This is a genomic window from Pseudomonas sp. PA-4-8C (genome assembly GCF_021606625.1).
Lineage (GTDB): Bacteria > Pseudomonadota > Gammaproteobacteria > Pseudomonadales > Pseudomonadaceae > Aquipseudomonas > Aquipseudomonas lactis.
The window spans coordinates 1-57671 of sequence record NZ_WKCD01000006.1; the positions used below are offsets into that span (position 1 = coordinate 1).

The 57671-nt window shown below is 59.1% G+C and carries 48 protein-coding genes and 3 pseudogenes (1 of these 51 running past the window's edge); 18 read left to right on the forward strand and 33 right to left on the reverse strand.

All coding sequences use genetic code 11. The annotated features are described in order from the left end of the window. The 3 genes and pseudogenes from GIW04_RS02275 to GIW04_RS02285 all read right to left on the reverse strand — a co-directional run. Nucleotides 1-688, reverse strand: a pseudogene (locus tag GIW04_RS02275) (hypothetical protein); the annotation flags it as partial. Then, nucleotides 685-1671: a nucleoid-associated protein gene (locus GIW04_RS02280; protein ID WP_032894897.1), complete on the reverse strand. Its 987-nt coding sequence runs from the start codon at nucleotides 1669-1671 to the stop codon at nucleotides 685-687. The pseudogene GIW04_RS02275 and the gene GIW04_RS02280, both read right to left, overlap by 4 nt. A 380-nt stretch (nucleotides 1672-2051) precedes the next feature. Next, nucleotides 2052-2912 (reverse strand): annotated as a pseudogene (locus GIW04_RS02285) (cation:proton antiporter); the annotation flags it as partial. 104 nt (nucleotides 2913-3016) lie between these two features. Between GIW04_RS02285 and GIW04_RS02290 the strand changes: the two are divergent. Continuing rightward, nucleotides 3017-3850: an EamA family transporter gene (locus GIW04_RS02290; RefSeq protein WP_236478927.1), complete on the forward strand. Its 834-nt coding sequence runs from the start codon at nucleotides 3017-3019 to the stop codon at nucleotides 3848-3850. A 29-nt stretch (nucleotides 3851-3879) separates the two neighbouring features. Beyond that, nucleotides 3880-4266: an MAPEG family protein gene (locus GIW04_RS02295; protein WP_003194977.1), complete on the forward strand. Its 387-nt coding sequence runs from the start codon at nucleotides 3880-3882 to the stop codon at nucleotides 4264-4266. Nucleotides 4267-4402: 136 nt separating this feature from the next. On the opposite strand, the gene mltA is transcribed toward GIW04_RS02295, so the two are convergent. Then, entirely contained in the window at nucleotides 4403-5596 is a 1194-nt protein-coding gene (gene mltA, locus GIW04_RS02300; RefSeq protein ID WP_003194974.1) for a murein transglycosylase A, read from the reverse strand. Nucleotides 5597-5725: 129 nt separating this feature from the next. On the opposite strand from mltA, the gene GIW04_RS02305 reads away from it, so the two are divergent. Further along, a complete protein-coding gene (locus GIW04_RS02305) occupies nucleotides 5726-6175 on the forward strand; it encodes a c-type cytochrome (protein ID WP_003194972.1) in 450 nt (149 codons plus the stop codon). A gap of 6 nt (nucleotides 6176-6181) precedes the next feature. Here the strand turns inward: GIW04_RS02305 and GIW04_RS02310 are convergent, their stop codons facing one another. The 5 genes from GIW04_RS02310 to GIW04_RS02330 form a co-directional block, all read right to left on the reverse strand. Next, on the reverse strand, nucleotides 6182-6577 hold the full coding sequence (locus GIW04_RS02310; protein WP_003194970.1) for a DUF1090 domain-containing protein: 396 nt from the start codon (nucleotides 6575-6577) through the stop codon (nucleotides 6182-6184). A 39-nt stretch (nucleotides 6578-6616) separates the two neighbouring features. After that, nucleotides 6617-8281, reverse strand: coding sequence for an NAD-dependent DNA ligase LigB (gene ligB, locus GIW04_RS02315; RefSeq protein WP_034133966.1), 1665 nt, complete (start codon nucleotides 8279-8281; stop codon nucleotides 6617-6619). Nucleotides 8282-8376: 95 nt separating this feature from the next. After that, nucleotides 8377-8727: a DUF1090 family protein gene (locus GIW04_RS02320; RefSeq protein ID WP_034133965.1), complete on the reverse strand. Its 351-nt coding sequence runs from the start codon at nucleotides 8725-8727 to the stop codon at nucleotides 8377-8379. Between the two features lie 212 nt (nucleotides 8728-8939). Next, nucleotides 8940-10130: a methionine adenosyltransferase gene (gene metK, locus GIW04_RS02325; protein ID WP_069557074.1), complete on the reverse strand. Its 1191-nt coding sequence runs from the start codon at nucleotides 10128-10130 to the stop codon at nucleotides 8940-8942. A gap of 19 nt (nucleotides 10131-10149) precedes the next feature. Beyond that, nucleotides 10150-11145, reverse strand: a complete 996-nt coding sequence (locus GIW04_RS02330; RefSeq protein WP_003194962.1) for an ArsR/SmtB family transcription factor — start codon at nucleotides 11143-11145, stop codon at nucleotides 10150-10152. Between the two features lie 260 nt (nucleotides 11146-11405). Here GIW04_RS02330 and tkt point away from each other — a divergent pair, with 260 nt between their 5' ends. The 6 genes from tkt to fba all read left to right on the forward strand — a co-directional run bounded on the left by tkt (nucleotide 11406) and on the right by fba (nucleotide 17772). Continuing rightward, nucleotides 11406-13403, forward strand: coding sequence for a transketolase (tkt, locus tag GIW04_RS02335; RefSeq protein WP_034133964.1), 1998 nt, complete (start codon nucleotides 11406-11408; stop codon nucleotides 13401-13403). A gap of 138 nt (nucleotides 13404-13541) precedes the next feature. Next, nucleotides 13542-14597 carry an erythrose-4-phosphate dehydrogenase gene (epd, locus tag GIW04_RS02340; protein WP_003194958.1) on the forward strand — a complete coding sequence of 352 codons (1056 nt, stop codon included), beginning with the start codon at nucleotides 13542-13544 and terminating at the stop codon, nucleotides 14595-14597. Between the two features lie 17 nt (nucleotides 14598-14614). After that, nucleotides 14615-15778 (forward strand): phosphoglycerate kinase, encoded by a 1164-nt coding sequence (locus GIW04_RS02345; protein ID WP_003194956.1) that lies wholly within the window; start codon nucleotides 14615-14617, stop codon nucleotides 15776-15778. 31 nt (nucleotides 15779-15809) lie between these two features. After that, nucleotides 15810-16037 carry a hypothetical protein gene (locus GIW04_RS02350; RefSeq protein ID WP_003194953.1) on the forward strand — a complete coding sequence of 76 codons (228 nt, stop codon included), beginning with the start codon at nucleotides 15810-15812 and terminating at the stop codon, nucleotides 16035-16037. A 61-nt stretch (nucleotides 16038-16098) separates the two neighbouring features. Further along, nucleotides 16099-16431, forward strand: coding sequence for an MliC family protein (locus tag GIW04_RS02355; protein WP_034133963.1), 333 nt, complete (start codon nucleotides 16099-16101; stop codon nucleotides 16429-16431). Between the two features lie 276 nt (nucleotides 16432-16707). Then, complete coding sequence (fba, locus tag GIW04_RS02360) at nucleotides 16708-17772, forward strand: class II fructose-bisphosphate aldolase (RefSeq protein ID WP_003177554.1); 1065 nt, start codon at nucleotides 16708-16710, stop codon at nucleotides 17770-17772. A gap of 109 nt (nucleotides 17773-17881) precedes the next feature. On the opposite strand, the gene GIW04_RS02365 is transcribed toward fba, so the two are convergent. From GIW04_RS02365 to GIW04_RS02375, 3 genes are read right to left on the reverse strand one after another with little or no spacing between them, the layout of a single operon-like run. Then, nucleotides 17882-19099: an MFS transporter gene (locus tag GIW04_RS02365; protein WP_232964672.1), complete on the reverse strand. Its 1218-nt coding sequence runs from the start codon at nucleotides 19097-19099 to the stop codon at nucleotides 17882-17884. After that, on the reverse strand, nucleotides 19086-20684 hold the full coding sequence (locus tag GIW04_RS02370) for a carbamoyltransferase C-terminal domain-containing protein (RefSeq protein WP_080765509.1): 1599 nt from the start codon (nucleotides 20682-20684) through the stop codon (nucleotides 19086-19088). The genes GIW04_RS02365 and GIW04_RS02370 overlap by 14 nt, the downstream gene beginning before the upstream one ends. Before the next feature lie 13 nt (nucleotides 20685-20697). Further along, the gene (locus GIW04_RS02375; RefSeq protein WP_078468109.1) at nucleotides 20698-21774 is read right to left on the reverse strand and encodes a SagB family peptide dehydrogenase; all 1077 of its coding nucleotides are present in this window, start codon (nucleotides 21772-21774) and stop codon (nucleotides 20698-20700) included. Nucleotides 21775-22410: 636 nt separating this feature from the next. Between GIW04_RS02375 and GIW04_RS02380 the strand changes: the two are divergent. After that, nucleotides 22411-22557: pseudogene (locus GIW04_RS02380) on the forward strand (fructose-1,6-bisphosphate aldolase); the annotation flags it as partial. 59 nt (nucleotides 22558-22616) lie between these two features. On the opposite strand, the gene GIW04_RS02385 reads toward GIW04_RS02380, so the two are convergent. Together GIW04_RS02385 and GIW04_RS02390 are read right to left on the reverse strand one after the other, a co-directional pair. Next, nucleotides 22617-22910 carry a hypothetical protein gene (locus GIW04_RS02385; RefSeq protein ID WP_034133962.1) on the reverse strand — a complete coding sequence of 98 codons (294 nt, stop codon included), beginning with the start codon at nucleotides 22908-22910 and terminating at the stop codon, nucleotides 22617-22619. A gap of 473 nt (nucleotides 22911-23383) precedes the next feature. Beyond that, the gene (locus GIW04_RS02390) at nucleotides 23384-24049 is read right to left on the reverse strand and encodes a polysaccharide lyase family 7 protein (protein ID WP_003194947.1); all 666 of its coding nucleotides are present in this window, start codon (nucleotides 24047-24049) and stop codon (nucleotides 23384-23386) included. Between the two features lie 312 nt (nucleotides 24050-24361). On the opposite strand from GIW04_RS02390, the gene GIW04_RS02395 reads away from it, so the two are divergent. Genes GIW04_RS02395 through GIW04_RS02405 form a run of 3 tightly spaced genes read left to right on the forward strand, consistent with a single transcriptional unit; the run spans nucleotide 24362 to nucleotide 27324 of the window. Next, nucleotides 24362-26467, forward strand: coding sequence for a putative bifunctional diguanylate cyclase/phosphodiesterase (locus GIW04_RS02395; RefSeq protein ID WP_120247519.1), 2106 nt, complete (start codon nucleotides 24362-24364; stop codon nucleotides 26465-26467). Between the two features lie 42 nt (nucleotides 26468-26509). Continuing rightward, on the forward strand, nucleotides 26510-27010 hold the full coding sequence (locus GIW04_RS02400) for a M48 metallopeptidase family protein (RefSeq protein ID WP_003194942.1): 501 nt from the start codon (nucleotides 26510-26512) through the stop codon (nucleotides 27008-27010). 17 nt (nucleotides 27011-27027) lie between these two features. After that, nucleotides 27028-27324: a winged helix-turn-helix domain-containing protein gene (locus GIW04_RS02405; RefSeq protein WP_003194940.1), complete on the forward strand. Its 297-nt coding sequence runs from the start codon at nucleotides 27028-27030 to the stop codon at nucleotides 27322-27324. Nucleotides 27325-27421: 97 nt separating this feature from the next. Here the strand turns inward: GIW04_RS02405 and GIW04_RS02410 are convergent, their stop codons facing one another. After that, nucleotides 27422-27874 (reverse strand): GNAT family N-acetyltransferase, encoded by a 453-nt coding sequence (locus GIW04_RS02410; RefSeq protein WP_120247520.1) that lies wholly within the window; start codon nucleotides 27872-27874, stop codon nucleotides 27422-27424. Nucleotides 27875-28071: 197 nt separating this feature from the next. Between GIW04_RS02410 and GIW04_RS02415 the strand changes: the two genes are divergently transcribed. Then, nucleotides 28072-28809: a substrate-binding periplasmic protein gene (locus tag GIW04_RS02415; RefSeq protein WP_120247521.1), complete on the forward strand. Its 738-nt coding sequence runs from the start codon at nucleotides 28072-28074 to the stop codon at nucleotides 28807-28809. Between the two features lie 106 nt (nucleotides 28810-28915). Here GIW04_RS02415 and yccS read toward each other — a convergent pair whose 3' ends face one another. The 10 genes from yccS to betI all read right to left on the reverse strand — a co-directional run bounded on the left by yccS (nucleotide 28916) and on the right by betI (nucleotide 43679). Then, a complete protein-coding gene (gene yccS, locus GIW04_RS02420) occupies nucleotides 28916-31099 on the reverse strand; it encodes a YccS family putative transporter (protein ID WP_044271848.1) in 2184 nt (727 codons plus the stop codon). Between the two features lie 201 nt (nucleotides 31100-31300). After that, nucleotides 31301-32479 carry an NAD(P)/FAD-dependent oxidoreductase gene (locus tag GIW04_RS02425; RefSeq protein WP_120247566.1) on the reverse strand — a complete coding sequence of 393 codons (1179 nt, stop codon included), beginning with the start codon at nucleotides 32477-32479 and terminating at the stop codon, nucleotides 31301-31303. A 150-nt stretch (nucleotides 32480-32629) separates the two neighbouring features. After that, complete coding sequence (dbpA, locus tag GIW04_RS02430) at nucleotides 32630-33967, reverse strand: ATP-dependent RNA helicase DbpA (RefSeq protein WP_232964675.1); 1338 nt, start codon at nucleotides 33965-33967, stop codon at nucleotides 32630-32632. A 130-nt stretch (nucleotides 33968-34097) separates the two neighbouring features. Further along, on the reverse strand, nucleotides 34098-35525 hold the full coding sequence (mdtD, locus tag GIW04_RS02435) for a multidrug transporter subunit MdtD (protein WP_057710270.1): 1428 nt from the start codon (nucleotides 35523-35525) through the stop codon (nucleotides 34098-34100). A 36-nt stretch (nucleotides 35526-35561) separates the two neighbouring features. After that, entirely contained in the window at nucleotides 35562-36452 is an 891-nt protein-coding gene (locus GIW04_RS02440) for an alpha/beta fold hydrolase (protein ID WP_120247522.1), read from the reverse strand. Between the two features lie 197 nt (nucleotides 36453-36649). Next, a complete protein-coding gene (locus tag GIW04_RS02445) occupies nucleotides 36650-37966 on the reverse strand; it encodes a TldD/PmbA family protein (RefSeq protein ID WP_120247523.1) in 1317 nt (438 codons plus the stop codon). Next, a complete protein-coding gene (locus tag GIW04_RS02450) occupies nucleotides 37966-39408 on the reverse strand; it encodes a TldD/PmbA family protein (RefSeq protein ID WP_120247524.1) in 1443 nt (480 codons plus the stop codon). The genes GIW04_RS02445 and GIW04_RS02450 overlap by 1 nt, the downstream gene beginning before the upstream one ends. A gap of 219 nt (nucleotides 39409-39627) precedes the next feature. Beyond that, nucleotides 39628-41331 carry a choline dehydrogenase gene (betA, locus tag GIW04_RS02455; protein WP_034133951.1) on the reverse strand — a complete coding sequence of 568 codons (1704 nt, stop codon included), beginning with the start codon at nucleotides 41329-41331 and terminating at the stop codon, nucleotides 39628-39630. Nucleotides 41332-41502: 171 nt separating this feature from the next. Then, nucleotides 41503-42975, reverse strand: a complete 1473-nt coding sequence (gene betB / locus GIW04_RS02460; RefSeq protein WP_120247525.1) for a betaine-aldehyde dehydrogenase — start codon at nucleotides 42973-42975, stop codon at nucleotides 41503-41505. A 110-nt stretch (nucleotides 42976-43085) separates the two neighbouring features. Then, entirely contained in the window at nucleotides 43086-43679 is a 594-nt protein-coding gene (betI, locus tag GIW04_RS02465) for a transcriptional regulator BetI (RefSeq protein WP_044271839.1), read from the reverse strand. 389 nt (nucleotides 43680-44068) lie between these two features. Here betI and GIW04_RS02470 point away from each other — a divergent pair, with 389 nt between their 5' ends. Beyond that, nucleotides 44069-46003: a BCCT family transporter gene (locus tag GIW04_RS02470; protein WP_236270504.1), complete on the forward strand. Its 1935-nt coding sequence runs from the start codon at nucleotides 44069-44071 to the stop codon at nucleotides 46001-46003. Nucleotides 46004-46155: 152 nt separating this feature from the next. Here GIW04_RS02470 and choV read toward each other — a convergent pair whose 3' ends face one another. The 3 genes from choV to GIW04_RS02485 form a co-directional block, all read right to left on the reverse strand. After that, on the reverse strand, nucleotides 46156-47334 hold the full coding sequence (gene choV / locus GIW04_RS02475) for a choline ABC transporter ATP-binding protein (RefSeq protein WP_003194915.1): 1179 nt from the start codon (nucleotides 47332-47334) through the stop codon (nucleotides 46156-46158). Then, nucleotides 47331-48176: a choline ABC transporter permease subunit gene (gene choW, locus GIW04_RS02480; protein WP_003194913.1), complete on the reverse strand. Its 846-nt coding sequence runs from the start codon at nucleotides 48174-48176 to the stop codon at nucleotides 47331-47333. Before choW ends, choV begins: the two co-directional genes overlap by 4 nt. Before the next feature lie 69 nt (nucleotides 48177-48245). Further along, complete coding sequence (locus GIW04_RS02485) at nucleotides 48246-49193, reverse strand: choline ABC transporter substrate-binding protein (protein ID WP_003194911.1); 948 nt, start codon at nucleotides 49191-49193, stop codon at nucleotides 48246-48248. A gap of 416 nt (nucleotides 49194-49609) precedes the next feature. Here GIW04_RS02485 and GIW04_RS02490 point away from each other — a divergent pair, with 416 nt between their 5' ends. Further along, nucleotides 49610-50986: an L-serine ammonia-lyase gene (locus tag GIW04_RS02490; RefSeq protein ID WP_003194909.1), complete on the forward strand. Its 1377-nt coding sequence runs from the start codon at nucleotides 49610-49612 to the stop codon at nucleotides 50984-50986. 527 nt (nucleotides 50987-51513) lie between these two features. Continuing rightward, complete coding sequence (locus GIW04_RS02495; RefSeq protein WP_003194907.1) at nucleotides 51514-52617, forward strand: GlxA family transcriptional regulator; 1104 nt, start codon at nucleotides 51514-51516, stop codon at nucleotides 52615-52617. Nucleotides 52618-52706: 89 nt separating this feature from the next. Here the strand turns inward: GIW04_RS02495 and GIW04_RS02500 are convergent, their stop codons facing one another. From GIW04_RS02500 to choX, 5 genes are all read right to left on the reverse strand, one after another. Then, entirely contained in the window at nucleotides 52707-52970 is a 264-nt protein-coding gene (locus GIW04_RS02500) for a hypothetical protein (protein WP_003194904.1), read from the reverse strand. A gap of 224 nt (nucleotides 52971-53194) precedes the next feature. Further along, entirely contained in the window at nucleotides 53195-53689 is a 495-nt protein-coding gene (locus tag GIW04_RS02505) for a thioesterase family protein (RefSeq protein WP_120247528.1), read from the reverse strand. Nucleotides 53690-53794: 105 nt separating this feature from the next. Next, a complete protein-coding gene (locus GIW04_RS02510) occupies nucleotides 53795-54760 on the reverse strand; it encodes an L-carnitine dehydrogenase (RefSeq protein ID WP_120247529.1) in 966 nt (321 codons plus the stop codon). Between the two features lie 142 nt (nucleotides 54761-54902). Beyond that, nucleotides 54903-55790 carry a 3-keto-5-aminohexanoate cleavage protein gene (locus GIW04_RS02515; RefSeq protein ID WP_044271833.1) on the reverse strand — a complete coding sequence of 296 codons (888 nt, stop codon included), beginning with the start codon at nucleotides 55788-55790 and terminating at the stop codon, nucleotides 54903-54905. An 86-nt stretch (nucleotides 55791-55876) separates the two neighbouring features. Continuing rightward, entirely contained in the window at nucleotides 55877-56821 is a 945-nt protein-coding gene (gene choX, locus GIW04_RS02520) for a choline ABC transporter substrate-binding protein (RefSeq protein ID WP_120247530.1), read from the reverse strand. 194 nt (nucleotides 56822-57015) lie between these two features. On the opposite strand from choX, the gene GIW04_RS02525 reads away from it, so the two are divergent. Continuing rightward, nucleotides 57016-57671: the 5' portion of a GlxA family transcriptional regulator gene (locus tag GIW04_RS02525; RefSeq protein WP_094773893.1), read on the forward strand. The gene runs 289 nt beyond the window's last position; the window shows 656 of its 945 coding nt (coding positions 1-656); its start codon is at nucleotides 57016-57018; the stop codon falls past the right edge of the window.

Here is a 57671-nt window from a genome sequence, read left to right on the forward strand (position 1 = left end):
GTGAGCGCCCGCCTCGAAATATTACATGAGTCTCATCATCTTCCTTGCGAATCTCGGCAGGCAAGCAAAAGGAAAGCTTTTCCACAGCCACGCGTTTCCAGGCTGTAAAAGATTCGCTTTCAGCAATTGGCTCAGCAGTCAGCAGCCATGGCTCAAGCGACGGAGGGGTAAGGGAGTGGGTAAGATCCCGTACCATTTTCCAAGGTTTTTCAGGATGTTGAGTGGCGGTCGGTAAATTTTTATCTCCACCCATTTCTTTCACTAGAAACTGATGAGTGGAAAATTCAAAGGTTTCACTTGCAACCCACACGCACATTTTTTTCTGTGAGTTCTGTGCTGAAAATTGGTTTGTTCTCAACCAGTTTTCGAAACCTTTTAAAGTTAGGAAATAACACCAACCATCATCCGCTGGCTTCTCCAAGATGACTGTTAGTCTGTCATTTTCCACATCCTCCAAATCGAAATCCTTGATCTCGATGCTGTCGGAAACTTCTCCAAAAAGCTCTATCTTTCCGATGCCCATCGAACAAACACGCTGGGCAAGATCTTTCAATTCTCGAACAAACCCGGAAGATGTAACGCTCACTTCATCAATTCGAAAAATATGCGTAGTTTCAACCTGCGCAGAACCACCCGACGCCGTAAGTCGCTCAAAGAAGTTGCGAAGTTCCAGCGCTATCTGTTTCATGATTCACGCAAGCGACTTGTACGAATAGTAATAACAGTTTCATCCTTTCCATTTTCAATAGTTAAGCTTCCCTTTGCCCGCGCAGGCATATTTATGGTTATGCCTTCACTTGTTACGTATTTCTTTGCCTCATTGGTAGGTAGCTCTTCCTCATCGTAGGAGAACACCTCACCAGTCAAATTTAGGCTTTCCAATTCTTTGTCGAAGGTCGCCCGGATTTCATCTTGGCCATTGATGCCGAAAAAATCTGTGAAGAATTCGTCGACTTCAAAGTCTTTACGCTTTTTCGCAATCTCAACGACTTTCTCAGCGACCTTCGATGTGATAGCCGGCGGCAGATCACCCAGGTGTGTCCTTACAGTTTTTTTGATTGCCTTAACCAAATCTACCGTCATTTCCTTTGAATTTCGGAGGCGCTCTACTCCCAGGAATTCTTTGAAGAAATCACTGATTCCTGAGCGGCTCATTTTATCAATGATCACTACTTCTGAGTCTTTGGAATCCAAATCAATAAGAGCTGATTTCTGGAGCGCTTTTGGTGATTCAGTAAAGTTGTTGGTAACTGCCTGAAGTATTGCCTGGGCGCCCTTAGTTTCAAATGTAACGACTTTTTCAGAGTCATACTTAATTAACGAATAAAACTTTTTAGCACCTGTAACTAAACCAATTACGATCAATACGCCTGACTTCATACGTTTGTCGCCAAGGCGATGGAACTGTCGAGCCAAACTCTTGGAGATATCGACAAAATTCGACTCGCCCTTCTCCCAACTATTCAATTTAGCCTTTACTTGAGATATTTCAGCGAAAGAAAATTTATTGCCCTTGAGGGTTTCTTTGATGCGGTCAATGAAGAACGGCTCGAAGGTGCTTAAGGGGGTGTCGTCAAACAGGATCGGATCATCGGCTCGATGATGCACCACGTGAAAAATGAAATTCTCGATTTTCAGGGCTTCGATTTCTTTATCCGTAAGAGTGGCCAAGTTAAATCCTCATCCTTGCTGGTGGCGACATGACATTAAGCATTGATGTAAGCACCTTTTCAGCGTTATGCCTAGCGTCCCCCCACAGGGCGTAGCATGCGAATTACTGTATGAATATACACATAGAGAAAGCGGTTGGCTGCCGTTTGCCCCATCCAGGATCAATTGTCCGATGGAAGGCTCACTGGTGGGCGTGTTGAATCCTAGACGCGGGTGGTATGCCCACACCTTGATGTCTTGATGATGTGGATTCTGATAAAGGGGAGCGACCAGAATAGATAGCTCGGCAGGAACAGAGGCGCATCTCAGCTTTCAGTGGCGCTGCGTAGCCGCCTTCAATGTGACAAAGATGCAGGCCTTTTTGGCGCCTTTGGGAAAACCCAGAAACCGTCCAGGTAGCGACGCGTCATGTCGTTCATCGCCAGCTTGCGCCCCAGATTGCCGATGATCAGCCCCGCGACCACCATCGCAATCGGCGCGGATACATGCAGTTCCGAAGCCATGGCCGAGCCGCCGATCACCAGGGCGAGGGTCAGCATGACTGCGATCTGATGCTGCTCGATGCTCTTGATCATCAGGTACACGAGATAGCCGATCAGCCCGCCAAACAGCACACCGCCAATGGCTTCGTGGGCAAACAGCATGGCCGTGGCGCCCACGGTGGGCGTTTCACCCAACTGCGCGATGCCCAGCAGCACGGTAAACACCACCACGGCGGTGCCGTCATTGAACAGCGACTCGCCGACGATGGTGGTTTTCAGCGGTTTGGAAGCATTGGCGGTCCGTAGCACGCCGAGCACCGCAATGGGGTCGGTGGGGGAAATCAGCGCGCCGAACAGCAGGCAGTAAAGGAAGCTCACGTGCCAGCCAAACAGGGCGAAGATGTAGTACGCCAGGCTGCCGATCACCACGGTGGCGATCAACACGCCAAAGGTTGCCAGCAGGCCGATGGGCCAGCGGTAGCTGCGCAAGTCGTTCAAGTTGACGTGCAAGGCGCCGGCGAACAGCAGGAACGACAGCATCCAGTTCATCAGCAAATCGCCGAAGTCGATCTGGCCGATCAACTGCTGGATACGTTCTTCCAGGCCCGGGTAGCCGAGCACGCTCAGGCCTTGCAGGATCAGCGAGAACAGCAGTGCGGTGACCATCACGCCGATGGTGGGCGGCAGGCCGATAAAGCGGAAGTTCACATAAGTGAGCAGGGTGGTGAGGCAGATGAAGGCGGCGACAAGTTCAAGCATCCGGGGTCCTTGGAAGGGGGGGAATATAGGCGCACGAGGTGCGTTGAGTCGGGGTTTAGTATAAACAGGTGCTGTTACATGACGTATCAATTAAGGAGGTTCGGGTGGTAGCGACAGCCCTGGTGCTGGTAGCGGCGCTGTTGCATGCGACGTGGAACACCTTGATCAAGTTCAGTGGCGAGCGCCTTTTGGTTATCGCCTGCATGGACAGCGTGGCGCTGCTGTTCGTGGTAGTGGCGGTGGGGTTCGTGTCCTTGCCGCCGTTGGACATCTGGCCGTGGATCGCGGCCTCGGCGCTGTTTGAATTGCTCTATCGCTATTTATTGATCCAGGCCTATCGGGTGGGGGACCTGGGCCTGGTGTATCCGTTGATGCGCGGTTTGTCGCCGCTGGTGGTGCTGGTGCTGACCCTGGTGTTTGCTGGCGAAGTGCTGAGCACCCAGCAGATTCTGGGGATCCTGCTGATCCCGTTCGGCATGGTGTGCCTGTTGTGGCAGGGCGGCGGCGGTGACCGGTTGCCCTGGTCGATGCTGCCGGTGGTGTTGTTGATCGGCCTGTGCATCGGCTGCTACACCTTTCTGGATGGGCAGGCGCTGCGGCGCTGGGCGCACCCGCTGGATTACCTGGTGTGGCTGACGCTGGTCAGCGCGTGGCCGTTTCCGTTGCTGGCCCTGGTGCGCAAGCGGGCAGCCTTCAACCTGTTCTGGCGCACCCAGTGGCTGTTGGGCTTGAGCGTGGGGCTGTGCGTATTGTTGAGCTACGCTTTGGTACTTTGGGCCATGCAGTTGGGCTCGATTGCCGAAGCTGCTGCGCTGCGGGAAGTCAGTGTGATCCTGGTGGTGCTGTTCGGCATGCGTTACTTGAAAGAACCTTTTGGCCGTCCACGGCTCATAGCCTGTGGGTTGGTGTTGATTGGCATGTTGGTGATGAAACTCTAACCGTCGGATAAAACTAAAAGGAATCGGTGATGACAGTCGCTTTATGGTGTGTGTTGATCGCAATTTTTCTGCCGTACATTTGCACCGGTGTGGCCAAGTTCAGTACAGGCAAGTTCGGGCCACGGGATAACCACGACCCGCGTGCCTTCCTCGATAGCCTGGAAGGCGTCGCCAAGCGTGCGCATAGCGCGCAACTCAACAGTTTCGAAGTGACCCCTGCGTTTGCCGCCGCAGTGATCGTTGCGCACCTGGCCGGCAACGCCGACCTGGTGACGATCAACGTGCTGGCAGTGCTGTTTATCACCAGCCGCCTGCTGTACATCATCTGCTACCTGGCGGACTGGGCGATCTTGCGTTCGCTGGTATGGGCCGTGGGTATGGCGTTGATTGCGAGTTTCTTCTTCGTCTCGATGTAAGAGGGGGCGGCAAACCCGACTGTAGGAGCGAGCTTGCTCGCGAAGAACGTCAACGATAACGCGTGCTTGCTGAGTAAGCGCGGCGCCTGTGAGTTTTTCGCGAGCAAGCTCGCTCCTACAAAAAAACCAACGGTCGTCAGGTGCCGGCAGGCGCATCCGGCACCTGGGGCAATGCCGCACCTTTGGGCCACAGCATCCAGATCTGCCCTTGCTGTTTCATATTCCCCGCCAACTCGCCTGCGGCATTGCCTGTGCCCCAGAACAAATCTGCGCGCACTTCGCCGGTGATTGCGCCGCCGGTATCCTGGGCTGCGACCGGGCGTGCCAGTGGCGTGCCGTCTGGTTTGGTGGTCGACAACCACAACAGGCTGCCCAGCGGAATCACCTTGCGATCCACCGCCACACTGTAGCCGGCGGTCAATGGCACGTTCAGCGAACCACGCGGGCCTTCGTTGCTGTCGGGGCGGGCGCTGAAGAATACGTAGCTGGGGTTGCTCGCCAGCAGTTCTGGAATGCGCTGCGGGTGGGCCTTGGCCCAGGCGCTGATGGCGCCCATGGTCACGTCTTCTTTTTTCAGCTCGCCTTGTTCCACCAGCCAGCGGCCGATAGGGCGGTACGGGTAGCCGTTCTGGTCGCCGTAACCCACACGCAGTTGGCGCCCGCCGGCCAGTTGAATACGCCCCGAGCCCTGGATCTGCAGGAATTGCAGGTCCATCGGGTCGGTCAGCCAGGCGATCGGCTTGGCGGTGGAACCTTGGCTGTTGAGAGTGCTGGCATCGTCATACGGTTTGAGCACGCGGCCTTCCAGGCGACCGCGCAGGCGCTTGCCCTTGAGTTCCGGGTAGATGCTCTCGAGGTTGACGATGATCAGATCATCCGGCACGCCGTATACCGGCACGTGGGCGGTGGCGGTCTTGGTCAGGCTGCCGGGGTAGACCGGCTCGTAATAACCCGTGATCAAGCCGTTTGGCGTGTTGTTGGCCGAGCGCAGGCCGAAGACATCCAGGTGTTCCTTTAGAAAGCCGCGAACCGCCACGGCATCGCCCGGTACGCTGGCCGCGGCCGCGCAGGTCGCGCCCCAGATCGGGTCGGCCTTGAGGCGCTGGCAGGCGCTGCGCCAGGATTCAAACCCGGCGAGCAAGTCACTGTCGGAAACGCTCGGCAGGGCTTCCCACGGTGCGCTCACATAGGTGGCAACGGCGTGAGGTTTGGTTGGCTCCTGGGCAACTTGTTTGCCGGGGTCTTTACCGCCATCGCAGCCGGCCAGTAGCGCGAACATCGGCAAAGCCCACGCCAGGCGCCGGCCCCAGGGTTTGAAGGTGACATTCATGTAGGTAGTTCCTGAAACGATTGCCCGTGCTTCACTGCATCCGGGCAACCCTTATTATTAATAGGGCTATTGGTCTTTGTAGGCGGTGCGAGGATACTGGCCGCCGTTTCCCGTGACCTTGAAGCCATGATGATGTTAAAAAAATTGACTGTTGTATTGCTGGCCTGCCTGGCGGTGTCTGCCTGTGGCGGTGTTGACCCCAATTCTCCCTTGGGCCAGCGCAAGGCGATCTTCAAGCAGATGCTCAAGACCGGTGAAGACTTGGGCGGCATGCTCCGCGGGCGTATCCCATTCGATGGCGCCAAGTTCGCCGAGGGTGCGGTCAAACTGGATGCGTTGTCCCACGAGCCGTGGAAACATTTCCCGAGCGTGCGCGAAGAAGACCACACCAGTGCCAAAGATGATGTGTGGCAAAAACAGGCGCAGTTCCAGCAACTGGCTCGCGACCTTGAGGCGGCCACCGGTGAATTGGTGATCGCCAGCCAGGTGCAGCCTTATAAAGCCAGCAACCTTCAACCTGCGGTGCAAAAAGTTGAAGATGCCTGCAGCGCCTGCCATAAACAGTTCCGTGATCATTGATCGGTTTTACTGGTCGAGTTCTTCCACCGCGTCTTGCAGCTCTTTGCGCGATTCGGCCAGCTTCTCCTTACGCTTGTTGATCTTGTCCGGATCACCCTTTTTCATGGCCTTGTCGAGGTCGGCCTGACGGCGGCTGACTTCATGCTTGGCGTCGAGCACCTTGTTTTCACGTTCTTTCTTCAAGCTGGCATCGGTGCAGTGGGCGGTGACTTCGGCCAGGGCTTTTTCCAGGCCGGCCTGTTGGTTGATGTTGCCGTGGGCCTTGGCCTGTTCGATCTGGATGCTGATGGCCTGGCGTTTGGCGGCGCAGCCTGTGAGCGGTTGCGCGTCTTCGGCGGCCAACAGTGGCGTGCTCATGAAGCCTGCGACGGTCAGCAAGGCAAAGGGGGCGAGAAATTTCATATAAAGCTCCAAGTTCGCAATCAGGTGGCCGGGTGGTGTTCAAAACCCATCTACCCCGGCTGCGCGTAATGTTTCAGCCATGGCTTGTACCTGCGGGTCACGAAAAAAAGCGCTGAGTTGCGCTGCGCGTCCCGGGCCGATGCCATCTGAGGCCAGCCAGGCTTGGGTGTCTTTGGCGACCAGCGTCTGCCAGTTGCCTTCCAGGTTGTTGCGCGCCGCTGGCGGTATGCCCAAGGCGCAGAGCCATTGTAAAAAAGGGCGTTGCCGGGCGCTTTGAATACTGTCGAGCACCCGCGCACGGGTACGCTCGCCTAACCCCTCAATGGTAGCAAGCTCGGCCGCATCCAGGGTTAACCAATCGAGAAAGCCTGCGATTAGACCCGCCTGGATCAATACGTTCCAGGTTTCACGGCCCATATGGGGCAAGGCCAGGCCGTGTTTGCCGCTCAACCAGGTGAGGCGGGCGAGCAGTTGATCTTCGCAGCCGGGGTCCAGTTGCCAGCAGCTCAAGGCGTGGAAGTCTTGAGGGTCGGGTACCTGCATGTCCACGCGTGTCTTGTTGCGCAGGATCACCTCGTCCAGTCGCGGTATCACCTGGCCCGCCAGGCTGATCGACACATGATCGCCTGGGCGGATATCCAGGGCTTGCCAGCGCTTGAGCGAGCTGGCGCTAACCCGGCTGATCTGCCGATCATCCAGCCGTACGGGCTCCAGTTCGAGGATTGGAGTAATGCGCCCAGTGCGCCCCACCCTGAACTGAACGTTGCGCACCAGCGCCAGTGCCTTGATGGCCGGGTACTTCCAGGCAACCGCCCAGTAAGGCGCACTGGCTTGCCAGCGCTCGGCGGGTGCCCGCGCAGCCTGGTGCAGCACCACGCCATCGCTGGCGAAGGGCAATGGCGCGTTGTACCAATGGGTACGCCAATGCGCAGCTTCGCTGATGGTGCCGACGGGCTGGCTGTACTGTTGACTGTCGGTGAACCCCCAGCGCGCCAGGGTGGCCAGGCGTTCGGTGAAGTCCGCCGGGCCGTCGGGCCACGCCCAGACGAACAGGCCGATCCCGGCAGCTTCGGCATCGTTCAACTGGCGACGGTTCATCAGGCCGGCCACTTTGCTGCGCGCATTGAGCCCGCCCTTGAGCGATTGCACATGGTGGTTGAGGCGCCAATAGAGTTCGCCTTGCAGCACCACATCAACGGCGTCGGGCAACTGTTGGACAATGCCGGGGATCTTGGCGGCGGAGGCTGACCAGTCGTGACCCAGCAGGCCGTCGCCTCGAGATATGAGCTGGTGCAAGCGGCCCTGGCGATACACCAATGTCACCGCGACGCCATCTACCTTGGGTTGGACCCAGACATCCTGTCGAGTGCTGAGCCAGTCACTGACGGCCGGCTCGCTCGGCAGCTTCTGCAAACCCGTGTGCGCGACCGGGTGACGTAAGGTGCCGCGCGCCCTGGCCAGTGGGTTATCAGCCTTGGGTGTCTGCTGGCGGGCGCATTCCTGCCAATGCGCCAGGCGTGTGCGGGCCTGGTCGTAGAGCTCGTCGCTGATCAGCGATTGGCCCTGTCGATGGTAGCTGTCGTCCCACTGCTGGATTTGCCTGGACAAGGTTTCCAACTGTGAGTGAACGTCATCGGGGCAGGCTTCGGCCCAGGCCCAGGCCGGCAGGGTGCTTAGGAGAACAGCCAGTAATACGCGCATCATGAGCATCCTTGCTCGAAAAGGGTGCCCAGCCTAAGTGATCCACGCGCCCACAAAAAAGCCCCGACCGAGCGGGGCTTTTTACCGGGTATTTCTGTTTACTTGAACAGGCCGCCCAAGGCCTTCACAGCGTCGTTGTTTTCAGCCTTGGCCTGCTGCTTTTGCTGCTTGGCGTCGACTTTTGCCTGGCTGTCGGCGAGTTTGTTGCAAGCTTTGTTGACCTGCTCCAGCGCAGCCTCGTAGGCCCGCACTTTCAACAGATCGTTCTTGGCATTGGCCGCGTCGATCTTGGCTTGCAGGTCTTTGGGTTGCTGCTGGCAGTCGCCGGCATTGCCGCCACCGAGCTGGGCACTCAGGGCGCCGCTCAGCGCGTTCAGGTCAGCGGCCTGGGCTGGCAGGGTGAACAGGCTGAGCAGAAGGGCGGCAGGGGCGAGTGTGCAAATGCGCATGAAAACCTCAATGTTCGATTGCCTGCGCGCTTATCCATCCCGGGCGGGCGCAGTGCAATATCCAAGTAAGGTGAAGGGCCCGAGAGGGCGCGGATTCTAGTGGGCCATCATTTGGCCTGCAAGCCTTGGATCCAAAAAAGCCCGAAGTGGCCCTGCAGACAACAAAAAGCCCCGCCAGGCAGGCCTGGCGGGGCTTTATTTACCGCGAACGATTACAGGCCGGCGGCGGTACGCAGGTCGTTGGCGCGGTCGGTTTTTTCCCAGGTGAAGGTGCTGAAGGTGTCATCGCCCACAGTCTTCTGCGCAGGGGTACGGCCGAAGTGGCCGTAGGCTGCGGTTTCCTGATACATCGGGTGCAGCAGGTCGAGCATGGTGGTGATCGCGTAAGGGCGCAGGTCGAAGATCTCGCGCACCAGCTTGACGATTTTCTCGTCGCTGATCTTGCCGGTGCCGAAGGTATTCAGCGAGATCGACGTAGGCTGGGCCACCCCAATGGCGTAGGAAACCTGGATTTCGCAGCGCTCGGCCAGGCCGGCGGCGACGATGTTCTTGGCCACATAACGGCCGGCGTAAGCGGCAGAGCGGTCAACCTTGGAAGGGTCCTTGCCGGAGAACGCACCGCCGCCGTGACGAGCCATGCCGCCGTAGCTGTCGACGATGATTTTGCGGCCGGTCAGGCCACAGTCGCCCACCGGGCCACCGATGATGAACTGGCCAGTCGGGTTGATGTGGAACTGGGTGTCCTTGGTCAGCAACTCGGCAGGCAGCACGTGCTTGACGATCAGCTCCATCACGCCTTCGCGCAGGTCGGCGTAGGACACGTCCGGATTGTGCTGGGTCGACAGTACGACAGCGTCGATACCCACGACTTTGCCGCCTTCGTAACGGCAGGTCACCTGGGACTTGGCATCCGGGCGCAGCCATGGCAGTACGCCGGATTTGCGCGCCTCGGCCTGGCGTTGTACCAGCTGGTGCGAGAAGGTGATCGGCGCGGGCATCAGCACGTCGGTTTCGTTGCTGGCGTAGCCGAACATCAGGCCCTGATCGCCCGCGCCCTGGTCTTCTGGCTTGGCGCGGTCAACACCCTGGTTGATGTCCGGGGATTGCTTGCCGATGATGTTCATCACGCCGCAGGTCGCGCCGTCAAAGCCCACGTCGGAGCTGTTGTAGCCAATGTCGGTGATCACGTCACGTACGATCTGCTCCAGGTCAACCCAGGCAGTGGTGGTGACTTCGCCGGCGATGATCGCCACGCCCGTTTTCACCAGCGTCTCGCACGCCACACGGGCGAACTTGTCTTCAGCGATGATAGCGTCCAGCACCGCGTCAGAAATCTGGTCGGCGATTTTGTCCGGATGCCCTTCAGACACGGACTCGGAGGTGAAAAGGGAGTATTCGCTCATCTCGATGTTTTCCTGATATTTACCGATGGTGAGTGTCGCCAGCCGGTCGCTGAAAATGGCGGACCTGAATCTGGAAACCATTACGTAAACCTACATAGAGGCTTTCCCCGGGAACGAGTCCCGCAGCGGTGGCCCAACGGGCCAGATCGTCCTGTTCAAAACCCAGCCAGAGATCACCGCAGGCCTCCTTGGCCCAATTCTGGTTGTGGCTGCATAAATCCGTAACCAGCAGGCTACCGCCGGGGTGCAGCAACCCGGCCATTTGCTTGAGGGCTTCCGCCGGTGCGGCGAAATGGTGCAAGACCATGTTCAGCACCACGCAATCGGCCCGCAGGCCGGTGTCACTCAGGGCGTCGGCCAACTGCAGGCGCACATTGCCCAGGGCTTCGCGCTCACAGAGTTGGCGCGCCAGTTCAAGCATCGCCGGGCTGTTATCCAGCGCGGTGACCTGCTCGAAGCGGCGCGCCAGTTCGGGCAGGAAACCGCCGTCGCCAGGGCCGACTTCCAAGGCCGTGGCTTCTTCACTGAAGCTCAGCTTGTCCAACAGCGCCAGTACGCTTTCGCGGTACTGGGCCAAGCCGGCGATCAGGTCCTGTTGGGCGCGAAACTTGTCGGCCACCCGTGAGAAAAAATCCTGGCTGGCGGCGGCGCGTTGCCCGTGCACCTGGCCGATGCGCGACTGCACATCACCGGGCAGGCACAAGTTGTCCACTTCGTCGAGCAGGGCGGCGTGCAACTTGCCGCCAAGCAGTTCGGTATGGGGCAGGGCACGTCGGTAGAAAATCGCATTGCCTTCGCGACGGGTGGCCACCAGGTCGGCCTGGGCCAGCACCTTCAAATGGTGGCTCATGCCGGACTGGCCGATGGCGAAGATCTGCGCCAGCTCCAGTACCCCGAAAGAATCGTTGGCCAGTGCGCGCAATACGTTCAAGCGCAACGGATCGCCAGCGGCCTTGCACAAGGCAGCCAGTTCATCGCCGTCGTCAGGACGCAGGGAGGGCACGGGTAGGTTCATAAGGCCAGCAGTCTAGTGACGGGTGTAGATCCCCGCAAGGCCAATATCAAAAAGTTTTGATATTGATCGATAAGTGGCGGTTATAAGCCATCGCTATAACCTTTAGACGAACCGGTTAAAGGTTTCTGCAAGGGATTGGTGCCCAAAGCACAGGAAAAACGCCCACAAGTGACTATCTGTCATTGCCCGCAGGCGGTGGCTGAGGGAAAATGCCGGTCCTTTTTTCCGTTTCTTTATAAGCAAACTCCAGGAGATCAGCGATGCCCAGCCGTCGTGAGCGTGCCAACGCCATTCGTGCCCTCAGCATGGATGCCGTGCAAAAAGCCAACAGCGGCCATCCCGGTGCCCCGATGGGCATGGCGGATATCGCCGAGGTACTTTGGCGTGACTACCTGAAACACAACCCGAGCAACCCTTCGTTCGCCGACCGTGACCGCTTCGTGCTGTCCAACGGTCATGGCTCGATGCTGATTTATTCGCTGCTGCACCTGACTGGCTACGACGTCACCATCGACGACCTCAAGAGCTTCCGTCAGCTGCACAGCCGCACCCCGGGCCACCCGGAATTCGGCTACACCCCAGGCGTTGAGACCACCACCGGCCCCCTGGGCCAAGGCCTGGCCAATGCCGTTGGTTTCGCCCTGGCGGAAAAAGTCTTGGGCGCGCAGTTCAACCGCCCTGGCCACGACATCGTTGACCATCACACCTACGTATTCCTGGGTGATGGCTGCATGATGGAAGGCATTTCCCACGAAGTCGCCTCCCTGGCCGGCACCCTGGGCCTGGGCAAGCTGATTGCCTTCTACGATGACAACGGCATCTCCATCGACGGCGAAGTCGAAGGCTGGTTCACCGACGACACGCCTAAGCGTTTCGAAGCCTACAACTGGCAGGTGATCCGCAACGTTGACGGCCACGATCCGGAAGAGATCAAGACCGCCATCGACACCGCTCGCAAGAGCGCGCAGCCAACCCTGATCTGCTGCAAGACCACCATCGGTTTTGGCTCGCCGAACAAGCAAGGTAAAGAAGACTGCCACGGCGCCCCACTGGGTGACGCGGAAATCGCCCTGACCCGCGAAGCGCTGAAGTGGAACCACGGCCCGTTTGAAATCCCGGCCGACATCTATGCCGAATGGGATGCCAAGGAAAAAGGCCTGGCAGCCGAAGCCGAGTGGGACCAGCGTTTCTCGGCCTACTCCGCCGAATTCCCGGAATTGGCCAACGAACTGGTACGCCGCCTGGCCGGTGACCTGCCTGCCGACTTCTCGGAAAAAGCCTCGGCCTACATCGCTGAAGTCGCGGCCAAGGGCGAGACCATCGCCAGCCGTAAAGCCAGCCAGAACACCCTGAACGCCTTTGGCCCGTTGCTGCCTGAGTTCCTCGGCGGTTCGGCTGACCTGGCCGGTTCCAACCTGACCCTGTGGAAAGGTTGCAAAGGTGTCTCGGCCGAAGACGCCAGCGGCAACTACATGTACTACGGCGTGCGCGAGTTCGGCATGAGCGCCATCATGAACGGCGTTTCCTTGCACGGCGGCCTGGTGCCTTACGGCGCGACCTTCCTGATGTTCATGGAATACGCTCGTAACGCCGTACGTATGGCCGCGCTGATGAAGAAGCGCGTGATCCACGTCTACACCCACGACTCCATCGGCCTGGGCGAAGACGGCCCGACGCACCAGCCGGTCGAGCAACTGACCAGCCTGCGCACCACGCCGAACCTCGATTGCTGGCGCCCAGCCGACGCGGTGGAATCCGCCGTGGCCTGGAAGCACGCCATCGAGCGCAAGGACGGCCCTTCGGCGCTGATCTTCTCGCGTCAGAACCTGCAACACCAGGTGCGTACCGACGCGCAGATCGCCGACATCAGCCGTGGCGGTTATGTGCTCAAGGACTGCATCGGCGAGCCGGAGCTGATCCTGATCTCCACCGGCTCCGAAGTGGGCCTGACCGTTCAGGCGTACGACAAGCTGACCGCGCAAGGCCGCAACGTGCGCGTTGTGTCCATGCCCTGCACCAGCGTGTTCGAAGCCCAGGACGCCGGCTACAAGCAATCGGTATTGCCGTTGCAGGTCAGTGCGCGTATTGCCATCGAAGCGGCTCACGCCGACTACTGGTACAAGTATGTGGGCCTGGAAGGCCGCGTGATCGGCATGACCACCTACGGTGAGTCGGCGCCGGCGCCAGCCTTGTTCGAAGAGTTCGGTTTCACCCTGGAAAACATCCTGGGTCAGGCTGAAGAGTTGCTGGAAGACTAAGTCAGTCTGCGTTGTTTGTACTGGCGCCATCGCGGGCAAGCCCGCTCCCACATTTGGATCACGGTCCACTGTGGGAGCGGGCTTGCCCGCGATGGCGCCAGTACATTCATCACTGAACTAACCTTGATCGAGAACCCCATGCCCCAACCGCGTCCCTACAAAGTTGCACTCAACGGCTACGGCCGCATTGGTCGTTGCGTCTTGCGTGCTCTGTTCGAGCGAGGGGCGGCGGCCGGGTTTGAAATTGTCGCGATCAATGATTTGGCCGACATGGCCAGCATCGAATACCTGACACGCTTTGACTCCACCCACGGCCGCTTCCCGGGCGAAGTGCGGGTTGAAGGCGATTGTCTGCATATCAATGGCAACTGCGTGCAAGTGTTGCGCAGTGCCACCCCCGAAGGCATCGACTGGAAAGCACTGGGCGTCGACCTGGTGCTGGAATGCTCCGGTGTCTATCACACCCGTGCCGATGGCCAGCGTTTCCTCGACGCCGGCGCACCGCGTGTGCTGTTTTCCCAGCCGATGGCCAGCGAGGCGGATGTCGACGCCACCATCGTCTACGGCATCAACCAGGATTGCCTGACCGGCGATGAGCTGCTGGTGTCCAATGCGTCGTGTACCACCAACTGCAGCGTGCCGTTGTTGCGCCTGCTGGACCAGGCGATCGGCCTGGATTACGTGTCGATCACCACGATTCACTCGGCGATGAACGACCAGCCGGTCATCGACGCCTATCACCACGAAGACCTGCGCCGCACGCGTTCGGCGTTCCAGTCAGTGATTCCGGTGTCCACCGGCCTGGCGCGCGGCATCGAGCGACTGCTGCCGGAACTTGCCGGGCGAATCCAGGCCAAAGCCGTACGGGTGCCGACGGTGAACGTGTCTTGCCTGGATATCACCATGCAAACCGTGAGCGACACTGACGCGGCCGAGGTCAACCGGATCCTGCGCGACGCCGCCACCAGCGGCCCGCTCAAAGGCCTGTTGGCCTACACCGAGTTGCCCCACGCCAGTTGCGATTTTAACCATGACCCGCATTCGGCGATTGTCGATGCCAGCCAGACCCGCGTTTCCGGCCCCAGGCTGGTGAACATCCTGGCCTGGTTCGACAACGAATGGGGCTTTGCCAACCGCATGCTGGATGTTGCCGAACACTATCTGCACATCGCTTCTAAACAACCTCAACAGTAATTCAGGAACTGCGACCCATGACCGTGTTGAAGATGACCGACCTCGATCTGCAAGGTAAGCGCGTACTGATTCGCGAAGACCTCAACGTCCCCGTCAAGGACGGTGTTGTCACCAGCGATGCGCGAATCCTGGCCTCGCTGCCGACCATCAAGCTGGCCCTGGAAAAAGGCGCGGCCGTGATGGTCTGCTCCCACCTGGGTCGCCCGACCGAAGGTGAGTTCTCTGCCGAAAACAGCCTCAAGCCGGTCGCCGAGTACCTGAGCAAGGCCCTGGGCCGTGACGTGCCCTTGGTCGCAGACTACCTGGGCGGCGTGGACGTGAAAGCCGGCGATATCGTGCTGTTCGAAAACGTGCGCTTCAACAAGGGCGAGAAAAAGAACAGCGACGAACTGGCCCAGCAATACGCCGCCCTGTGCGACGTGTTTGTGATGGACGCGTTCGGCACCGCCCACCGCGCCGAAGGTTCGACCCACGGCGTGGCCAAGTTCGCCAAGGTCGCCGCGGCTGGCCCGTTGTTGGCTGCCGAGCTGGATGCGCTGGGCAAGGCCCTGGGCGCTCCAGCCCAACCAATGGCCGCTATCGTTGCCGGCTCCAAGGTGTCCACCAAGCTGGACGTGCTCAACAGCCTGAGCCAGATCTGCAACCAACTGATCGTCGGCGGCGGCATTGCCAACACCTTCCTGGCCGCTGCTGGCCACCCGGTGGGCAAGTCCCTGTACGAGCCAGACCTGCTCGACACCGCCCGCGCCATCGCCGCCAAGGTCAGCGTGCCGCTGCCAGTGGACGTGGTAGTTGCCAAGGAATTCGCGGAAAGCGCCGCCGCTACCGTCAAGCTCATTGCTGACGTGGCCGACGACGACATGATCCTGGACATCGGCCCGCAAACCGCGGCCAACTTCGCCGAGCTGCTGAAGGCATCCCAGACTATCCTGTGGAATGGCCCGGTGGGCGTGTTCGAGTTCGACCAATTCGGCAACGGCACCAAGGTGCTGGCTAAAGCGATCGCTGAAAGCTCGGCGTTCTCCATTGCTGGCGGCGGCGATACTTTGGCGGCTATCGATAAATATGGCGTGGCTGATCAGATCTCCTACATTTCTACCGGTGGTGGCGCTTTCCTCGAATTCGTCGAGGGCAAGGTGTTGCCAGCCGTGGAAGTGCTGGAAACCCGAGCCAAAGGTTAAGGCTCGCGTGATCAGGAAAAGGAGCGTTCCCATGATCAAGTCGTTGGCACTGGTGATTGCAGCGGGCCTGTTGGCCGGCTGCGGCAGCACACCCAGCGCGGCGCCCGAGGCGGATAACGCCAAGGCACCGTTGAGAAAAAGCTGTTACCAGGCTGACTGGCAAGCCGAGACCATGCCGGTGATCAACAAGCGCATCGGCAACGAACGGTTGGAGAAATACGACTCCGCGCCAAACGGTCAGGAACAGGGTTGCCCATGACGGGTCTGATCCATTAACCGACAGCAACGGCGGCCCATAGACCGCCCTGCGAGGATTGGCAATGAAAGGCGTTTTCGCCCTGGCAGCCCTGGCTCTGTTGGCCGGCTGCAGCAGCATGAACCTGTTCGACAAGGCAGAACCTGCCGACAAATGGACCACCTGGACCTGCGACAGCAAGGCCGAGGTCAACTGGCGCTTTGCCAACCCGGCCCGCTCCGAAGTGGATGTACGCCTCGGCGGTTCGGACCAGGTTTACCGGCTCAAGCAAGAGGTAGCCGCCTCCGGCGTGCTGTATAGCGACGGCCAATTGGCGTTTCACACCAAAGGTGAGGAAGGCCTGGTTTACTGGGTGGCGACAGATGATTTGATTGGGCGCGGCTGCAAAGCCCAGTGAGAATACGATCTGAAGTCCAATGAGATCAAAATGTGGGAGCTGGCTTGCCTGCGATTGCGGTGGGTCAGCAAAGCCAATATCGACTGGCTCTGCGCCATCGCAGGCAAGCCAGCTCCCACATTGACCTGTTTCACAGTGGCACAAGCGCTAAGCCACACCAGCAATAACGATTCAGCAGCACAAGGCTCAACCCCTTGATCTGCAATAACTTGAATAGCAGCCGCCGCTACGGCAGGCTTGCACGATTAACGACCCTCGACCGGGAGAGACAACACAATGGCACTTATCAGCATGCGTCAAATGCTGGACCACGCAGCCGAGTTCGGCTACGGCGTCCCAGCCTTTAACGTCAACAACCTTGAGCAGATGCGCGCCATCATGGAAGCCGCTGACAAGACCGACTCCCCAGTGATCGTCCAGGCTTCGGCCGGCGCGCGCAAATACGCCGGCGCCCCGTTCCTGCGTCACCTGATCCTCGCCGCGATCGAAGAATTCCCGCACATCCCGGTGTGCATGCACCAGGACCACGGCACCAGCCCTGACGTGTGCCAGCGCTCGATCCAACTGGGCTTCAGCTCGGTAATGATGGACGGCTCCCTCGGCGAAGACGGCAAGACCCCAACCGACTACGAGTACAACGTACGCGTGACCCAACAAACCGTGGCCATGGCCCACGCCTGCGGCGTATCGGTTGAAGGCGAGCTGGGCTGCCTGGGTTCGCTGGAAACCGGCATGGCCGGCGAAGAAGACGGCATCGGCGCCGAAGGCGTGCTGGATCACAGCCAGATGCTGACCGACCCGGAAGAAGCCGCCGACTTCGTCAAGAAAACCCAGGTCGACGCCCTGGCCATCGCCATCGGCACCAGCCACGGCGCCTACAAGTTCACCAAGCCACCTACTGGCGACGTGCTGGCCATCGACCGCATCAAGGAAATCCACAAGCGCATCCCCAACACCCACCTGGTGATGCACGGTTCTTCCTCGGTACCGCAAGAGTGGCTGGCGATCATCAACCAGTACGGCGGCGACATCAAAGAAACCTACGGCGTACCGGTTGAAGAAATCGTCGAAGGCATCAAGTACGGCGTGCGCAAGGTCAACATCGACACCGACCTGCGCCTGGCGTCCACCGGTGCGATGCGTCGCCTGATGGCCACCAACCCGAGCGAGTTCGACCCGCGTAAATTCTTCGGCGCCACTGTGACGGCGATGCGTGATGTGTGTATCGCACGGTATGAAGCGTTTGGTACTGCGGGTAATGCTTCGAAGATCAAGCCGATCTCGTTGGAGGCGATGTACCAGCGGTATTTGAAAGGTGAGTTGAACGCTAAGGTGAACTGAGTCTCAAGCGTTTAACTAAAGAAGCCCGCAGTGATGCGGGCTTTTTTGTGGACTTGAATTGGCAACTTTAAGTGTTAGGAGAGTCACCGGGCCATCGTTCGATGCTGCACTAACTGACAGGTGTGCGTGCTTGTTTTTTGTACAGATATAAATAGACCGCAATTGACACTGATGCAGTTAAAAAAGCCATGCATGCGGCCGCAACGAAAGGTGCTGAGCGACCTGCCGCGATTATTAATATTGTCCCTAATGACGGCCCAATTATAATACAGAGCATTTGGACGCTTCTGAAAGACATGGACACTCTTCCAATATTGTCAGGAGGGCATAACTGTTGAAGGATTATGTTTGAGGAAATGATTAAAAGCTCATAGCTGAAACCATTCACAAACCAAACCAGCGGATAGAGATAGGCTCTTCCAGGTACTTGAAAAAATACTAAAATTGCCGTCAGGATTAATGCTGTAGAGAAAATAACTAATGCATGTGATCGAAGTAGAATCTCATCGATATTGCTCAGCTTTAACTTCATCAGCAGCGCGGCACATATCGCGCCTGCGGCTGTCGCGGAAACGATCACTGAAAAACTGACTGGAGGTAAAGCTTCGTAGGCTAGAAAGGACGCCAAATGTGGGTCGTAAATTCCTAACGCAAGCGATGTCAGTAGGGAGTACAAAAAGCCTATGCGGAGTTGAAAGGGCAGGGCATTGAATATAGAAAACCCTCTAGTTATGTCACGATAGAGTGGAAGGATTTTCGTAGAGGAGTCATTCATTTGCGTTCGGAATGCCCGGCAAATAGACTTTAGGAATGGAATGGTTAATAAAACGGCGGCAGCAGATAAAAAGAATAAATCCTTGGGTGGCAATACTACCGCTAACGCACCTGCAAGTAATGGGGCGAGAATTTTTGAAAATTGATCAAATACACTGACGTGACTGAAAAAAGATTTACGCTCTTCGGCAAGTATCAGTTTTCGAACCGCGATGGTCATCGAAGGAAAGTAGAATAAGTTTGATACGCCTTTGAATAAAACGAAAAACAAAAAACTCTGAAGGTCTGGAGACACTGCTAGCGCTACAGTAGATAGTGTGCGCAGCAAGGCACCTAATAATAGTGTTTTCCTGACGTCATGTCGATCTATCAGTGTTCCAATGATAGGGCCAAGAAACAACATTGGTGCACCCAGACAAAAAGCCAAGAATGCTATCGATGAAGGAGAGGCATGCCATATATAAACGGGAACCGTGAAGATCAAAAAAATATCAAGCCATAATGAGAGGCTGGATAGCGCTTGCACATAAATAAGCTTGCTAGATGTTTTCATCATGCCGATCTGAATTGAGAAAAAATTTGTCTTCAAATACGAAGCCGTCGAGTTGATGTTCGCTGGCAAATCGACAAAGGTCGCTCAACCTATTAATAAAACCGCGACCGTTAAAATTCAGGGAAGTGTTACAAAGTACACCGACCCCTGAAATGTCACGATAGGCACTCAGTAATTGATACATACGAGGATTTTGCGATTTATTGACTGATTGAGGACGCGCTGAGTTATCAACGTGCGTGACCGCCGGAATTTTAGATGAAATTACTCTACGAAACTCTAGCATGAAGGGGGAGGGAGTAGACGGGTGGAAGTATTCACCCATACATTCTTCTAAACATATCGGCGCAATAGGTCGAAACCCTTCGCGCTGCTTGATTTTATTCAATCTAATGAGATTTTCTCTAGGGTAGGGCGCCGCCAATATTGAGCGATTCCCTAGGGCTCTAGGCCCCATTTCATATCTACCCTGCACCCAACCTAATATGGAACCGTCATGAAGCAATTGTGCAACACGCCGTATATCATAGGGTTCACTAATGAAGGTGCCTGTATTATCTGTGTCAATCTGTGATGGCTCACCTGCATAGGGCGACCAAGTTATCTTGGCAAGTCCTTTGGTGTGCAATAATGCATCAATCGCAGTTCCAATTGCAGATCCACTGTCGTTTGTGCACGGAGGAATAAATACATCAGGGAATAGTTGTGTCTCTTTCCATTTGGTATTCCAGTCACAATTTAATCCACAGCCACCCACAATTAATAAAGGTGCGTCATCAAAAACTAGCGGCTGAACAAAGTCGCGAAACAGATTGAAAATTGCGTTTGAAAATTGGTGTGCAAGCGATGCGAGTCGAGGGTTTTCAATTCCAATATTGTAATATTTGCTTTTACGAAATTGGCGCTTGTGAAGCTTTCTAAAATTCGTGTTCTCGTCGAGTAGCGTCGCTATTATGTGTCTGGCGTCCTCATCGATCTCACCGTTTTCGCCATAAGCGGCGAGCGCCATGAGTTTTCCGGCATCACTTAAACGAATTTGCCCCGCCCCAAGATTAAAAGTGGGATCTGCGAGCGCGTATAGAAAAGCAAATCTGTCCCCAGGGTTTTCAAGTGCACTACCTAATTTAGAAATATTTACGTTTTCATCGATTCGATAGAATGCACCAAAATAACCCTCCCAAAGTAATGCGTAGCAAGGTTGTCCTTGTGGGAATGGCGAAAGCCCATATCCGCATAAAAGATGTGAGCGTTCATGGGAGGATGAGAAATAAGTAATGTCGCGACCAAATATTGATCGTTTTTGGTTAAGAATCTGCGTTAATCCAGAATAACCTGCACCAATGGTGTCACTTTCTGAACTCTGTCCTCTACTCCAACCACTCTGAGCTACTATGTCCACGGGTTTGTTGAACATGTGAAAAATTTTCAAAAGTACGTCAGGTGTCACGCTTGAAAAGCGAAGACCGTTATCCTTTTCTGCTTCTACAGAAAACTCCAAGTGGTTACCGATAATTAGAGCTACCGCTCCGTCATGTCCATCTTTAAGGCCAAGGATTACACTGTCATCATTTTCAAAATTGACCATAGTCAGCACCTCATCAGACTCCGTCTAGTAGTTTCCTAACTTCGGTGGTGTACGAGCTACCCGTGCCATGCCCTGCACCCACCAAAAAGATGACTTGCTCCGAGGGAAGGTTTACCTTTAAGAGTTCATTTATCTCTTTGTCATGAAAGTATCCGGTCAACCAAGGATGTAAGCCAAGCGCGGTGATTAACAAATTTGCAGTTTGTGATAGATGTCCGACGTCCAGCAGCATTGGACGATAGGCACGAGAGTGAGGGTATTTCCACCAAAGCTTGTCAAAACGAGAGGTGAAAAAAATTGCGAATGCCAAGTTGTTTGCCCAGTGCTGGCCGCATAAATAAGTAGATATTACTTCAGGCGGAAGGTCGCGTACTTTCTCCAGCGTGTGCTGTTCACTTATATAATGATAAATGCCGGGTGCAAGATCCTCGACATTCCGTACCCATACATAGCCCTCCGTCGCCTGTAAGCCTCCCGCCGAAGGTGACGTCCTTCTGAATCCGAACTTTTGAGCGCCAGTCGGAGCGTCGTAATCGACCTCTTTTTTATCTGCTAAAGTTCCATAAAGTATGGTTGCTAGTGACAATACTGGTACTGAAGTGTCAAAAAAATCTCTACAAGTATGACGCGCCAAAAGGGTTTCCCATAGACTCGCTTCTTTAATGACTGAAATGTTTGGAGGTGGCAGTAGTGTTTTTTCGCCTCCTTTTATTAAAGAAATATCTGGTTCATTCTTATGGATTGACTTGCAGAAATTCAAGTAGCTTTTAGCGTATTCAATGTACATTTCAGGCTTGTCAGGGGCTGGCGAATTCGGATGAGATGTCCCAATGTGGAATATTTTTGATAACACGTCCCAACCCCATTCATCGGTTGGTTTCACGTCATGAAGGACCCCGGATGTGTCTATGGATATGTCATCGTCTGTGTCTGATACGAAATCGCCTGCAGAAAAACTCACTAACCGCTCAAACTCCCCAGCACTTATCTGGTATTGAGCGTGGTTTCTATAGTCCCACAAGTAAGCCTCACCATCTTTAAGTACAAGAAATATGTCGTTTGAGAGCCATTTTTTCTTCGCAGTACACATAGCCGCCTAAGCACCTATTAGGTTTGGTGAAATTCATTTAGCGAGATTCATTTTTATGAGCTGCCTGGGCCGAAGCCCAGGCGGTAAATGATTATTTAATTTCTAGTTTTCTACTGTCAGCAGAAGCTTCAATAATTCGATCCTTACAGTTTGGAACGAATGCGTAGTGGGGTACAGTCACCGTTTTAATTGAGAAGTGAGGGGTCTGGTACGCGTCGTTTGATTGATTGTTGAGCGTCGGTTCTATAGTTACTCGTTTCATAATATAGTTCCTCAGGGTTGTTGCCTTCGCAGATGTGCGATGCAATTAAACCGTATGAGCGCCTATTGAGATTGTCAATTTTGTTTTCTTGAGCGGTATTGTTCTCAGTCGAATTTTTGTGTATTTGTCCATGAGGTTATCGGATCGTTCTGATTGGTATTTCCTACATTTCGCTTCCCCGTTGATTTCTAAAAGCACTAATTTGTATACGAGGCCGTAATATCCTGTTGCATAAAAGCCGAAGGTTTCGTAGCCGTTGTGGGCACATGTTTTTCTTCGCGGGTGCTCAGCGCTATAAGCGTTTAGTCGAGGACGCTAGGCGCGGCGTATAGAGTGCTTACGTTGATACTGACCCGCATCTGTGATTTTCCCTTGCAACCGAGAGCTCCATGCGTGATTGCTCTATCACGGGTTATGAAGCGTTCGGTACGGGGGGCAATTCTTTGTAGATCAAGCCGATCTCGTTGGAAGCGATGTATCAGCGGTATTTGAAAGGTGAGTTGAACGCTAAGGTGAGCTGAGCCTCAAGTGTTAATAAAAAGCCCGCAGCGATGCGGGCTTTTTTATGGACACCATTTAATCAACTTGCAGATGAAGCGCCGAAACCACGGTGTTCAATGACTCGAAACACATCACTCACATCCTGCACGAGGATGCGTGCGGTATTAGCTACGTTGTTCAGGTCGCGCTCGGCGAAGTCCGGCAGGCTGGAGCAGGCCATCAGGTTCAGGTGTTCCAGAGCCGCGTTGAGACGTTCGCGCAGGCAGGCGTGGAGGTCGAGCAGTGGGGCTTCGCTGTCGATCAACAGCACGGGGTAGTCGGTGGCGGTTTCGGTGCAAGGAGTGAAGCGACGGGGTGGTAGCTGTTGGGTCATGGTGAATCCTTAACTCGAGAGAAGAATGACCACCGTTTGCTGCGAAACAAATTGGGTGGCAGCTGTACGCGGGTTCGCAGACCGAGGAGTTAAGACCCGGCAGACCCGAAGGTCTCCCACGCACAGCCGCCATAACAAAGACGACCTTCGGCAAGAGTACCGGGGTTGTTTTTGACGGGTGCGGTTTTAACTCTGTAGGGCTGCGAAACCCTATCGCCGATCAATGCCGGCGACGGGGCGAACTATAAGCGGCGATGTGGCTTGTCGCAACGGTGCTGTAGGACCCACACCGCACCTTGAGCTGACGCACAATCAATGTGGGAGCTGGGCTTGCCCGCGATGGCGGTGTGTCAGGCACCGAGGAGAGTGGCTGATGCGCCGTCATCGCGGGCAAGCCCGGCTCCCACAGGGGGCTGCGGGGTGTTTAAGGTGTGAGATTTATCCGGGAAAAATCCTGCGCATCGCGGGACGATTCACTCATGATCAATATCCAACTTCGCAAACGTCACCCGCGCACCCTCATTGGTGTCGCCCGTATTGTCCTGCACATACACCCCCGCCTTGAAGTACAACGGCTTGTCGCCCCAGGCCGCGCCAATCCGTTCATTCCACTCGCTGTCGGCGGCATACACGCTGAGCAGCCCGGCTTTGTTGAGGTTGATCACATAGGTGAAGCTCTTCTGCAGTGGCACATTGGAGGCGACAATGATCACCTGACTTTCGGCCTCGTCCGGGCGCATGCGCACTTTGGCGACGATGTTGCCGGTCTGGGTTTTCTCCTTGAATTGGTACTCGAGCTTGATCAGCGGTTTCTGGCTGTCGTAGGCGTGGATCTGGCCGATCACGATCTTGCCGGAGGAGGGCACCTGGTTGACGGTGAGGGTGGCGCGCAGGAAGTTGTCGGCCTCGGGGTAGGTCCAGTTACGCAGGCGGCCGTCGGCGTAGGTTTCGCGCAGTTCGCTGCGGGGGTAGATGGCGTTTTCGGTGCGCGAGCCCGTCACAGGTGTCCAGAACTGCACGTCGCTGCCTTCGGCCTGGAAGTATTGATCGTTGAAGCCGCTCAGCAGCCTTGGCGTTTCAATGGTTGTGGGTGGGGAGCCGACCGGAATGCTCAGGTTCCAGGTGGAAAGGTCGATCATGGCGTTGGCCTTTTTACAGAGGGTGAAGGCATTGGCCCAAAGGGCCTTCCAGGTTCTTTATAGGCGGTGCTGGTGAGATTGTTAAACAATTGCTGGCAATTTATTGGCGTCAGCGAAATGTCAAAAAGCCATGTTGCCCGTGAACCGCGGGCTACAGGGCCTTACCGTTAGTCGGCTTCCTGGCCTTTGGCACAATGATGGCCCCCACGTCACTTCTGCTTTTTTAGAACCACGGCTAGAGTGAGCCCTCAGTGTTTATCCGGCCTTTGTAACAAAAGTGACCGGTGTAGCTCCCTAAGGAAGAGACGTAGCATGGATGGCGCTCCACAACACGACGATGCAATTTCGGTTCTGTTGGTGGTCGATGACTACCCGGAAAACCTCGTCAGCATGCGTGCGCTGTTGCAGCGTGACGATTGGCGGGTGATCACCGCCGCGTCTGGCCTGGAGGCCCTGGAGTTACTGCTGGCCCATGACGTCGACCTGGTGCTGCTGGACGTGCGCATGCCGGGCATGGACGGTTTCGAGGTCGCACGCCTGATGCGCGGCAACCAGCGCACGCGCATGACGCCGATTATCTTTCTGACCGCCACCGCCCATTCCCCCGACGCAGTACTTGAAGGCTACGCCAGCGGGGCGATCGACTACCTGTTCAAGCCCTTTGACCCGCATATCCTTAAGCCCAAGGTGCAGGCGTTGCTGGAGCACCAGCGCAATCGCCGTGCCTTGCAGCGCCTGAGCCATGACCTGGAGTTGGCCCGCGCGTTTAATGCCTCGGTGCTGGATAACGCCGCCGAGGGCATTTTGGTGGTGAGCGAAGCCAGTGTGATCGAGTACGCCAACCCGGCCATTTCCCGGCTGTTGAATGCAACGATGGCTGAGTTGCAGGGCGAGAGTTTCCTCAGTTTCCTGCAAAAGCCCCATGTGCCAGCCTGGTTGGGCTTTCCCATGTACGAGGCGTATCGCCGGGGCGAGACGTGGCGCCAGCACGATGCCATTTTGCGCACCGGTCGGGGCCAGCAGGTGCCCGTGGCGTTGTCCTGTGCGCCCTTGCCTGCCGAGCAGAAGGCGATGGTGGTGACGGTGCTGGACATGTCTGAAGTAAGGCACCTGCACCAGCAACTGGAATTCCAGGCCGTGACCGACCCGCTGACCGGGCTGTTGAACCGGCGTGGTTTCCATCAGGCGATGGAGAACACCTTGCTGCGCAGCGAACGTAGCGAGCAGGCGCTGGTATTGCTGTACCTGGACCTGGATGGCTTCAAGCGGGTCAACGATACGCTGGGCCATGACGCCGGGGATCGTGTGTTGCGTTGGGTCTCGGAGCAAATGCAGGCGTGCCTGCGTTCCTACGACATTCTGGGGCGCATGGGCGGGGATGAGTTCACCGCGTTGCTGGAGCTGGAGTTTCCCGAGCAGGCCGCGAAGATCGCGGAAAAGCTCATCGAACGGGTATCTGTGTGCCAGCAGGTCGATGGGTTGGAGGTGATGCTTGGGGTCAGTATCGGCATCGCGACCTTCCCGGATTGCGGCTCGGACTTGAGCGGCCTGCTGCGGGCGGCGGATATTGCCATGTACGAAGCCAAGCGCGCCGGCCGTCAGCAGTATCGTTACTACGACCAGGAAATGAACGGCCGCGCCCGCTCGCGGCTGATGCTGGAAGACAGTGTGCGTACCGCCATTGCCAACAAGGATTTCACCTTGGTGTACCAGCCCCAAGTCTCCCTGGAAGACGGGCGTTTGCGCGGCGTCGAGGCGCTGTTACGCTGGCAGCATCCCAGCGTCGGTGATGTGCCGCCGGGCCTGTTCTTGCCGCTGCTGGAAGAGGCGCGGTTGATCAACCAGTTGAGTGCCTGGATCTACCAGCAAGTCGCCGCCCAGCGCCAGGCTTGGCAAGCTACCTTCGACCCCGACCTGGTGTTGAGCGTGAGCCTGAGCAGCAGCCAGTTCAACATGCCCAACCTGGCTAACCAACTGCAGCAGATGCTGGAGCGGCATGGGTTAGAGGGGCGGCAACTGGAGGTGGAAATCGGCGAGGACTGCTTGATGAGTAATCTTGCAGAGTCTACCAAGCAACTCCAGTTACTGCGCCGGATCGGGGTGCGGATTGCCCTGGACGACTTTGGCTGCGGCCAGTGCTCCCTGGCTCATTTGCGCGACCTCAAGTTCGATACCCTCAAGCTTGACCCTCAACTGGTGGCGCGCCTGCCTGGCTCGGCGCGGGATGCGGCGATGGCGGGCAGCATCATCCAGCTGTGTGAGCATTTTGGTGTGCTGGTGATCGCCGAAGGCGTGGAGACCCTTGCGCAAACACAGTGGCTAAAGGCCAATGGCTGCGCGTATATCCAGGGGCCGTGGGCGGCGCTGCCGTTGATGGCCGAAGACGTTGCCGGCTGGTCGTACCCTCGCGCGCTTTGAATTCGCTACACTGGCGGCCGTCCCAATTGCGTTGCCGAGCCCATGACCGCGTTGAAATACCTCCAGGCCTACCCCGCCGCGCTCCAGGAGCAAGTGCGCCAACTGATCGCCAAGGACCAGTTGGGTGCTTACCTGGAACAGCGTTACCCCGAACGCCACGCGGTGCAGAGCGACAAGGCCCTGTATGCGTACGCCCTGGCCTTGAAGCAGGAGCACCTGCGTAACGCGCCGTCTATCGACAAAGTGCTGTTCGACAACCGCCTGGACCTGACCCATCGTGCCTTGGGTTTGCACACCACGATTTCCCGGGTGCAGGGCGGTAATCTCAAGTCCAAGAAAGAGATCCGCATCGCGTCGCTGTTCAAGGAGGCGGCCCCGGAGTTTCTGCGCATGATCGTGGTACATGAACTGGCTCACTTCAAGGAGTCGGACCACAACAAGGCGTTCTATAAACTCTGCCAATACATGATGCCGGGCTACCATCAGGTGGAATTCGACCTGCGTGTGTACCTCACCTGGCGCGATTTGCAGGGCAAGCCCTAACCCCAAGGCGACTGACCATGGATGTGAGCAAGACCAAAAGCAGCTTCTACCGCCGCCTGTACGTGGCGTACTTGATCGACAGCCAACTGGCCAGCAGCGTCCCGGCGCTGACCGAGGCCACCGGCATGCCTAGGCGTACCGCCCAGGATACGATTGCGGCGTTGGCCGACCTGGATATTGTGTGTGAGTTCGAGCAGGAGATTGGCGCGCGTAACCATGCCGGGTGCTATCAGATTCGGGATTGGGGGGCGATTGATCGGGGGTGGATCGAGGCCAACCTGGCGTCGATCAAGCAGGTGTTGGGCTACCCCTGAGTTTAGCGGTGGCAGGGCTGACGCTATCGCGGGCAAGCCCGGCTCCCACAGTTGAATGCGTTCCAATGTGGGAGCTGGCTTGCCTGCGATGGCGCCCTCAGAGGCGCCGCATACCAATATGGGGAATATCATCCTCCAGGTATTCCTCACCCGCCACCACAAACCCATACCGCCCGTAATACTTCTGCAAATGCGCCTGGGCCGAGAGAAAAATTGGCGTTTGCGGCCAGATATCCTCAATACGCTCAAGCGCCTCTTCCAGCATTTGATGCCCCAGCCCGGTGCCCCGTGCCGCCTGCGAAACGATAACGCGGCCAATCACCACATCGCCGCCCTGGGACTCCGGGTCCAGCAGGCGCAGGTAAGCCACCAGTTCATTGTCCTCCCAGGCCATCAGGTGATGGGTGTCACCCGCCAAGTCCTGCCCGTCGATGTCCTGATACGCGCATTTCTGCTCGACGACGAATACCTCGCTGCGCAAGCGCAGGAGGGCGTAAAGCTGGTCCTTGCCCAAGTCGTTGTGATGTTTACAAACCCAATCAACCGTCATGATGTGTGCTCTGATAAAGACGTACCTGGATAGTAAGCGTGACGGGCACCGCTGTCTAAAATTGACAAATGTGTGAATGGCGTCAATTTGCCATCATTCAGTGCGTGCGCCGTTGGCTGCTTTGTGTAATCTGCAATGCAAGCTTATTGATGAGCTACTGTTATCAGGCCACCGCCTGCCCGCCAAGGACTTTGAGCATGCTGCGATTGACTCGTGCCGTTGCTTTGATCGCAGTGCTGTTGCTGGCCCAGCCGGTGCTGGCCCAGCGCCTGCGTCTGGTGGCGGATGGCTGGCCGCCATTCACTGATGCCACCTTGATCAATGGCGGCCTGGCCACGGATATCGTCAGCACGGCCCTGGCCCGTGCGGGGTACGCCAGTGATTTTGAACAGGTGCCCTGGGCCCGTGCGCTCAAGGGCGTGGGGGATGGGCGCTACGATGTGCTGATCAACGCCTGGTACGACGAGGCCCGCACGCAGTTTGGCCAGTTTTCTGCTGAGTACCTGCTTAACCGTGTGCGCTTTCTCAAGCGCAGCGACGATGACATCGTTTATCAGAGCCTGGCCGAACTGCGCGACGAGACCATCGCCGTGGTGCGCGGTTACGCTTACTCGGCAGCGTTCGATCAAGACACCCAGCTACAGAAAATACCCGTGCACAACTTTGCCATGGCGGTGCGCATGCTCGCGGCGCGGCGGGTGAGGTTGACGCTGGAAGATGAATACGTGGCGCGTTATTACCTGGCTCGGGAGTCGCCGCGGGTGCGCAATACCGTGGCGTTTGTGGGCAAGCCGTTGAGCGAGAACAGCCTGCATATTCTGGTCAGTTTGAAGAACCCCGAGCATGCGCAGATTGTTGCGGGTTTTGATCGGGAGATTGCCAGGATGAAGGCTGATGGCAGTTATGCGCGGTTGATGAAGGCGCATGGGATGTAGCGTGCTTGCGGGCCTCATCGCGGGCAAGCCCGGCTCCCACATTTTGCCCGCATTCTTATGTTGGAACTCGGTCAAATGTGGGAGCTGGCTTGCCTGCGATAGCGGCCTAAGCCGCGCCGGTATCTTTGATCAGATGCGCCGCCAACGTACGCAACGGCCCCAACTGCCGGCAAATCAACGCCAACTGCGTCTGTACCAGCCGCTGCCCTTCGTCGATTTCATCGGGCATTTGCTCAAGCTCGGCTGCCAGCGCTTCCTCGGCATCGCTCTGTATCGCAATCGACTGTTTGTTGGCCAGGCCGGTGGCGATCTCATCAATGCTCGCCGCCAGGCTGTTGCCCGCGCCTTCGATCAAGTGCTCACGCACATCGCTCGGTAGCGAAGTATCGCGATGCGCCCCCAACCCTGACAAATAGCTGAGCAAGGTGTGAGACAGCACCAGGAAGCGGAAGCCCACGTCGGCTTCCTTACGGAAGTGCCCCGGCTCCATCAGCATATTGGCCAGCGTGGTGGACAGCGCGGCATCGGCGTTGTGGGCGTTGCGGCGGGCCAGGCGGTAAGCCAGGTCGTCGCTCTTGCCGGCGGCGTATTGCTGCATGATCTGGCGCAGGTAGATGCTGTTGCAAGTCAGGGTGTTGGCCAGCACTTTGTTCAAGCGTCGGCCTTGCCAGTCTGGCAGGAACAGGAACACCGCCAGGCCCGCGATCAGGCTACCGAGCAACGTATCGAACAGGCGCGGCAGGAACAGCCCATAACCATCGCCCACCTGGTTGAAGCAGAACAGCACCATCAGGGTGATCGCCGCCGTTGCCAGGGTGTAGCGGGTGGTGCGGTTGATAAAGAACACCAGGCCTGCGGCGATAGCGAACATCGACTGCACCACCGGGTTGGGGAACAGATCGAACAGCGCCCAGGCCACGGTGAGGCCGATGGCGGTGCCGATGATCCGCTGGCCGAGTTTGCGCCGGGTGGCGCCGTAACTCGGCTGGCACACGAACAGGGTGGTGAGGATGATCCAGTAGCCCTGGGACGCGTGAATGGCGTGCAGGGTGGCGTAGCCGACGGTCAATGCCAGGGACAGGCGCAGGGCATGGCGAAACAGCAGCGAGGTGGGCGTCAGTTGGGTGCGCAGGCGCGTCCACATTTCCTTGAGGTTGCGCGGGGCGCGGTCCAGCAGATTGCTGTCGGTGGCGTCGGCCAGGGCATCGGGATTGCTGGCGTCGCCCAGCAGGCGGTCGAGGGTGGACAGGTTGGCCGCCAAGGCGCGCAGTGAACGCAGCAGGCCACGCCAGGCCGGGTTGCTCTGGATGCGCAGGTGCTCCAGGGACGCGTTGAGGTCGCCCAGGGCTTGGGCAAAGCTATCGTCATAGATGAACGGTTGGCGCAGTTGGATCGACTCTGCCAGGGTCTGGCAGGCCTTGCCTTGCTGGCGCAGCAAGCGCTGGCAACGAAATAGCACATCGCTGTGGAAGAAGGCTTCAGTGAGGGCGTTGTAGGGGTAGTGAGAGGAACTGGCGCGCTCGTGAATGTCCTGGGCCAGGAAGTAGAGCTTCAGGTAGCGACTGACCTTCGAGCCCGGACGCCCATTGCCGACGCGGTGCAGGATGATTTCCTTTGCGGCATTCAGCGCAGCCACTACCCGGCCATTTTGCTGGGCCAGCTCCAGGCGCCGCGCTTCTACATCCAGCTGCCGGATCGGTTCGAACAACGATGACTTGAGCTTGAGGTAACGCCCCAGCTCGCGGAACAATCGAGCCAGGCTCTGCTGCACCGGCTGGTTGGAAAACAGCGCCTGCCACAGCACCGACAACGCGCCGTACCAGGCGGCACCGGCGACCAGCAGCAGGGGCTCATGCCAGAAATCCGTGACGGCGCCGCCGCGCTGGTCCACGCCGATCATGGTGTAGACCGACAGAATCAAGGTGGCCGAGGCAATCGCGCCATAGCGTTCGCCCAGTGCGCCGAGCATGGTCAGGCCGAAACTGGCCAGGGCCAGGGCGATGGCAAATATCCAGGGGTAAGGGAACAGCAGCTCCACCGACAGCGCGGCAATGCTGAAACACACCAGTGTCACCGCCAGCGCGTTGAGGCGGCCTTGCCAGCTGTCATCGGTCTCGGCCAGGGCGCTGGCGATAATCCCCAGGAAGAGCGGGATCAGCAGCGTCATTTCATCCTGGTACCAACACAACGCCATGCTGCCGGTGAGGGCGATGAACACCCGTACGCTGTAGCTGAATTTATCCAGCGCCCACAGGCGCCGCATGGACTGCTTGAACGAGGTCGATGACATGAAGTCTGGAGTCTTCCGGGACGTTGTCGCTAAATTGAGCCAGTAATGACGCCACGGCAAGCGTGGCGATCACATCGGACAGCAAAATGTTCAGTAACACTGCAAAACCAATGTGGGCTTGCCTGCGATAACGATGTGGGATTCAACGCCGCTATCGCAGGCAAGCCAGCTCCCACAGGGGATTGCGTTTCAAGGTGCAAGTCAGGCGTATTGCGCGGCCGCGTAGCCCGAGGCCCAGGCCCACTGGAAATTGAACCCGCCCAGGTGGCCGGTCACATCCAGCACTTCGCCGATAAAGTACAGGCCGGGGCTTTTCAGTGATTCCATGGTCTTGGACGACACTTCCCGAGTATCCACCCCGCCCAATGTCACCTCGGCAGTGCGATAACCCTCGGTGCCGGCCGGTACCAGTTGCCAGCTCCCCAGCTTTTGCGCGATATCGGCCATTTCAGCGTGGGTGTACTGCTTCATCGGTTTGGATTCGAACCAGCTTTGAGCCAGCAGATTGGCCATTTTCTTGGTGAAGATCTCGCCCAGCAGGGTTTTCAACTCGCTGTTGGGGTGTTCGGCCTGTTGCTGTTGCAGCCAGGCATGGGCGTCGTGGTCGGGCAGCAGGTTGATTTCTACCGTGTCGCCGGAGTGCCAATACGAGGAAATCTGCAAAATTGCCGGCCCGCTCAGGCCGCGGTGGGTGAACAGGATGTTCTCGCGAAAACTCTGGCCGTTGCAGCTGACCAGGCAGTCGACCGAGGTGCCGGACAGCTCGCCGCACAACTCCTTGAGCTGGTCGGTGATGGTGAACGGCACCAGCCCGGCGCGGGTCGGCAGCAGTTCATGGCCGAATTGCTTGGCCACTTGGTAACCGAAACCGGTGGCGCCCAGCGTCGGGATCGACAAACCGCCCGTGGCGATCACCAGGGATTCACAGCGCAGTTCACCCAGGGTGGTTTGCAGTTGATAGCCGTTTTCGAGCTTGGCGATGGCCTCGATGGAGGTGTCCAGGTGCAGGCTCACGCCGGCCTGGATGCACTCGTCGAGCAGCATGCCGAGGATGTCGCTGGACTTGTTGTCGCAGAACAGCTGGCCGAGTTTCTTCTCGTGGTACGGCACGCCGTGCTTGGCCACCAGCCCGATAAAATCCCACTGCGTGTAACGGGCCAGGGCCGACTTGCAGAAGTGCGCGTTGTGCGAGAGGAAGTTGGCCGGCTCGGTGTACATGTTGGTGAAGTTGCAGCGGCCGCCACCGGACATCAGGATTTTCTTGCCGGCTTTGTTGGCATGGTCGATCAACATCACCTTACGCCCACGCCCGGCGGCGGTCAGCGCGCACATCAAGCCTGCGGCGCCGGCGCCAATGATCACAACTTCGGTCGAGCGCACAGCCATGTCCTCACAAAACTATTGATTTGAAATGCCATCAACACTGTGGGAGCTGGCTTGCCTGCGATAGCGGTAGTGGATTCACCGTCGCTATCGCAGGCAAGCCAGCTCCCACATTGATTCGGTTCCTGCAATGGGAACTCGGTGTTATTACAAAATACGCACGCGCAGCGAACGGCCCTTGATCTTGCCGTCATTCAAACGCTGCAACGCCTGCTTGGCGATGCCGCGCTCCACGGCCACGAAGGCCTGGAAATCAAAGATCGCGATCTTGCCGACCTGGGCACCCGGAATGCCAGCTTCACCGGTCAACGCACCGAGGATGTCGCCTGGGCGCACCTTGTCTTTACGCCCGGCGGCGATGCACAGGGTGCTCATCTGCGGCAACAACGGGCCACCGCTTTGCGGCTTGAGGTTGTCCAGTTGGTCCCAGTTCAGCGGCGACTTCTGCAGTTGCTCGATGGCCTGGGCGCGGTGGGCTTCGGACGGCGCCACCAGGCTGATGGCGATGCCGGTTTCGCCGGCGCGGCCGGTACGGCCTACACGGTGGATGTGAATTTCCGAGTCGCGGGCCAGTTCGACGTTGATCACCATGTCCAGGGCGTCGATGTCCAGGCCACGGGCGGCAACGTCGGTGGCCACCAGCACCGAGGTGCTGCGGTTGGCAAACATCGCCAGTACCTGGTCACGGTCGCGCTGTTCCAGGTCACCATGCAGGCCAACGGCGGAGATGCCCTTGGCGGTCAGGTGGTCGACGGTTTCCTGCACTTGCTGCTTGGTAAAGCAGAACGCCACGCAGGAGGCCGGGCGGAAGTGCGCCAGCACCTTGGTCACGGCGTCCATGCGTTCTTCCGGGGATATCTCGTAGAAGCGCTGTTCGATCTGGTCGTCGGAGTGGAACGCTTCGGCTTTCACTTGCTGAGGCGCACGCATGAACTTGGAAGCGAGCTGCTTGATGCTCACGGGGTACGTGGCCGAGAACAGCAGGGTTTGGCGGCGCGGCGGGGTCTTGCTGATGATGTCTTCGATGGCGTCGTAGAAGCCCATGTCGAGCATGCGGTCGGCTTCGTCGAGGATCAGGGTGTTCAAGCCGTCCAGCACCAGCGAGCCTTTACGCAGGTGCTGCTGGATACGGCCCGGCGTGCCGACGATAACGTGGGCGCCGTGCTCCAGGGAGGCGATCTGCGGGCCGAGGGACACGCCGCCGCACAGGGTCAGTACCTTGATGTTGTCTTCGGCACGGGCCAGGCGACGGATTTCCTTGGCCACCTGGTCGGCCAGCTCCCGGGTCGGGCACATCACCAGCGCCTGGCAACCGAAGTAGCGCGGGTTGATCGGGTTCAACAGGCCGATGCCGAATGCAGCGGTCTTGCCGCTGCCGGTCTTGGCCTGGGCAATCAGGTCCAGCCCTTTGAGGATCACCGGCAAGCTTTGCGCCTGGATCTGCGTCATCTCGACGTAACCCAGCGAGTCGAGGTTAGCCAGCATGGCGGCGGACAGGGGCAAAGTATTAAAAGCGGTGGCGATGGTAGTCACGGGACTGGCTCTGCAAAACAAAATGTCGCGCAGTGTACCAGTCTCGTGGGATTTTCCTCGCAAGTTCTCGACGAGACGCCCGTTAGTGCTCGATATCGTGCTCGCGGCTGACCACGCGTTTGCCGTCCTTGGGCGACAGTTGCAGGAAGATCGCCGCCGCCAGCATCGCCATGATGCCCACGGTGAGGAAGGTCAGTTGAAAGGCGCCCAGCACCGTATTGACCCCGTCATTGCCGGCTTCGGCGGTAAAGCCGCCGAGCAATGCACCGGCACAAGCCACGCCCAGGCTCAGGGACAACTGCGCCACCACCGACAGCAAGCTGTTGCCGCTGCTGGCCTGGGCGTCGTCGAGGTCGATCAGGGTGACGGTGTTCATCGCGGTAAATTGCAGGGAGTTGATGGCCCCCAGTACTGCCAGCATGCCTAACAGTAACGGGTAGGGCGTTTGTTCGCTGACCAGGCCCATGCTCGCCAGCATCAGGCCCAGGGCCAGGGTGTTGCCGGTCAGGACGACGCGGTAGCCGAGGCGCTCGATAAGCGGGCGCGCGATGGATTTGGCGAACATTGCCGCCGCCGCCAGCGGCAGCATGCTCATGCCGGCTTCTGACGGCGAATAGCCCAGCGCCACTTGTAACAGCAGCGGCACCAGGAACGGCAGTGCGCCGCTGCCCAGGCGCGCAAACAGGTTGCCGAGGATCCCCACGGCAAAGGTGCGCGTCTTGAACAGCACCGGCGAGAACAGCGGGTTGTCGATGTGCCCGGCGCGCAGCCAGTACGCCGCCAGGCAGGCAAGCCCGCCGAACAACAGCAACATCACCCGCAGGTGCGGCAGGTGCAGTTCGCCCAGGCCCTCCATGGCGATGGTGATCAGCACCATCGCCGCGCCGAACAGCAGAAAGCCCAGGCCGTCGAAGCGCGTGCGCTCGCTGCCGCGCAGGTCGGGGATGAATTTCCACACGGCATAGCAGCCGATCATGCCCACCGGCAGGTTGATCAGGAAGATCCAGTGCCAGGTCAGGTATTGCACCATCCAGCCGCCCATCGTCGGGCCAAGCAAGGGGCCGAGCAGGCCGGGAATGGTGATGAAGCCCATGATCCGCACCAGCTCGGAGCGCGGATAAGCCCGCAGCACCACCAGCCGCCCGACCGGCAGCATCAGCGCACCGCCCAGGCCCTGGACCACCCGAGCGCCCACCAGCATGCTCAGGCTACTGGACAGCGCACACAGCAACGACCCGATGCTGAACAGCATGATCGCGCCAAAGAAGATCTTCTTGGTGCCAAAGCGGTCGGCGATCCAGCCCGAGGCGGGAATCAGCAAGGCCACGGTGAGCATGTAGGCGATCACCACCCCTTGCATGCGCAGCGGGTTTTCCGCGAGGTCCTGGGCCATCGCCGGCAGCGCGGTGTTGAGAATCGTCCCGTCCAGCGACTGCATGAAGAAGGCAATCGCTACCACCCAGGGGAGCCAGCGGGCGGTCTTGGCATCGAGAGGGGCACGATTCGGCATGGGATCCCTTTTTATTAGCAGGCTATGTGTTGGCGATTATGCGCCATCCGTCGCCCCTTTTCCCACTGGCGGTTCGTCTATAGCTGACAAGCTCGCATGCTCGCCCACCAGGAAGTCCAGCAAGGCCCGATGCACTGCCAGCGCGGCTTCGCGGGACTCCAGGTCCAGCAGATGGCCGGTGTGTTCGGCCACGGCAAAGCTGCTGCGGCCTACATAGTGTTTGAACAGCTGGGCCTCGTCGGCCGGGGTGTATTCGTCCAGCGCGCCGTTGAGAAAGTGCACCGGTGTTTCAATCTGCTTGAGCGCCGGCAAGTAGTTGCCATCGCCCAAGCTCAGCACCTGATGAATATGAAAGCGCGCCTGGCGGTACTCGGTGGTGGCCATGGTCGACAGGTGCCGATGGTTATTGCGTTTGAGGCGCGCCGACAGGTATTTGCCCACCGTTTCGTTGAGCAGATGGCCGACCGCCGACTTGTCATCAGCCTCGATCAGCACACGCACGCGCTCGACATATTCCAGCATCGCCTGGTTGAGGTTGGGCGCCAGGGCCATCACCACCGAGCTTTCGATGGAGGGCGGGTTGTGCGCCAGGGTCAACAGCGTGGAGATGCCGCCCCATGATGCCGAGACCAGATGATTGACTTTGAAACGCGCCACCAAGGCCCGCAGGATTTGCACTTCGTCGTCCTTGGTGACCAGGTCGAGTTCGGTGTTGTGCTCGCGCGACAAACCAGAGAATGGCAAGTCGAACAGCAGGACATTGAAGTGCTCGGCCAGGCATTTGCTGGTACGGGCAAAGGAGCGCGTGGTGGATAGCGCGCCGTTAACCATCAGTACGGTTTTTCTGTGCGGGTCGTTACCCAGTTGCTCTACGTGAACGTTGTAGTGCTTGTACAACTTCTCAATGACAAAACTTCCATGGTTCATCTCAAGACTCCAGCTTGCCTTTCCCAGGCAAGGTTATGCTCTCGTGGGCAGGGGTGGCGGGATAGACGTTTCTTTGCAGTGCAGGTTATTGCTCTGTAGGAGCGAGCTTGCTCGCGAAAAACGTCAACGATAACGCAGTGCTGATAGCCAACCGGCGGTGTCTGTAAGTTCTTCGCGAGCAAGCTCGCTCCTACGGTTTATAAGGTCAGCGTCAGGCGTTTTACCAAAACGCCTGGCAACAGGTTGGAAGCGGTGTTGCGCTGGTCATAGGTACTGGCCGACAACAGCAGCTCCCGATCAGCAGTCAGCGCTTCCAATTGCGAACCGAGCAACTGATAGACACTGTCGTCAAAGCGCATGGTGCTGACCGGCGCCTGGATCTCGCCGTTTTCCACCCAGAAGGTCGCGAAGCGCGTCATGCCGGTCAGGCGCGCTGCCGGCAGGTCGGAATAGTTCAGGTACCAGAGGTTGCTGATATACAGCCCGGTGCCCAACTGCTTGAGAATATCGGCCTGGGCCAGGCTGCCGGCCGCCATTTGCAGGGCGCTGGGCGACTCGTCGCTGCTGGCGCCGTTGGTGCTCAAGCCGTATTCGGCGGCGCTGCGCGAGTTGACCAACTGGCCCTCGGCCTTGCCTGCGTTGATCAGAGTGACATCCTCACGCGGGTAGCCTTCAGTGGAAAACGCCTGGCTCAGGGAGCCGCTGATCTGCTCATCCACCGTCACCAGCGGGCTCAGTAACTGATCACCCGCGTACAGGCGTTGCAACGAACTGCCTTTGCTGGCGATGGCCTGGGCCGAAAAACCACCCCAGGTGATGATGCTGATGATTTCTTCCAGCGCTGCCGGCGCAAGGTAAGCGCGGTATTGGCCGGGCGCCAGGGTGTGCAGCGGGCGACCGAGAAACGCCAGTTGCTCCCGGGCCTGTTGGAAGCGCGCGGCGAATTCGGCGCTGTTCCAGGTGTGCCCGGCGTAGCTGGCTTTTACCGCTTCGCCATTGGCGTGGAACAGGCTGAAGTCGAAATTGAAGCTGTTAGCCCGGTGCCAGCCGAACGCCCCCGTTGAGCTGGCGAAACCACGGCTGATCGGGCCGGCGGCGTAGAAGCCAACCAGGTCCACGCCGTCGGCGGCCTGGCTGATATCGTCCAGCACCTGGGCCAGTTCCGGCAGGGGGCGCAGCTGTTCGTTATGGTTGTGCCAGGCGTCGGGGTTCAACAGCAGGTACGGGTCAGGCGGCAATAGCGGCAAGGTTTCGCGCAGTTGTTGCAGGCCATTCGCCAGGCGCTGGCGATCCAGCTCCGCTTCGCCCGACAGGGTGATACCCAGGTCGGCGTGACGCCCATCGTTGATCAGCTTGAGGTTCAGGCTGGCCTGCTGTACCTGGCCGGCCTGGCGCACCTGCGCGTGGTTGAAGCGCACGAACTCGGACGCTTCATCCGCGTAGCCGAGGTGAAATTGTTCTTGATCGGTGACCGCCTGCTTGAGCCAGTCCACCAGTGCCTTGAAGTGGTTCATCAGGCATCTCCCCCAAATACATCGACATTGCTGAATACACAGGCCGGCGACGCATGGCCGACGCGGATCACCTGGTTGGGTTCGCCTTTGCCGCAGTTTGGCGTGCCCAACACCTTGAAGGTGCTGGCGTCGCCCACCGCGCTGAGCTTGCGCCAGAACTGCGCGGAAATCGCCCGGTAGTTGGGGTTCTTCACCACGCCCTTGAGTTCGCCGTTTTCGATCAACTGGCCCCACTCGCAGCCGAACTGGAACTTGTTGCGCGCATCGTCGATGGACCACGAACGGTTGGTCGACATCAGGATGCCGTTCTCGATGCCGCCCACCAGTTGCGCGAGGCTTTTATCGCCAGGCTCGATATTCAGGTTGGCCATGCGGTCGATGGGCGCACGGTTCCAGCCGCAGGCGCGGCTGTTGGCAACGCCTGGCAGGTTGGCGCGAAATTGCGACAAGGCCCCGCCCAACGGCTTGAGCAGCAGGCCCTCGCGAATCAGAAATTGCTTGCTGGCAGGCGTGCCGTCGTCGTCATGGCCGTAGCTGGCAAGCTGTTCGGGGATGTCAGGGTCGAAGGTGACATTAAGCAACGGTGAGCCATATTGCAGGTGGCCGAAGTCGCTGGCTTTCACAAAACTGGTGCCGGCGTAATTGCGCTCATCACCGAGGATGCGATCCAGCTCCAGCGGATGGCCGATGGACTCGTGGATCTGCAGGATCATCTGGTCGGGCATCAGCAGCAGGTCACGCGGGCCGTGGGGCGTATTCGGTGCGCGCAGCAATTGCAGGGCTTCGTCGGCCACTTTGCGGGCGGCGCCCACCAGGCCAAAGCGCTGGATCACGCCGGCACTGCCTTGCTGGCCGAAGTTGGTGCCGCCCAGGGTACGGGTCTGGCTGTCGTTGCCGTCGAAGGCGGTCACACTCAGGCCCGGAAAGACAAAGCGCTGGGCCTGACGCAATTGCGCGCCGGCGCTGTTGAGGTAGATCTGTTCGACCCGCGTGGTTCCCAGGCTGACTTCCCAGCTCACCAGGCGCTCATCCTTGGGCACGGCGGCGGACTCATCGCCGAGCAATTGGTAGCAGTCGCTCAGGGATGGGAAGGGCTGGTCGAGGTCGGGCGACAGGTAGTCGGCGACGTCGCTGGACACCGGCTGCTGGTGCAGGTCGAGCAGGGCGTGGGGCTTGATCAACCGGGCTTGCTGTTCAGCACGCTCAAGGGCGGCTTGCAGGCCGGCAAGGGAAATATCGTTGGTCGCGGCGTAGGCTTCTACCCCGTTGAGACGCACGGTGAGCATCGCGCCTTCGTCATGGCCCAGGTGAGGCGGCTCGGCGACGTTCTTGCGCACCGACAGGTACTGGCCGGATTCGCGTACGTAGCGCAGGGAGAAAAATTCGGCGGTGGTGCGCAGGGCGCTGAAGTGTTTCTTGAGCGTGGCGTGGTGTTCGAACATGGGGCCTTCCTTGTGGGCGGCTCGGCGCGGGCAGGCCAACAGAGTAGGCCTGGGCGGGGAGCTGATCAAGGGAGGTTTTGTTGTGTGATCGTTCCCACGCTCTGCGTGGGAATGCCACCCTGGACGCTCTGCGTCCGCTCTTGAAGGGCGTGACGCAGAGCATCACAGGATGCGTTCCCACGCGGAGCGTGGGAACGATCAATCACTGGGGTGTTTCGGTTACTGCGCCAATGGCCCTACTTCACGCATAGGCTTGCCACGCACCGGCGCATCGCCTGCTACGTAGTAGTCAGCGGTGCTGCGCGGCAGCGGCTGGCGGCCACGGATCTTGTCGGCGATTTTCTCGGCGATCATGATCGTTGGCGCGTTCAGGTTGCCGGTAGTGATGATCGGCATGATCGAGGCATCGACCACACGCAAGCCCTGCATGCCATGCACGCGGCCTTCGCCATCGACTACGGCCATCTCGTCGGTGCCCATCTTGCACGAGCAGGACGGGTGGAACGCGGTCTCGGCGTGCTCGCGGATGAACTTGTCCAACTGCTCATCGGTTTGCACGTCGATGCCCGGGCTGATTTCGCGGCCACGGTACGGGTCCAGTGCCGGCTGCTGCATGATTTCGCGGGTCAGGCGGATGCCATCGCGGAACTCCTGCCAGTCCTGCTCGGTGGCCATGTAGTTGAAGAGGATGCTCGGGTAGTCCCGTGGGTTCTTCGACTTCAGCTGGATACGGCCACGGCTTGGCGAACGCATGGAGCCCATGTGCGCCTGGAAACCGTGCTCTTTCACACCGTTGCTACCGTTGTAGTTAATCGCCACCGGCAGGAAGTGGTACTGGATGTTCGGCCACTCGAATTCTTCGCGGGTACGGATAAACCCGCCCGCTTCGAACTGGTTGCTGGCGCCGATGCCGGTGCCGTTGAACAGCCATTCGGCACCAATTGCCGGCTGGTTGTACCAGAGCAGCGAGGGGTACAGCGACACTGGCTGGGTGCACGCGTATTGCAGGTACAGCTCAAGGTGGTCCTGCAGGTTTTCACCCACGCCCGGCAGGTCGTGGACCACCGGGATGTCGAGGCTTTCCAGCAATTTGGCCGGGCCGACGCCGGAGCGTTGCAGCAGTTGCGGCGAAGCGATTGCGCCGCTGCACACCAGCACTTCTTTACGCGCACGGGCTTCAACGCGCTCTTCGGCGGCGCCGATCAGGTAACGCACGCCCACGGCACGCTTGCCTTCGAACAGTACTTTGTCGGTGAGGGCATGGGTGACGATGGTCAGGGTCGAACGTTTTTTAGCCGTGTCCAGGTAACCGCGAGCGGTGCTGGCGCGACGGCCGTTCGGCGTGACGGTACGGTCCATCGGGCCGAAGCCTTCTTGCTGGTAGCCGTTCAAGTCTTCGGTACGTGGGTAACCGGCCTGTACGCCTGCTTCAACCATGGCGTGGAACAGCGGGTTGTTGCCCGCTTTCGGCGTGGTCACGCTGACCGGGCCGTCGCCACCGTGCCAATCGTTGGGGCCGATGTCGCGGGTTTCGGCTTTGCGGAAATACGGCAGGCAGTCCAGGTAGGTCCAGTCTTCCAGGCCTGGCAGCTTCGACCAATTGTCATAGTCCATGGCGTTGCCGCGGATGTAGCACATGCCGTTGATCAGGGAAGAGCCACCCAGGCCCTTGCCGCGTCCGCACTCCATCCGGCGGCCGTCCATGTGTGGCTCTGGATCGGTTTCGTAGGCCCAGTTGTAGCGGCGGCCTTGCAGCGGGAAAGCCAGGGCGGCTGGCATTTGGGTACGGAAGTCGAGGCGGTAGTCCGGGCCACCGGCTTCCAGCAGCAAAACGGTGACGCCTTCGTCTTCGGTCAGACGGGTCGCCAGGGTGTTACCGGCGGAGCCGGCACCCACAATGATGTAATCGTATTCTTGGGACATGAATGTACCCTCTTTGAAGTGTGGTCAGGTCTGGCGAGTGCTTCGCACTCGATCGCAGGCAAGCCAGCTCCCACATTTGATCGGGTTCACACAGAGCAAATGTGGGAGCCGGGCTTGTCGAGTCGTCGCACCGCCGCGATGGCCTCACGGGCAATACAAGACTCGCTGGTGTTAGAACACCGAGGCGTAATCGCCCAATTCAACCTGTACCGATTTGATGCGGGTGAAGTTGTTCAGCGAGCTGATGCCGTTCTCACGGCCCACACCCGACTGCTTGTAGCCACCGACCGGCATTTTCGCGTCGGACTCGCCCCAAGCGTTGATCCAGCAGATACCGGCTTCCAACTGGTGAATCACGCGGTGGGCGCGGTTCAGGTCCTTGGTGACCAGGCCAGCGGCCAGGCCGAAGTCGGTGTCGTTGGCGCGGCGGATCACTTCTTCTTCGGTTTCGTAGGTGAGGATGCTCATCACCGGGCCAAAGATTTCTTCACGCACGATCACCATGTCATCAGTGCAGTCGGTGAACACAGTCGGAGCCACGAAGGCGCCTTTGGCGAAGTCGCCGTCGGTCAGGCGGTCGCCGCCGCACAGCAGGCGTGCGCCTTGCTCTTTGCCTTTGGCGATGTAACCCAGCACGCTTTCCATGTGGGCGAAGCTGACCAGCGGGCCGAAGTTGGTGTTTTCGTCTTCCGGGTTGCCGATGCGGATGCGCGCCACACGCTCAACGATCTTGGCTTCGAACGCGGCTTGCAGGTGCTTGGGCACGAACACGCGGGTGCCGTTGGTGCAGACCTGGCCGGAGCTGTAGAAGTTGGCCATCATGGCGGTGTCGGCGGCGCGGTCGAGGTCGGCATCGTCGAAAATGATCAGCGGGGACTTGCCGCCCAGCTCCATGGTCACGTCCTTGAGCGAGGAACTCGACGCGCTGGCCATGACTTTCTTGCCGGTGTCGGTGCCGCCGGTGAAGGAGACTTTTTCGATGCGTGGGTGCTCGGTCAGCCAGGTGCCGACTTCACGGCCGCTGCCGGTCAGTACGTTGAACACGCCCGCTGGAACGCCAGCCTCGGTGTAGATCTCGGCCAGTTTCAGAGTGGTCAGCGAGGTGACTTCGCTTGGCTTGAAGATCATCGCGTTACCGGCGGCCAGGGCCGGTGCGGATTTCCACAGGGCGATCTGGATCGGGTAGTTCCACGCGCCAATACCGGCAACCACGCCCAGTGGCTCGCGGCGGGTGTAGACAAACGAGGTATCGCGCAGTGGGATCTGCTCACCTTCGATGGCAGGTACCAGGCCGGCGTAGTATTCCAGCACGTCAGCGCCAGTGACGATGTCGACGTACTTGGTTTCGGAGAAGGCTTTACCGGTGTCCAGGGTTTCCAGGGCAGCCAGTTCATCGTTGCGCTCGCGCAGGATGTCCACGGCACGACGCAGGATGCGCGAACGCTCCATGGCGGTCATGGCGGCCCAGATTTTCTGGCCTTTTTCAGCGCTGACCACGGCACGTTCAACGTCATCTTTGGTGGCGCGTTGCACTTGGGCGAGAACTTCACCGTTAGCCGGGTTGATGGCTTCGAAGGTGGCATCGCTGCCAGCGTCGCTGTAGCCGCCGTCAATGTAGAGTTTTTGCAGGTCGAAACGGGCCATAAAGTCCTCGCAAGTGCATAAGTGGTTGGCGTTACCCGCCGAACAGTGGGCCATGGGGGTGTGGCAACACTGAGCGGCGGACGTTCAGGGGTTGAGCGGTTATGTGTGCTCTAACTCACCTGCTTGGCCAATTGGAAATCCATGTATTCGTAAGCGATCCGTTGCGCCTGCGCCGTGTCGAAAGCGTCTCCCGACAGGGCGCCGCGCAACCACAAACCGTCGATCAGGGCCGCCAGGCCTCGGGCTGCTTTGCGTGCGTGCGGCAGCGGCAGCACTCGGCGGAACTGGCAGCACAGGTTGGAATACAGACGTTGATCGTTGATCCGCTGCAACCTGTGCAATGACGGGTGGTGCATGCTGGTGGCCCAGAAGGCCAGCCAGGTTTTCATTGCCGGGCCGTTGACCTGGCTGGCGTCGAAGTTGCCTTCGATGATCACCTGAAGGTGCGCCCGTGGGCTGTCATCCTTCAAGGCACGCCTGCGTTCTTGCACGTTCTCGATCAGCGCATTCATCAGGTAGCGCATCGTCGCTGCGATCAGGCCGTTCTTGTCCTGAAAGTAGTGGCTGATGATGCCGTTCGAGACGCCGGCCAGACGGGCGATCAGCGCAATGCTGGCATCTCCCATCCCGACCCGATCGATGGCCGTCAACGTGGCTTCGATCAACTGCTGGCGGCGTATGGGTTGCATACCGACCTTGGGCATGTAGCACCTCTCCTTAGGCCTGCCGATGGGCGATCCACGTCCGTCGGCTTGAGGGCCAGTCTATTTTGTTTTGATTGAACGTTCAATCAACAAAGAATAAGATCTGCGACAAATGGTCGCTGCCTACAGATGTTTCCTACCTGCGAGCTGCAACCTTCGACACCTGCAAAAACCCTTGAAACAGGCCACTTCAGAGCCTGATCACCGCCTTGGCGGGCTCAAGAATTTTGGGGTGTCTTTATAACACCCGTCCGTCGACTGCCGAAAAATCGATGTCCCGGGATAACCGTTGCCTTGTGTTTCTCTCTCGCACTGCCTGGAGCATCTGCGCCATGAGTTCTGCCTCTCTTATAAAGACCCCACCGGAAAAGGTTCGGGTCAACGGTTGGGTGTTCTACACCTCCACCGCGCTGATTTTATTGTTGACCGCCATTCTGATCGTCGCCCCGCAGGAGGCCGGGCGCCTGCTCGGCGTAGCACAGGCCTGGCTGTCGAAAAGCTTTGGCTGGTACTACATGGTGGTCATCGCTGCCTACCTGGTGTTTGTGGTCGGCCTGGCGTTTTCGTCCTATGGGAAACTTAAGCTGGGTGCGAAGGACGATACCCCAGACTTCAGCTACGGCGCCTGGGCCGGCATGTTGTTCTCGTCGGGTATCGGCATCTCGCTGTTGTATTTCGGTGCGTCCGAGCCGTTGGACCACTACTTCAACCCGCCCGAAGGCGCTGCCGCCAGCAATGGCGCGGCACGCCAGGCGCTGCAACTGACCTTCTTGCACTGGGGGCTGCACGGCTGGGCGATCTATGCGCTGGTGGGCCTGGCCGTGGCGTACTTTGCCTACCGCCACAACCAGCCGCTGGCCTTGCGTTCGGCGCTGTACCCGCTGGTGGGCGAGCGTTGGGTGAAGGGCGCCGCCGGCCATGCGGTAGACGGTTTCGGCATGTTCGTGACCCTGCTGGGTCTGGTGACCAACCTGGGGATCGGCTCGATGCAGGTGTCGTCGGGGCTGGAAAACCTGTTCGGCATGGAGCACAGCAATACCAATTTGCTGATCGTGATCATCGTGATGAGCACCGTGGCGACCATCGCTGCCGTGTCGGGTGTGGAAAACGGCATTCGCCGCCTCTCCAACCTCAACATCGTGCTGTTCAGCGGTTTGTTGATCTTTGTGCTGTTGTTCGGCCCTACCTTGCACCTGCTCAATGGCCTGGTGCAGAACACCGGTGATTACCTCAACGGTATCGTGCTCAAAACCTTCGACCTGTATGTGTACGAAGGCGACAGTGCCAAGACCGAACGCTGGATGGGCCTGTGGACCCTGTTCTACTGGGCCTGGTGGATTTCCTGGGCGCCATTTGTAGGCATGTTCATCGCACGTATTTCCCGTGGGCGTACCGTGCGTGAACTGGTGGCTGGCGTATTGCTGATCCCGCTGGGCTTTACCCTGGCGTGGCTGTCGATATTCGGCAACTCGGCTTTGGATTTGGTGTTGAACCATGGGGCGGTGGAGTTGGGCAAGACGGCGCTGGAGCAACCGTCCATGGCCATCTACCAACTGCTTGAGCATTACCCAGCGTCGAAAGTAGTGATCGGCGTGTCGATCTTCGTGGGCTTCGTGCTGTTCCTGACGCCTGCGGATTCCGGCGCGGTGATGATGGCCAACCTTTCCTGCAAAGGCGGCAACGTGGATGAAGACGCGCCGCACTGGTTGCGTATCTTCTGGTCGGCTGTGATCACCCTGGTGACCATCGGCCTGCTGTTTGCCGGTAACTTCGAAGCCATGCAAACCATGGTGGTGCTGGCGGGGCTGCCGTTCTCGGTGGTGCTGGTGTTCTTTATGTTCGGTTTGCACAAGGCCATGCGCCAAGACGTGGCCATCGAACAGGAGCAGGCGCAATTGGCTGAACGCGGGCGTCGTGGTTTCAGCGAGCGTTTGACTGCCCTGGACCTGCAACCGAGCCAGGCCACCGTGCAGCGCTTTATGGACAAGCACGTAACGCCGGCGTTGGAAGAAGCCGCGAGTGCGTTGCGTGATCAGGGCCTGGAAGTGCAGACCTTGCTGGGCAAATCCAAGCGCTGCATCGGCGTGCGAATCGAGATGGACGAAGGCAACCCGTTTGTCTACGAAGTGAGCCTGGATGGCTACTCGGCAGCACCCGCTGACCTGCCTGAAGAAGAGCGCACCCGTTACTACCGTGCCGAGGTGTACCTGCACAACGGGCCTCAGGAGTATGACCTGATGGGCTTCACCCAGGAGCAGATCACCCGGGATGTGCTCGATCAGTTTGAAAGCCATCGGCAGCTCCTTGGCCGGGTCTATAGCTGATAGTTGAGCTGGCGGCGCCTTCACTGGCGCCGCTGTTGCAAGCATTGAATGCGGTCGAATGTGGGAGCTGGCTTGCCTGCGATAGCTATGTTGGATTCACCCTTGCTATCGCAGGCAAGCCAGCTCCCACATTGACCGCATTCCTTTAGCAGTCAACCCAGGTTCTTGCCCAGCAGGGCGTGGTAGAGCTCACTGTCTCCCAAAATCCCCACCACTTTGTTGTTGTCGTGCAGCACCAGCTTGTTGCCTGTCTGGTAGCGAATCTGCAACGCATCGCGCATGCCGATGTTCGAGTCCACCAGGGTCGGTACGCGACCCAAGCCTTCCACGGCTTGCCCTGGCGCCCAGTTCTGCAGGTTCATCGTCACACCATTCTGGCGTGCGCCCCGGATGGTGTTGCCTTCCGCCAGGTCCAGCCAGGAGTCGCCACCCGGATCAAGGCACACCGAACCATTCACACGCGTGCAGTTATCCAGGGTGCGCATCAGGCTGCGCCCGCACAGCACGTTCAACGGGTTGGTATGGGCGACGAAGGTGCGCACATAGTCGTCCGCCGGGTTCAGCACGATCTCTTCCGGCACGCTGTACTGGATGATCTTGCCGTCTTTCATGATCGCGATACGGCTGCCGAGCTTGAGTGCTTCATCCAGGTCGTGGCTGACGAACACGATGGTCTTGCTCAATTTGCGTTGCAGTTCCAGTAGCTCATCTTGCAAGCCTTGGCGGATCAGCGGGTCGAGGGCCGAGAAGGGTTCGTCCATCAGCAGGATATCGGCGTCCATCGCCAGGGCGCGGGCCAGGCCGACGCGCTGCTGCATGCCACCGGACAACTCGTCGGGCTTCTTGTTGCGCCATTGGCTCAGGCCCACCAGTTCGAGTTTCTCGTCCACCAGTGTGCGTCGTTCTTTCTCTGGGCGGCCCTGCATTTCCAGGCCGAAGCTGATGTTCTCGCGCACCGTCAGCCAAGGCATCAGGGCGAACTTCTGGAACACCATGGCGATGCGTTTGGTGCGCATCATTTTCAGTTCGGCGGGGGTGCAGGAGGCGATGTCGATCTGACGCCCTTCATGCTCCACAAACAGCTGACCACGGCTGACGGTATTGAGGCCGTTGATGCAGCGCAGCAAGCTGGACTTGCCTGAGCCCGAGAGGCCCATCAGCACACAGATCTCGCCTTTCTCGATATCCAGGCTGGCGTTCTCGACGCCGACGATCTGCCCGGTCTTCTTCAGGATTTCGTTACGGCTCATGCCCTGGTCCAGCAGCTTGAGCGCTTCGCGTGGGTCTTTGGAAAAGATCACGTCGACTTTGTCGAATCGGATAATGCTCATGCATCACCCCCTACTTTAGCGTCGGGTTGTTTGCAGATACGGTCGAGCATGATGGCGAGCAACACAATGGCCAGGCCCGCTTCAAAGCCCAGCGCAATATCGGCGGTGTTGAGTGCGTTGACCACCGGCTTACCGAGGCCGTCGGCGCCTACCAGGGCCGCGATTACCACCATCGACAACGACAGCATGATGCATTGGGTAATGCCGGCGGCGATGCTCGGCATGGCGTGGGGCAGTTCAATGCGCGAGAGCAACTGGCGGCGCGAGCAGCCAAAGGCCTTGCCGGCGTCCATCAGCTCTTGCGGAACATCGCGGATACCCAGGTAGGTCAGGCGGATCGGCGCGGCAATCGCGAACACCACCGTGGAAATCAGCCCAGGCACCACACCCAGCCCGAAGAGGGTCAGGGTAGGGATGAGGTAGACGAAGGTCGGCACGGTCTGCATCAGATCGAGTACCGGCCGCATCATGGTGTAGAACATCGGCTTATGCGCGGCAACAATGCCCAGCGGCACACCGATGACCACGCAGACCAGGGTGGCGAACAGCACCTGGGCGAGGGTTTCCATGGTTTCCTGCCAGTACCCCAGGTTGAGGATCAGCAGGAAGGAGGCGATGACAAAAACAGTCAGTCCCCATTTACGTTGGATAAAGTGAGCCAGCAGCGCAATCAGACCGATCAATGCCAGTGGATTGAACCAGGTCAGCGCAAACGTCACGCCGTGGATCATCGTTTCCAGTGTCGATGCGATTGCGTCGAAGTAGTTGGCCCCGTGTTGGGTCAACCAGTCGACGAAGGCAGCGATGTACTGGCCTAGTGGGATTTTCTGTTCAGTCAGCATGGTAGTGAATGTCCACATGCGAAGGGGAAAACATCCCAGGCCAGCGCACCGGCCTGGGGTCAGCGGGTGCTATTTGGCGAGGTAAGCTTTAACGGCATCGAGCCCTGGTTTGCCATCAACGGTGGTGACACCGGCGAGCCAGGTGTCGAGCACTTGCGGGTTCTTTTGCAGCCAGGCCTTGGCGGCAGCGTCGGCCTTCATCTTGTCGTCCAGGACGTTACCCATCAGGGTGCTTTCCATGTCGAGGGTGAACACCAGGTTCTTCAGCAACTGGCCGACGTTGCTGCATTCCTGGGTGTAGCCTTTGCGGGTGTTGGTATAGATGGTGGCCTGGCCGTAGTTGGGGCCGAACGAGTCGTCACCGCCGGTCAGGTACTTCATCTTGAAGCGGGTGTTCATCGGGTGCGGTTCCCAGCCGAGGAACACGATGGCCTGGTTGCGCTTGGAAGCGCGTTCAACCTGAGAGAGCATGCCGGCTTCGCTGGATTCGACCACCTTGAAGCCGGCGGTTTTCAGGCCGAAGGCATCTTTGTCGATCAGTGTCTGGATGGTGCGGTTGCCATCGTTGCCCGGCTCGATGCCGTAGATCTTGCCGCCCAGCTCATCCTTGAATTTGGCGATGTCGGCGAAGTCTTTCAGGCCCTTGTCGTACAGCGCCTGTGGGACTGCCAGGGTGTACTTGGCGTTCTCCAGGTTGGCGCGCACGGTTTCCACGGTGCCGGCATCACGGTACTGCTTGATGTCGTTTTCCATGGTCGGCATCCAGTTGCCGAGGAAGATATCCATGTTCTTGCCGTCGGCCAGGGACTTGTAAGTCACCGGTACCGAAATCATCGTGGTGCGCGGCTTGTAGCCCAGGCCCTTGAGAATCTCGCTGGTGGTCGCGGTGGTGACGGTGATGTCGGTCCAGCCGACATCGGAGAAGTTGACGGTCTTGCACTGTTCCGGTTCTGCGGCGTATGCCACGACTGGCAGACTCAGCATGGCGGCCAACAACAACGAGGGTGAACCTTTCATGTGGGTAGACTCCTGTGTCTTTTCTGGCGGCATTCGCCGCGCTTTATAAGTGTTGCGGTTGGAGCGTGCGACAACAGCTCTGGCGCGGTGCCTTGCAAACGAGTCGAGACTGATCATGTACCAGTGAAAATCTGACGCCTACAGGGGGCGTCGTATCCAGTACAGGGAGGGTCGCATCCAGTACCGATGACGTCGCTTACAGGTTTTTGCGAAGGTAAAACTGCTGTTTTTACCCTTGTGCACCGCAAAAAACGGCCAAAACTGGCGTTCGCACGCGAGCGCCGCTGGTGAGCATGAGTGCGTCGGTGTGAGACGCCGTGATGACGAATAAAAGCTTGATGATGCCGCCATCTGGGCGATCTGAGCGTAGCACCTCGTTCAAGCCCGGCCCGTGCTTATCGAGGAGTTTCACGTTAATGGCTATCAGCGTTTTCGACCTGTTCAAGATCGGCATCGGGCCTTCGAGTTCGCACACCGTGGGGCCCATGCGCGCCGCCGCGTTGTTCGTTCAAGGATTGCGTGAACGTGGGTGGCTGGAACAGGTGCAGCGTGTCGAAGTGCAACTGTACGGCTCGCTGTCGGCCACCGGCATCGGTCACGGCAGCGACACCGCCACCATCATGGGCCTGATGGGCGAATGGCCGGACGCAATCGACCCCACGCAAATCGGCGCCCGTATTCACACCTTGCGCGAAACCGACACGCTGCTGCTGGACGGGCGGTTGCCGGTGCCGTTTGTGTGGGCGCGGGACATGCGTCTGCTCGACGAGAACCTGCCGTTTCATCCCAATGCCATGACCCTGGTGGTATTTGCCGAAAACGGCGAGTTGCACCGCGACACCTATTACTCGGTGGGCGGCGGTTTCGTGGTGGATGAAGCCCAGGCCCAAAGCGGTGTGGCGGATATGGACCGCACCGAGCTGCCCTATGACTTTTCCAGTGCCGTGGAGCTCTTGCAACTGTGCAAGACCCACAACCTGCGCGTTGCCGAACTGATGCTGGCGAATGAAAAAACCTGGCGCAGCGAAGAAGAAATCCGCAGCGGCCTGATGAAGCTCTGGCGCGCCATGCAAGAATGCGTGGAGCAGGGCCTCAAGCACGAGGGTATTCTGCCTGGCGGCTTGAACGTGCGCCGTCGCGCCGCCAAGTTGCACCGCAGCTTGCAGGAGCTGAACAAGCCGAATGTGATCGGCTCGACCTTGAGCGCCATGGAATGGGTCAACCTGTTCGCCCTGGCGGTCAACGAAGAAAACGCCGCCGGTGGGCGCATGGTCACGGCGCCTACCAATGGCGCGGCGGGGATCATCCCGGCGGTGTTGCACTACTTTATGAAGTTCAGTGAAGAAGTCACCGAAGCCAACGTGGTCGACTACCTGCTCGGCGCGGCGGCAGTGGGCATCCTGTGTAAAAAGAACGCCTCGATCTCCGGTGCCGAAGTCGGTTGCCAGGGCGAGGTCGGTTCTGCGTGCGCGATGGCCGCGGCCGGGTTGGCGGAGATCCTCGGCGCCACGCCGGAGCAACTGTGCAACGCCGCTGAAATCGGTTTGGAACATAACCTTGGCCTGACCTGCGACCCAGTGGGCGGTTTGGTGCAAGTGCCGTGTATCGAGCGCAATGCGATCGCGGCGGTGAAGGCGATCAACGCGGCGCAAATGGCGTTGCGTGGCGATGGCCAGCACTTCATCTCGTTGGACCGGGTGATCCGCACCATGCGTGATACGGGGGCCGATATGCATGACAAGTACAAAGAGACATCGCGGGGTGGGTTGGCGGTGAGTGCGGTTGAATGTTGAGTCAGTGACATGATCGTTCCCACGCTCCGCGTGGGAATGCCGCCCCGGACGCTCCGCGTCCCAGGGGTGACGCAGAGCGTCACAGGATGCATGCCCACGCAGAGCGTGGGAACGAGCTGAACAGAGGAGCACCATTGCTCACAAAGTGAACACCCCGGCCAAAATCGCCACCTTTTAGCGCGTCGCAAATAGATAAGTAGCTTCCGAACGATTCCTACACGATCACACGCCTGATGTGCTTTGGGTGACAGACTTCTCCTACGCCCGCAAAGCGCCTTCCCACAAGTGCTACCGATCTGCTCACACCCCTTGAACCCCGCCCGTTAGGCGTCATATCCCGCACTTCACGCGCGGGCTTGTATAGACGCATCAACAGGTCGTTTTCAGGAGTTCTTGAATAGCCATTCAATTTTAGGCATGGCATTTGCTCTATCAATTACAAAGCCTCTCCTTTCCAGGACGAGCGCAATAACAAGAGCCTCGCCTGAGGCCACCACCTGCTTTGTGTGATGTGAGGAGATACTGCGATGACGTCGACCAACTCCGGGGCCCAACCCCAGAACCGTGCGCCTCAATCCATCGGCTTTTTGCTGCTGGACAATTTCACGCTGATTTCCCTGGCGTCAGCCGTGGAGCCACTGCGCATGGCCAACCAGCTGTCCGGCCGCGAGCTGTATCGCTGGACAACCCTGAGTGTCGACGGCAACCAGGTGTGGGCCAGCGATGGCCTGCAAATCACCCCCGACGCCTCCATGCACAAAGCCCCCGTCCTGGACACGGTCATCGTGTGCGGCGGCGTGGGCATCCAGCGTACCGTCACCCGTGAACATGTGTCGTGGCTGCAAAGCCAGGCGCGCCAGTCTCGCCGCCTTGGCGCGGTGTGCACCGGCAGCTGGGCCCTGGCCTGCGCCGGCTTGCTCGACGGCTTTGATTGCAGCGTGCACTGGGAATGCCTGGCGTCGATGCAGGAAGCCTTCCCGCGGGTGGCCATGAGCACGCGCCTGTTCACCCTCGACCGCAACCGCTTCACCAGCTCCGGCGGCACCGCACCCCTGGACATGATGTTGCACCTGATCAGCCGTGACCACGGCCGTGAATTGTCGGCCGCCATCTCCGAGATGTTCGTGTACGAACGCATCCGCAACGAACAGGATCACCAGCGTGTGCCGCTCAAGCACATGCTCGGCACCAACCAGCCGAAACTGCAGGAAATCGTCGCGCTGATGGAAGCCAACCTCGAAGAGCCGATCGACCTGGACGAACTGGCGGTGTATGTCGCCGTGTCGCGCCGGCAGTTGGAGCGGCTGTTCCAGAAATACCTGCACTGCTCGCCGTCGCGCTACTACCTCAAGCTGCGCCTGATCCGTGCACGGCAACTGCTCAAGCAGACGCCGATGTCGATCATCGAAGTTGCCTCGGTGTGCGGGTTTGTGTCTACGCCGCACTTTTCCAAGTGCTATCGCGAGTACTTTGGCATTCCGCCACGGGATGAGCGCGTAGGTTCCAACACCACCCAGCAAGTGGCGATGATGCCGATTCCGCCGGCACTGGTGTTGTCCCCATTGTCGGGGCCGATGTCGGCGTTGAGCCAGGCGCGCAATGAGTCGACCTTTGCCAGTGTAAGGCTCTAAAAACCGAGCCGTCTGCATCGCAGGCAAGCCAGCTCCCACCTTGGAATGCGTTCCCCTGTGGGAGCTGGCTTGCCTGCGATAGCGGTATTTCAGGCGCCAGAGCTTTGTTTGAACTGCATCAGCGCCGGCAACAATTGCTGGTCGATCGCCTGCCTCACCGCCGGCAAAATCGTCGCGCTGCCGCTGTACATCTTTTCAACCATGCCCTTGAGCGCCTTGGCCCGCGCTTCACTCAACCCGCGCACCGCACATTCGCAAGCCTGCTCGGCGGTAGCGCCGCTGGACACTTCAAAACCCAGCGAGCGCAGTTGGCCCAGCAGGTCATCCTGGTCAATCAAATCCGCGTGCATCATGACGGTCATCCTGGTGTAGGGAGCTGGAATTGACTTGGATTCTGGTAGGCCCCAGGACTGGCGGCAAGGGCAGAATCCACCGATGGCTCGTATGACTATGAACAGGTCGTTTTCGGGGTACTTGACCTGACCCGTAACGGGCACACTGAACCCAGGCACGCAGCTTGAAGGTTTGGTCACCCTCGACATGCACGGCTCACACAAAGCACTCTGCCCCGATCCCGTCACGGCTGGATCGGGGCTTTTTTTTGCGCGGGCAACCCGATCACCCGGCCGAGTAGAGCAGGCCGGGGTAGATCGGCGTGTTCCCGGCTCAGGGCAATGAGTTTTTCCAGGGTCGCGCCGGCAAACGGCGCCGACTGCGGCCCGGCCAGATCGACATGCAGCAGCATCTGTTCGTTACCGGCCAACTCGCGCCCTTCGCCCACAAGGTGCAGGCTGTGATAGAGGTGCAGGCGCTTGGCGTCATGGGCGATCAGTTGGGTATGCACCTCAACCTCGGCCCCGAGCTTCACCTCATGCAGGTAGTTCAGGTGCAGCTCCAGGGTGAACAGCGAGTGGCCACTGGCTTCGCGGTTTTCGCTGTCCAGCCCCAGGGTGTCCATCAGCGCATCGGTGGCGTAGCTGAAGATCAGCAGATAGAACGCGTCACGCAGATGGCCGTTGTAGTCGACCCAGTCGGGCAGGATGTTCGTGGTGTAGGTGGTCAGTGCGGGCATGGCATGAATCCAATTCAGTATGCGGTCAAATGTGGGAGCTGGCTTGCCTGCGATAGCAATGGTGAGGCCAACACCGCCATCGCAGGCAAGCCAGCTTCCACGGGGTTATTCGGCGAAGTTCATGCCGTGCTTGGCCTTGGTTGTTTTTACGGCTTCCAGCACCGCCAGCAGACAGTCATCACGATAGCGCTCCAGCGCCGAGATGCTGTGGTTACCTAACTGCTCCGCGGTGCCATCGACCACATCATCAATCAGTTTTTCAGTCAATTCAGGCGCCGGCAGGTAAGTCCACGGCAACTGCAACGCCGGGCCGAACTGCGCCATGAAGTGGCGCATGCCCGCATCGCCGCCCGCCAGGGTGTAAGTGAGGAAAGTACCCATGAACGACCAGCGCAGCCCGGCACCAAAGCGAATGGCATCGTCGATTTCGCCGGTGGTCGCCACGCCGTCATTGACCAGGTGCAGCGCCTCTCTCCACAGCGCTTCCAGCAGGCGGTCGGCAATAAACCCCGGCACTTCCTTGCGCACATGCAGCGGGCGCATGCCGAGGGATTCATACACCGAGATCGCCGCCTGGATTGCCTCTGGCGCGGTGTTTTTGCCGCCCACCACTTCTACCAGTGGCAACAGGTAGACCGGGTTGAAGGGGTGGCCGACCACGCAGCGTTCCGGGTGGGTGGAGCTTTCATAGAATTCGCTGGGCAATAGCCCTGAGGTGCTGGAACCGATCAATACGTTCGGCTTGGCCGCGGCGCTGATCTGGCTGTGCAATTGCAGCTTCAGCTCCAGGCGTTCCGGGGCGCTTTCCTGGATGAAGTCCGCGTCTTTCACGCATTCTTCGATGGTGGTGACAAAGCGCAGGCGGTCTTGGGAGGCACCGGGCGCCAGGCCCTGTTGTTCAAGGGCAGTCCAGGCGTTGGCGACGCGTTTGCGCAGGGCTGCCTCGGCACCGGGCGCCGGGTCCCAGGCGACTACATCCAGGCCATGGGCAAGGGCACGGGACACCCAGCCGCTGCCGATGACGCCGCTGCCCAACGCGGCGAAGGTTTTGATGTCGGTGATAAAGCGCATGGCATATTCCTAAAGTGTTCGATGATCCTTTGTGGGAGCCGGGCTTGCCCGCGATGGCGGCATTGCAGGCTACAAAGATGTGGCGGATTTACTGGCCTCATCGCGGGCAAGCCCGGCTCCCACAGGAGTGGTGGTGTCTGTGTTAGCCGCGTTGGGTCAGGCCCATCTTGATGCGGCCTTCGGCTGGGGTCAGGACTCTTGCGCCTAACCGGCTGAGAATTTCACTGGCACGCTCCACCAACTGCCCATTGGTGGCGAGCACGCCCTTGTCCAGCCACAGGTTGTCCTCCAGGCCCACCCGTACGTTGCCCCCCAGCAGCACCGCTTGCGCGGCCATTGGCATTTGCATGCGACCAATCCCGAAGCCAGCCCACACCGCGTCGGCGGGCAGGTTGTCGACCATGGCTTTCATGGTGGTGGTATCGGCCGGCGCGCCCCAGGGAATGCCCAGGCACAGTTGGAACAGCGGGTTATCCAGCAACCCTTCCTTGATCATCTGCTTGGCGAACCACAGGTGGCCGGTGTCGAAAATTTCCAGCTCGGCCTTTACGCCCAGTTCCTGGATACGTTTGGCGCCGGCACGCAGCTGCGCCGGGGTGGACACGTAAATGGTGTCGCCATCGCCGAAGTTCAGCGTGCCGCAGTCCAGGGTGCAGATTTCCGGCAGCAGTTCTTCAACGTGGGCCAGGCGGGTCAGCGGGCCCACCAGGTCGGTATTGGGCCCGAACTCCATGGGATTCTCGCCGCCACCGATCTCCAGGTCCCCCCCCATGCCGGCGGTGAGGTTGACGATGATGTCGATGTCGGCCTCGCGGATGCGCTCCATCACTTCACGGTACAGGGCCACATCGCGGCTGAACTTGCCGGTCTGCGGGTCGCGTACATGACAATGCACCACGGTGGCACCGGCCTTGGCGGCTTCCACCGCAGCGGCGGCGATTTGTTTAGGGGTGACCGGCACGTGTGGGCTTCTGGCGGTCGTGTCGCCAGCACCGGTGAGTGCGCAGGTGATGATGACGTCGTGGTTCATGAGGCGGTTCCTTACAGGCGTGTGATTTCAAGGCGCAGGGCGCCGTTCGCAACCGTCATGGGCTGCGAAGCGGTGATCTGGATGGGTTATTTGGTGGTCAATTGCAGGTTGGCGGCAGCCGGCTTGCCGTCGAAGGTGGTCACACCCTCCAGCCAGCGCGCCTGGTCTTGTGGGTGGTCTTTGAGCCACTGTTTGGCGGACTCGATGGCGTCCTTGTGATCCAGCAGCGGCTGCATCATCCGGCTCTCGTCGGCGGCAGTGAACGTCAGGTTAGTCAGCAACTTATGCACATTGGGGCACTGGTCGGCGTAGGCCGGCGCGGTCACGGTCCATACGGTGGCCATGCCTTCGTTCGGGCCCAGGGCGTCTTCGCTGCCGGTGAGGTAAGTCATCGCCACATTGACGTTCATCGGGTGCGGCGCCCAACCAAAGAACACCACGGCTTCCTTGCGGCGCACAGCACGGTCCACGGCCGCCAACATGCCGGCTTCGCTGGACTCCACCAACTGGAACTTGCCCAGGCCGAACTGGTTCTTGGCGATCATCGCCTTGATCTGCGTATTGGCGCCCGAGCCCGGCTCGATGCCATAAATCTTGCCGCCCAGCTCTTTCTCGAACCTGGCGATATCGGCAAAGGTTTTCAGGCCCTTGTCCGCCAGATAAGTCGGCACTGCGAGGGTGGCGCGGGCGTCTTCCAGGCTGGCTTTGTCGAGGACTTTGACTTGCTTGGTGTCGACGAACGGCGTGATGGTCTGGGTCATCAGCGGGTTCCAATAACCGAGAAACAGGTCCAGGCGCTGGTCGCGGATGCCGGCAAAGATGATTTGCTGAGAGGCGCTGGTTTGTTTGGTCTTGTAGCCGAGGCCGTCAAGCAGCACCTGGGCCATGGCGCTGGTGGCGATGACGTCAGTCCAGTTCACCACGCCCATGCGCACGTTCTGGCAAGCAGGGGCATCCGATGCCATGACAGGGGTGCTCAAAATAGCGCTGGCGCTGAGTGCAAGTACGCAGCGGCTGATCAGTCGGTTCATGGGTGGAGCCCTCGGCAGTCGTTATTGTGGGTGCCGGCGTCTTTGTGCGCCGTGGGATCACGTTACGCAGCTTGGCGCCCCGCAAAGCGCACGGCGGCGACCCGCTTTTGCACTGCAGCGACCTGGGCTCTTGAATGGCCGGTTGAACTGGCGTATCACAGTGACCACGCTGCCCGTCCGACGAGAGCGCCACCATGTCCCAGGATGTCTATTTCTTGCTGATGCCGGGTTTCTCGGCCCTCGGTTTTATCTCCGCACTGGAACCGTTGCGGGTGGCCAACCGCTTTCGCGGCGAGCTGTACCGCTGGCACATCTTGAGTGCCGATGGCGGCGCGGTGCTGGCGAGCAACGGCATGTCGGTCAACGCCGACGCCGCGCTTGAACTATTGAAAAAAGGCGCGACTTTACTGGTGGTGGCTGGCTTCGAACCCCTGCAGTTCGCCACGCCCGCCCTGGAGCATTGGCTGCGCCGCCTCGACCATGAGGGTGTGACCCTCGGCGCCATCGACACCGGTGCCTGCGTGCTGGCTGAGGCTGGCCTGCTTGACGGCCACCGCCTGACCTTGCACTGGGAAGCCATCGACGCCTTCAAGGAAGCCTATCCGCACCTGAGCGTGACCCAGGAACTGTTCGAAATCGACCGGCGCCGCATCACCTGCGCCGGCGGCACGGCCTCCATCGACCTGATGCTCGACCTCATCGCCCAGGCCCACGGCCCGGAGCTGGCTATCCAGGTTTCCGAGCAATTCGTACTAAGCCGCATCCGCCCGCGCAAAGACCACCAGCGCATGCAGATCGCCACGCGCTACGGCATCAACAACAAGAAACTGGTGCACGTGATCGGCGAAAT

Coding starts and splice junctions, on each gene's coding strand:
- GIW04_RS02415 (WP_120247521.1), top strand. CDS start 28,072: ATGCTGCGATTGACTCGTGCCGTTGCTTTGATCGCAGTGCTGTTGCTG.
- GIW04_RS02385 (WP_034133962.1), bottom strand. CDS start 22,910: ATGACCCAACAGCTACCACCCCGTCGCTTCACTCCTTGCACCGAAACC.
- GIW04_RS02355 (WP_034133963.1), top strand. CDS start 16,099: ATGAAAGGCGTTTTCGCCCTGGCAGCCCTGGCTCTGTTGGCCGGCTGC.
- betA (WP_034133951.1), bottom strand. CDS start 41,331: ATGTCCCAAGAATACGATTACATCATTGTGGGTGCCGGCTCCGCCGGT.
- ligB (WP_034133966.1), bottom strand. CDS start 8,281: ATGATGCGCGTATTACTGGCTGTTCTCCTAAGCACCCTGCCGGCCTGG.
- betI (WP_044271839.1), bottom strand. CDS start 43,679: ATGCCCAAGGTCGGTATGCAACCCATACGCCGCCAGCAGTTGATCGAA.
- GIW04_RS02390 (WP_003194947.1), bottom strand. CDS start 24,049: ATGATCGACCTTTCCACCTGGAACCTGAGCATTCCGGTCGGCTCCCCA.
- choW (WP_003194913.1), bottom strand. CDS start 48,176: ATGCTGACTGAACAGAAAATCCCACTAGGCCAGTACATCGCTGCCTTC.
- GIW04_RS02370 (WP_080765509.1), bottom strand. CDS start 20,684: ATGGTCAATTTTGAAAATGATGACAGTGTAATCCTTGGCCTTAAAGAT.
- tkt (WP_034133964.1), top strand. CDS start 11,406: ATGCCCAGCCGTCGTGAGCGTGCCAACGCCATTCGTGCCCTCAGCATG.
- dbpA (WP_232964675.1), bottom strand. CDS start 33,967: ATGCTGGCTAACCTCGACTCGCTGGGTTACGTCGAGATGACGCAGATC.
- metK (WP_069557074.1), bottom strand. CDS start 10,130: ATGAGCGAATACTCCCTTTTCACCTCCGAGTCCGTGTCTGAAGGGCAT.
- GIW04_RS02485 (WP_003194911.1), bottom strand. CDS start 49,193: ATGAAAGGTTCACCCTCGTTGTTGTTGGCCGCCATGCTGAGTCTGCCA.
- GIW04_RS02500 (WP_003194904.1), bottom strand. CDS start 52,970: ATGATGCACGCGGATTTGATTGACCAGGATGACCTGCTGGGCCAACTG.
- GIW04_RS02395 (WP_120247519.1), top strand. CDS start 24,362: ATGGATGGCGCTCCACAACACGACGATGCAATTTCGGTTCTGTTGGTG.
- GIW04_RS02495 (WP_003194907.1), top strand. CDS start 51,514: ATGACGTCGACCAACTCCGGGGCCCAACCCCAGAACCGTGCGCCTCAA.
- GIW04_RS02440 (WP_120247522.1), bottom strand. CDS start 36,452: ATGAACCATGGAAGTTTTGTCATTGAGAAGTTGTACAAGCACTACAAC.
- choV (WP_003194915.1), bottom strand. CDS start 47,334: ATGAGCATTATCCGATTCGACAAAGTCGACGTGATCTTTTCCAAAGAC.
- GIW04_RS02305 (WP_003194972.1), top strand. CDS start 5,726: ATGATGTTAAAAAAATTGACTGTTGTATTGCTGGCCTGCCTGGCGGTG.
- GIW04_RS02515 (WP_044271833.1), bottom strand. CDS start 55,790: ATGAACCACGACGTCATCATCACCTGCGCACTCACCGGTGCTGGCGAC.
- epd (WP_003194958.1), top strand. CDS start 13,542: ATGCCCCAACCGCGTCCCTACAAAGTTGCACTCAACGGCTACGGCCGC.
- GIW04_RS02405 (WP_003194940.1), top strand. CDS start 27,028: ATGGATGTGAGCAAGACCAAAAGCAGCTTCTACCGCCGCCTGTACGTG.
- GIW04_RS02510 (WP_120247529.1), bottom strand. CDS start 54,760: ATGCGCTTTATCACCGACATCAAAACCTTCGCCGCGTTGGGCAGCGGC.
- GIW04_RS02445 (WP_120247523.1), bottom strand. CDS start 37,966: ATGAACCACTTCAAGGCACTGGTGGACTGGCTCAAGCAGGCGGTCACC.
- yccS (WP_044271848.1), bottom strand. CDS start 31,099: ATGTCATCGACCTCGTTCAAGCAGTCCATGCGGCGCCTGTGGGCGCTG.
- GIW04_RS02490 (WP_003194909.1), top strand. CDS start 49,610: ATGGCTATCAGCGTTTTCGACCTGTTCAAGATCGGCATCGGGCCTTCG.
- fba (WP_003177554.1), top strand. CDS start 16,708: ATGGCACTTATCAGCATGCGTCAAATGCTGGACCACGCAGCCGAGTTC.
- GIW04_RS02295 (WP_003194977.1), top strand. CDS start 3,880: ATGACAGTCGCTTTATGGTGTGTGTTGATCGCAATTTTTCTGCCGTAC.
- GIW04_RS02320 (WP_034133965.1), bottom strand. CDS start 8,727: ATGCGCATTTGCACACTCGCCCCTGCCGCCCTTCTGCTCAGCCTGTTC.
- GIW04_RS02345 (WP_003194956.1), top strand. CDS start 14,615: ATGACCGTGTTGAAGATGACCGACCTCGATCTGCAAGGTAAGCGCGTA.
- choX (WP_120247530.1), bottom strand. CDS start 56,821: ATGAACCGACTGATCAGCCGCTGCGTACTTGCACTCAGCGCCAGCGCT.
- betB (WP_120247525.1), bottom strand. CDS start 42,975: ATGGCCCGTTTCGACCTGCAAAAACTCTACATTGACGGCGGCTACAGC.
- GIW04_RS02375 (WP_078468109.1), bottom strand. CDS start 21,774: ATGTGTACTGCGAAGAAAAAATGGCTCTCAAACGACATATTTCTTGTA.
- GIW04_RS02310 (WP_003194970.1), bottom strand. CDS start 6,577: ATGAAATTTCTCGCCCCCTTTGCCTTGCTGACCGTCGCAGGCTTCATG.
- GIW04_RS02450 (WP_120247524.1), bottom strand. CDS start 39,408: ATGTTCGAACACCACGCCACGCTCAAGAAACACTTCAGCGCCCTGCGC.
- GIW04_RS02365 (WP_232964672.1), bottom strand. CDS start 19,099: ATGAAAACATCTAGCAAGCTTATTTATGTGCAAGCGCTATCCAGCCTC.
- GIW04_RS02505 (WP_120247528.1), bottom strand. CDS start 53,689: ATGCCCGCACTGACCACCTACACCACGAACATCCTGCCCGACTGGGTC.
- mltA (WP_003194974.1), bottom strand. CDS start 5,596: ATGAATGTCACCTTCAAACCCTGGGGCCGGCGCCTGGCGTGGGCTTTG.
- GIW04_RS02400 (WP_003194942.1), top strand. CDS start 26,510: ATGACCGCGTTGAAATACCTCCAGGCCTACCCCGCCGCGCTCCAGGAG.
- GIW04_RS02350 (WP_003194953.1), top strand. CDS start 15,810: ATGATCAAGTCGTTGGCACTGGTGATTGCAGCGGGCCTGTTGGCCGGC.
- GIW04_RS02410 (WP_120247520.1), bottom strand. CDS start 27,874: ATGACGGTTGATTGGGTTTGTAAACATCACAACGACTTGGGCAAGGAC.
- mdtD (WP_057710270.1), bottom strand. CDS start 35,525: ATGCCGAATCGTGCCCCTCTCGATGCCAAGACCGCCCGCTGGCTCCCC.
- GIW04_RS02330 (WP_003194962.1), bottom strand. CDS start 11,145: ATGAACCTACCCGTGCCCTCCCTGCGTCCTGACGACGGCGATGAACTG.